Genomic DNA, 57,671 nt, shown 5'->3' with positions numbered 1-57,671 from the left:
ACTACGCCATCCAGCAGGGCCTGCTGACTGTCGAGAAGAAGGGCAAGAAGAACATCTTCTCCGGTCGCATCCTGGAGATCGAAGGCCTCAATGAGCTGACCGTCGAACAAGCCTTCGAGCTGTCCGACGCCTCGGCCGAGCGTTCCGCCGCCGGTTGCACCATCAAACTGCCGGAAGAGTCGATCGCCGAGTACCTGAAGTCCAACATCACCCTGCTGCGCTGGATGATCAGCGAAGGCTACGGTGATGCCCGTACCCTGGAGCGCCGCGCGCAGGCGATGGAGGCCTGGCTGGCCAAGCCTCAGCTGCTGTCCGCCGATGCCGACGCCGAGTACGCTGCGGTCATCGAGATCGACCTGGCCGACGTCAAGGAGCCAGTGCTCTGCGCGCCGAACGACCCGGACGACGCCCGTCTGCTGTCGACCGTCGCCGGCGACAAGATCGACGAAGTGTTCATCGGTTCGTGCATGACCAACATCGGTCACTTCCGCGCTGCAGGCAAGCTGCTGGACAAGGTCAAGGGTGGCATTCCAACCCGTCTGTGGCTGGCCCCGCCAACCAAGATGGACGCCCACCAGCTGACCGAGGAAGGCTACTACGGCATCTACGGCAAAGCCGGTGCGCGCATGGAAATGCCAGGCTGCTCGCTGTGCATGGGTAACCAGGCACGTGTACAGACCGGTTCGACCGTGGTCTCCACCTCGACCCGTAACTTCCCGAACCGTCTGGGCGACGCCACCAACGTCTACCTGGCTTCGGCCGAGCTGGCCGCAGTTGCCTCGATCCTCGGCAAGCTGCCGACCGTTGAAGAGTACCTGCAGTACGCCAAGGACATCGACAGCATGGCTGCCGACGTCTACCGCTACCTGAGCTTCGACCAAATCGCCGAGTTCCGCGAAGCGGCGGCCAACGCCAAGATCCCAGTGGTCCAGGCGTAATGAGCGGCAAGCTGTAAGCTACACGCTGTAAGAAGAAGCCCCGGCAGAGATGCCGGGGCTTTTTTGTGGGCCTTGCATTGACTGCCCTGGACGCCTGGCGGGCACAAGCAGATGGAACAACGTGCGGGTTTACCCGCGAGAGGCTGGCAAGGCGCGCTCACATCACAAAGAGATCGACAAACCGCTGCACCGCTGTGCCTTCCAGCCTCGCCTGATCCTTGCACAAGGCAAAGATCTCATCACAGCGCTGATGCACGAACCGCGTCGCCAGGTTCTCCCTGAACTTGGCCTCCAACAGCGGTATGCCCTCCCCGCGCCGCCGCCGATGGCCGATCGGGTACTCCACCACCACCTGGGCGGTATGGGTCCCGTCCTTGAAAAACACCTGCAGCCCATTGGCAATGGAGCGCTTGTCCGCCTCCAGGTATTCCCGGCTGAAGCGCGGCTCCTCGACCACTTCCATCTTCTCGCGCAAGCGATCGATGCTGGGGTGGGCAGCATGGAATGCGTCCTCGTAGTGCTCAGCTACCAGGTTGCCGAAGATCAGCGGTACTGCAGTCATGTATTGCAGGCAGTGGTCACGATCGGCCGCATTGGCCAAGGGGCCGACCTTGGAGATGATGCGGATCGCCGACTCGTTGGTGGTGATGACGATGCGATCGACTTCGTGCAGGCGATTGCGCACCTGCGGGTGCAGCGTCACGGCAGCCTCACAGGCCGTCTGCGCGTGGAATTCGGCCGGGAAGCTGATCTTGAACAGCACGTTCTCCATGACATAAGTGCCGAACGCTTGAGGGAGACGCAACGTGCGCTGGTCGACGGGCTTGAGCGCCAAGTCCTTGTTGGTATGGCTGAACGAGACATCGTAAAAGCCCCACTGCGACGCCGTGAGTACGCCCGGTACGCCCATCTCGCCACGCATGGCGATATCGGCCAGGCGCACTCCCCGACTGGAGGCGTCGCCCGCCGCCCACGACTTGCGCGAGCCGGCATTGGGCGCATGACGGTACGTCCGCAGCGCCTGGCCATCGACGAAGGCATGGGACAAGGCCGAGAGCAATTGCGCCCGATTGGCGCCCATCAGTTTGGCGCACACTGCCGTGGAGGCAACCTTGACCAGTACCACGTGATCGAGGCCGACGCGATTGAAGGCGTTTTCCAAGGCCAGCACCCCCTGGATCTCGTGTGCCATGACCATGGCTTCGAGCACCGTGCGCATGGTCAGCGGCGATTCACCGTTGGCCACGCGTTTTTGCGAAAGGTGGTCGGCAACCGCAAGGATGCCGCCCAGGTTATCGGAGGGATGGGCCCATTCGGCGGCCAGCCAGGTGTCGTTGTAATCCAGCCAACGCACGGTACAGCCGATGTCCCAGGCAGCCTTGACCGGGTCCAGCCGGTAGGCCGTACCGGGCACCCTTGCGCCATGAGGGACCACGGTGCCCTCCACCAGCGGGCCGAGGTGCTTGGTGCATTCAGGAAAGCGCAGCGCCAGCAAGCCGCAGCCCAGGGTGTCCATCAGACAGTTGCGGGCGGTATCCAGGGCTTCGACCGACTCGACCTGGTAGTCGAGTACGTAGTCGGCGATGGTCTGCAGGACCCGGTCGTAGTCCGGGCGGTCGTTGAGGTCTACGTTGGCGCTCATTGTCTGCTCCCTTGAATAGGGGGCCGCAGCGCAGCCCCTTCTCAACGCAAGCCGAGCGCCAACGACGTGCTAGAAGCTATCGCCAGGCACGCGCACCCAGCCTTCCATCAACACGCGAGCACTGCGGCTCATGATCGCTTTGGTCACGGTCCATTCACCGTCCACCTTGCGCGCCTCGGCCCCAACCCGCAAGGTGCCAGAGGGATGACCGAACCGCACAGCGCTGCGCTCGCCGCCGCCAGCGGCGAGATTGACCAGCGTGCCCGGAATCGCCGCGGCAGTGCCAATCGCCACCGCTGCAGTCCCCATCATGGCGTGGTGCAGCTTGCCCATCGACAGCGCGCGCACCAGCAGGTCGACATCGCCCGCCTCGACAGGCTTGCCGCTGGACGCGGTGTACGACACCGGCGGCGCGACGAAGGCGACCTTCGGCGTGTGCTGGCGCCCCACCGCCTGGTCGACATGCTCGATCAGCCCCATGCGCACTGCGCCATAGGCGCGGAGTGTCTCGAAGCGCATCAGCGCGGCAGAATCGCCGTTGATGGCATCCTGCAGCTCGGTGCCGGTGTAACCGATATCGGCAGCATTGACGAAGATGGTCGGGATACCGGCATTGATCAAGGTCGCCTTTAAGGTCCCGACACCCGGTACCTCCAGATCATCGACCAGATTGCCGGTGGGGAACATCGAACCACCGCCGCCCTCCTCGTCGGCAGCCGGATCGAGGAACTCCAGCTGCACCTCGGCTGCCGGGAAGGTCACGCCGTCGAGCTCGAAATCACCAGTCTCCTGCACCTCGCCGTCAGTGATCGGCACATGGGCGATGATGGTCTTGCCGATGTTGGCCTGCCAGATGCGCACGGTGGCGATGCCGTTGCGCGGAATGCGCGCCGTATCCACCAGGCCTGCGCTGATGGCGAAGGAACCGACAGCGGCCGACAGGTTGCCGCAATTGCCGCTCCAGTCGACGAACGCCTTGTCGATGGAGACCTGGCCGAACAGGTAGTCGACGTCATGCTCAGGGCGAGTGCTGCGCGCGAGGATGACCGTCTTGCTGGTGCTGGAAGTGGCGCCGCCCATGCCGTCGATCTGCTTGCCGTAGGGGTCGGGGCTACCGATCACCCGCAGCAGCAGCGCGTCGCGCGCCGGGCCCGGTTGCTGGGCGCGCTCGGGCAGGTCTTGAAGACGGAAGAACACGCCTTTGCTGGTGCCGCCACGGATGTACGTTGCGGGAATCTTGACTTGCGGTACATGTGCCATGTTCGAATTCCTGTTTGCACGCCCCTGTGAGAGCACGTTTACTCGCCAAAGCGTGAGCACGGGCAACAGTGTTGCCTGATCGAACGCTTCGCGGGCAAACCCGCTCCCACAAGGACCGTGCTGCTCCTGTTTAGGCGGTCGCTTCCAGGAAGTCCTGGGCAAAGCGCTGCAGCACACCACCCGCCTCGTAGATCGACACTTCCTCGGCGGTATCCAGACGGCAGGTCACCGGCACCTCGAGGCGCTCGCCGTTACGACGGGTCACCACCAGGGTCAGGGTCGCACGCGGGGTACGCGCGCCAAGCACGTCATAGGTCTCGCTGCCATCCAGGTCCAGGGTCTTGCGGTTGGTGCCCGGCAGGAACTCCAGCGGCAACACGCCCATACCCACCAGGTTGGTGCGGTGGATGCGCTCGAAGCCTTCGGCGACGATCGCCTCGACCCCGGCCAGCCGCACGCCCTTGGCCGCCCAGTCACGGGATGAGCCCTGGCCGTAGTCGGCGCCGGCAACGATGATCAACGGCTGCTTGCGCTCCATGTAGGTCTCGATGGCTTCCCACATGCGGGTCACCTTGCCTTCCGGCTCGATGCGCGCCAGCGAACCCTGTTTCACGCTGCCGTCTTCCTTGCGCACCATCTCGTTGAACAGCTTGGGGTTGGCGAAGGTGGCGCGCTGGGCGGTCAGGTGATCACCGCGGTGGGTGGCGTAGGAGTTGAAGTCCTCTTCCGGCAGGCCCATTTTCGCCAGGTACTCACCCGCAGCGCTGTCGAGCATGATGGCGTTGGACGGCGACAGGTGGTCGGTGGTGATGTTGTCCGGCAGCAGCGCCAGCGGGCGCATGCCACGCAGCGTGCGCTCGCCAGCCAGGGCACCTTCCCAGTACGGCGGGCGGCGGATGTAGGTGCTCATTGGACGCCAGTCGTACAGCGGCGCAACCTTCGGCCCGGTGTCCTGCTCGATGGCGAACATCGGGATGTACACCTTGCGGAACTGCTCCGGCTTGACCGCTGCCTGGACCACGGCGTCGATTTCCGCATCGCTCGGCCAGATATCCTTCAGACGGATTTCCTTGCCATCGACCACACCCAGCACGTCCTTCTCGATGTCGAAGCGGATGGTGCCGGCGATGGCGTAGGCCACGACCAGGGGCGGCGAAGCCAGGAACGCCTGCTTGGCATACGGGTGGATGCGCCCATCGAAGTTGCGGTTGCCGGACAGCACGGCGGTGGCATACAGGTCGCGGTCGATGATTTCCTGCTGGATCTTGGGGTCCAGCGCACCGGACATGCCGTTGCAGGTAGTGCAGGCGAAGGCGACGATGCCAAAGCCCAGTTGCTCCAGCTCCTTCTCCAGCCCGGCTTCTTCCAGGTACAGCTGCACGGCCTTGGAGCCTGGCGCCAAGGAGGACTTGACCCACGGCTTGCGGGTCAGGCCCAGCTTGTTGGCATTGCGCGCCAGCAGGCCTGCAGCGATCACATTGCGCGGGTTGCTGGTGTTGGTGCAGCTGGTGATGGCAGCGATGATCACCGCACCGTCTGGCATCTGCCCGGGGACTTGCTCCCAGGCACCGGCGATCCCCTTGGCGGCCAGGTCGCTGGTCGCGACGCGGGCGTGGGGGTTGGACGGGCCAGCCATGTTGCGCACCACGCTCGAGAGATCAAAGCTCAGGACACGCTCGTATTCGGCCTTGGCCAGGCTGTCGGCCCACAGGCCGGCGGTCTTGGCATAGGTTTCCACCAGCCTGACCTGTTGCTCTTCACGGCCGGTCAGCTTGAGGTAATCGATGGTCTGTTGGTCGATGGCGAACATCGCCGCCGTCGCGCCGTACTCCGGCGCCATGTTGGAAATGGTGGCGCGATCCCCCAGGGTCAGGGCGCGGGCACCTTCACCATGGAACTCCAGGTAGGCACCGACCACTTTCTGCTTGCGCAGGAATTCGGTCAGCGCCAGGACCAGGTCGGTGGCGGTGATGTTCGGTTGCAGCTTGCCGGTCAGTTCGACGCCGACGATTTCCGGCAGGCGCATCCAGGAGGCGCGGCCGAGCATGACGTTCTCGGCTTCCAGGCCACCGACGCCGATGGCGATCACGCCCAGCGCATCGACGTGCGGAGTATGGCTGTCGGTGCCGACACAGGTGTCCGGGTAGGCCACGCCATGATCGTTGTGGATGACCGGGGACATCTTCTCCAGGTTGATCTGGTGCATGATGCCGTTGCCCGGCTGGATCACATCGACGTTCTTGAACGCCTTCTTGGTCCAGTTGATGAAGTGGAAACGGTCTTCGTTGCGGCGATCTTCGATGGCGCGGTTCTTTTCGAATGCCTGCGGGTCGAAACCACCGCATTCCACCGCCAGGGAGTGATCGACGATCAATTGCACCGGCACCACCGGGTTGACCTGGGCCGGGTCACCGCCTTTTTCGGCGATGGCATCACGCAGGCCCGCCAGGTCGACCAGGGCGGTCTGTCCGAGAATGTCGTGGCAGACCACGCGCGCCGGGAACCATGGGAAGTCCAGATCGCGCTTGCGCTCGATCAGCTGCTCCAGGGAAGCGTTGAGGGTAGCCGGATCGCAACGGCGCACCAGGTTCTCGGCGAGCACGCGGGAAGTGTACGGCAGGCCATCGTAGGCGCCGGGCTTGATCGCCTCGACGGCCGCGCGGGCGTCGAAGTAGTCCAGGTCGGTGCCTGGTAGGTTCTTGCGAAATGCGGTGTTCATATCGTTATCAGGCTCGGTCACGGTTTACCTAAGCGGGCACCACCCCTGCAGGAGCGGGCTTGCTCCTCTCCTGCTGGGAACGCGGAGCGCTCTGTTTCAACGCTGCTCGATGGGCACGAACTTGCGTTGCTCGACGCCAACGTACTCGGCACTCGGACGGATGATGCGGTTGTTGGCGCGCTGTTCGAAGACGTGCGCAGCCCAGCCGGTCAGGCGCGAGCAGACGAAGATCGGAGTGAACAGCTTGGTCGGGATGCCCATGAAGTGGTACGCCGAGGCATGGTAGAAGTCGGCGTTGGGGAACAGGCGCTTCTGCTCCCACATGGTCTTGTCGATCGCTTCGGAGACCGGGTACAGCACGGTGTCACCCACTTCGTCGGCCAACTGCTTCGACCAGCCCTTGATGACCTCGTTGCGCGGATCGGACTCTTTGTAGATCGCATGGCCAAAGCCCATGATCTTGTCCTTGCGCTCAAGCATGCGCAGCAGCTCGGCAACGGCCTCCTGCGGGCTCTGGAAGCGCTCGATCAGCTCCATGGCCGCTTCGTTCGCGCCGCCGTGCAGCGGGCCGCGCAGCGAACCGATGGCTGCAGTGATGCACGAATACAGGTCCGACAGGGTCGAGGCGCAGACACGGGCGGTGAAGGTCGAGGCGTTGAACTCGTGCTCGGCGTAGAGAATGAGCGAGACATTCATCACCTTGACGTGCAGCTCGCTCGGCTTCTTGCCATGCAGCAGGTGCAGGAAGTGGCCGCCCAGGGTGTCTTCGTCGCTGGTGCAATCGATGCGTACGCCATGGTGGGTGAAGCGGTACCAGTAGCACATGATCGCCGGGAAGACGGCCAGCAGGCGGTCGGTCTTCTCGCGCTGGGCCTCGAAGGTCAGTTCAGGCTCCAAGGTGCCCAGTACCGAGCAGCCGGTGCGCATCACGTCCATCGGGTGGGCGTCGCGGGGGATGCGTTCGAGCACTTCCTTGAGGGCCTGGGGCAGCTCGCGCAGGCCTTTGAGCTTGCGTTTGTAATCAGCCAGCTCTGCCTTGGTCGGCAGCTCGCCGTACAGCAGCAGGTAGGCGACTTCTTCGAATTCGGCACCGGCCGCCAGATCGCGGACATCGTAGCCACGGTAGGTCAGGCCGGCACCGGCCTGGCCAACGGTCGACAGCGCGGTCTGGCCGGCCACCTGGCCACGCAGGCCTGCGCCACTGAGTACTTTTGCTTCGGCCATGGTGTGTTCTCCTTTCTTGAATTTGTTATCGAAATCTTGCTGGCTAATTCGGTTGCCTGTGCCGGCCTCATTCGTGGGGTGAAACCCACTCCTGCAGGTCCGGCGCATCATCGAGCATCAGCGAAAACCCTGTGGGAGCGGTCTTACCTGCGAACCGGCCGCTCACTCCTGCACAGCCTCGAACCTTCAGCCTTTCTTCTGGGCGAACAGCGCATCGAGGCTTTGCTCGAAGGCGTGATAGCCGATGGCATCGTAGAGCTCCATGCGCGTTTGCATGGTGTCGACAACGTTCTTCTGGGTACCGTCGCGGCGCAGTGCGGTATAGACGTTCTCGGCTGCCTTGTTCATGGCCCGGAAGGCCGACAGCGGGTACAGCACCAGCGAGACATCGACCGAGGCCAGCTCTTCGGTGGTGTACAGCGGCGTGGCGCCAAATTCGGTGATGTTGGCCAGGATCGGCGCCTTCACGCGGTCAGCGAAGGTCTTGTACATCGAAAGCTCGGTGATCGCCTCGGGGAAGATCATGTCGGCACCGGCCTCGATGCAGGCGGCGGCGCGGTCCAGGGCGGCGTTCAGGCCTTCGACGGCCAGAGCGTCGGTACGAGCCATGATCACGAAGCTGTCATCGGTGCGGGCATCCACCGCGGCCTTGATGCGGTCGACCATTTCCTGCTGGGTGACGATTTCCTTGTTCGGGCGGTGGCCGCAGCGCTTGGCGCCGACCTGGTCCTCGATATGAATGGCCGCCGCGCCGAACTTGATCATCGAGCGCACGGTACGGGCTACGTTGAAAGCCGATGCACCGAAACCGGTGTCGACATCCACCAGCAACGGCAGGTCGCACACATCGGTGATCCGGCGCACGTCGGTCAGCACATCATCCAGGCCGCTGATGCCCAGGTCAGGCAGGCCCAGGGAGCCCGCCGCGACACCGCCGCCGGAGAGGTAGATGGCCTTGAAGCCGGCACGCTTGGCCAGCAGGGCATGATTGGCATTGATGGTCCCGACCACCTGCAACGGATGTTCGGCGGCAACCGCGTCACGGAAACGCTGGCCGGGCGTGCTCTTCAAAGTCATGACTCACCTCGTGGGCTATTGTTGTCGGCGCCTTGGTAGTGACGCTCGATGTTGCGCTTGGATGCGCCGATGTGGCGACGCATCAGGAGTTCGGCCAGCTCGCCGTCACGGTCGGCAATGGCATCGAGAATGCGATGGTGTTCGGCGAACGCCTGGCGTGGACGATTGGGCGTGGCGGAGAACTGGATGCGGTACATGCGCACCAGCTGGTACAGCTCGCCGCAGAGCATCTTGACCAGGGTCTGGTTGCCGCTGCCCTGGATGATCCGGTAGTGGAAGTCGAAATCGCCTTCCTGCTGGTAGTAGCCGACGCCGGCCTGGAACGCCGCGTCGCGCTCGTGGGTGTCCAGTACCCGGCGCAACTCATCGATCTCGGCTAGGCTCATACGCTCGGCAGCCAAACGACAAGCCATGCCTTCAAGCGATTCACGGATTTCGTACAGCTCGATGAGTTCGGCGTGATTGAGCGACACCACCCGGGCGCCGACATGCGGAACCCGAACCAGCAAGCGCTGGCCTTCCAGACGGTGAATGGCCTCGCGCAACGGGCCACGGCTTATCCCATAGGTGCGAGCCAGTTCCGGTTCGGAGATCTTGCTGCCCGGGGCGATCTCGCCTTTGACGATGGCCGCCTGGATACGCCGGAAGACGTTCTCCGAGAGCGTTTCCGACTCATCCGACGCAGACAGGAGCGCTTGGCTTGCATCCAACATATTGTCGACACCTTGCGTTTCAATAGCGCCAAAGCTAGCTAAACGGAGCAATGGAGTCAAAGACAAAATCAATATTGTCGACAATCGTCTAAGAACGAACTTACCCGATACACCTGCTGTCAGATCGCGGCGCGCTGGCGTCCAACTGTCGGCGTGATAGAATGCCGCGCCTCCCAAGGGAGTATGGATAGTGTGTCTGCCAACCTTTTCAGCGTGTTGACAGATGAACGAGGAAGCTTGCGCAGTACTTGCCAGTCGCCTTGCCCCGAACCCGCACAGCACCGCGCCAGGATTTATGAGACTTACACCCGCTTCATTGCTGTTCTGCCTCGCCCTGCTGCCGGCCCTTGGCCAGGCGGGAGAAAAGACCGTGTACGGCCTGAATGAATATGCACGCCTTTCCGATCTTGATCTGGAGGTGGCGGCCAAACTCGACACTGGCGCCAAGACCGCGTCCCTGAGTGCCCGAGACATCAAGCGCTTCAAGCGCAACGGCGAAAGCTGGGTACGTTTCTACCTGGCCATCGATGCTGCCCATTCGCATCCGATCGAGCGTCCCTTGGCCCGCGTCAGCAAGATCAAGCGCCGGGCCGGCGACTACAACCCCGACGAAGGCAAGGCCTACACCGCCCGCCCGGTTATCGAACTGGATATCTGCATGGGTCAGGCCAGGCGCACCATCGAGGTCAACCTCACCGACCGCAGTGCCTTCCAGTTCCCGTTGCTCATTGGTTCCGAGGCGCTCAAGCACTTTGACGCGCTGGTCGACCCAAGCCTTAAATACGCGGCCGGCAAACCTGCCTGCGCCACCAAAGCTCCCACCGCAGAGTAATTCCGATGCGCTCTCTTACCCTTCACCTGAAAGTCCTGATCACCGTCCTGGTGCTCCTGGGCGTGCTGGTCACGGCCTATCAGATCTTCATCCTTGGCATCCCGGTGACCGAGGATGAAACCGACGATTTGTGGAACATCGACGCCAAGGTCGAGTTCGTCGCCAACTCGAAGGACCCGGTCAAGGTGCAGATGTTCGTGCCCCCCCTGAACCGTGACTATGTCAGCCTCAACGAGAGCTTCATCTCCAACAACTATGGGGTGAGCGTCAACCGCGCCGACGGCAACCGCAAGGTGACCTGGTCGGCCCGCCGAGCCAGCGGCAACCAGACCCTTTACTACCGCCTGGTGCTGACCAAGCGCTACAGCAACGAGAAGACCACGGTCAAAGGCCCGACCTTCCGCGACAGCCTGGCGGTCGAAGGCCCTGAGAAGATCGCCGCTGAAGCGCTGATGGCACCGATCCGCCAGCATTCGGCCGATGTCGAGACCTTCGTCAGCGAGACCATCAAGCGGGTCAACAACCTCAACGACGACAACGTCAAGCTGCTGCTGGCCGGCGATACCTCGTCGATGAAGAAAGCCCAAGTCATCGACTTGCTGCTGTCCATCGCCCACGTGCCGATGGAGAAAGTCCACACCATCCGCCTGGTTGCCGACACCCCGCAAACACCCGAACTGTGGCTGCGCAGCTTCAACGGCAACGACTGGCTGTACTTCAATCCCGATACCGGCGAACAGGGGCTGCCCAGCGATCGCCTGCTGTGGTGGACCGGTGATGACAACCTGATCACCGTCGATGGCGGCAAGAAAGCCAACGTCACCTTCAGCATGAACAACAGCGAGATGAACGCCATCCGCCTGGCCAAGCTGACCGACGAGAACACCGACGCCGACTTCCTGGAATACTCCTTGTACGGCCTGCCCCTGCAGACCCAGCAGACCTTCATGATCATGGTGATGATCCCGATCGGCGTGCTGGTGATCCTGGTGTTGCGCAACCTGATCGGCATCCAGACCCTCGGCACCTTCACCCCGGTCCTGATCGCCCTGGCCTTCCGCGAAACCCAGCTGGGCTTTGGCATCATGCTGTTCACGGTGATCACCGCCCTGGGTCTGTCGCTGCGCTCGTACCTTGAACACCTGAAGCTGCAGATGCTCCCGCGCCTGTCGGTGGTGCTGACCTTCGTCGTGGTCCTGATCGCCGCCATCAGCCTGTTCAGTCACAAGCTGGGCCTGGAACGCGGCCTCTCGGTGGCCCTGTTCCCAATGGTGATCCTGACCATGACCATCGAACGCCTGTCGATCACCTGGGAAGAGCGTGGCGGCGGCCATGCCATGAAGGTGGCCATCGGCACCCTGTTCGCTGCTTCGCTGGCGCACCTGCTGATGATGGTGCCGGAGCTGGTGTACTTCGTCTTCACCTTCCCGGCCGTACTGCTGATCCTGGTGGGCTTCATGCTGGCGATGGGTCGCTACCGCGGCTACCGCCTGACCGAGCTCGTTCGCTTCAAGGCTTTCGTGAAGGCTGACGCCTGATGTTCGGACTGATCAAGACCTGGAAAGCCCTGGAGGCCCGGGGCATCATGGGTATCAACCGGCGCAACGCGGACTACGTCCTGAAGTACAACAAGCGCCACCTGTACCCGATCGTCGACGACAAGATCATCACCAAGGAGCGTGCGATCAAGGCCGGCATCCATGTGCCGGAGATGTACGGCATCATCGAGACCGAAAAGCAGATCGAGAAACTCGACCAGATCATCGGCAACCGCAACGATTTCGTCATCAAACCGGCCCAGGGGGCCGGTGGTGACGGCATCATGGTGATCGCCGACCGCTTCGAGGACCGTTACCGCACGGTGTCGGGCAAGATCATCAGCCACGAGGAGATCGAGCATCAGATCTCCAGCATCCTCACCGGGCTCTATTCGCTCGGAGGGCACCGCGACCGCGCGCTGATCGAGTATCGAGTCACCCCGGACCAGATCTTCAAGAGCATCAGCTATGAAGGGGTGCCGGACATTCGCATCATCGTGCTGATGGGCTACCCAGTGATGGCCATGCTGCGCCTGCCGACCCGCCAGTCAGGCGGCAAGGCCAACCTGCACCAGGGTGCGATCGGCGTGGGCGTGGACCTGGCTACCGGCCTGACCCTGCGCGGCACTTGGCTGAACAAGATCATCAGTAAGCACCCGGACACCACCAACGCGGTGGATGGCGTGCAGTTGCCGAACTGGGATGGCTTCATGAAGCTGGCAGCCAGCTGCTACGAACTGTGCGGCCTGGGCTACATCGGGGTCGACATGGTCCTGGACCAGGACAAAGGCCCGCTGATTCTCGAGCTCAACGCCCGCCCGGGTCTGAATATCCAGATCGCCAACGACTGCGGCCTGACCCAGCGCACCCACGCCATCGAGGCGCACCTGGAAGCGCTGGCCAAAGACGGCGTGAAGGAAACCGCCGAGCAACGCGTACGCGTGTCCCAAGGCCTCTTCGGGCACGTTCACCCGCAATAAACCCAGGGCTGCCTTGCAGCCCATCGTAGGCTTCGCCGGCCCCCACAGTGCAAGCGCTTTTACTGTGGGAGCCGGCTCAGTCGCGAACGAGCCTAGCCTCGCCATCTGCCATCTTCTCCGCCCGACAGCTTTGCGCTTCTCCCACAGGCGAATACAATCCCCCACCTCGCTTTGTCATCGCCGTCCACTCTGATGCCAACCTGTACGCTCCACCCCCTGCCCTATCAGATCGACCCCGCTGTCCATTTCGCCCGCCTGCGTCAGGCGCCGGGCGCGATCCTGCTCGACAGTGCCCGCCCCGGCGCCGAGCGTGGTCGCTTCGACCTGCTCAGCGCCTGGCCGTTGCAGCATTTGCAAGCCGAGGCGGGAGAAGATGGCCGAGCCTATCTGCAACGCCTTCGCGATGCTCTTGCTCATCTGGGTCACGCGACGTTGCCCGACGGCATCGAACTGCCGTTCGCCGGCGGCCTGATCGGCTACCTGAGCTACGATTTCGGTCGACGCCTGGAGCACTTACCCAGCCAGGCTAAGGATGACCTTGGCCTGCCGGACGCGCAGCTGGGCCTGTATGCCTGGGCCATGGTCAGTGATCATTTGCGCTGCACGACACACTTGGTGTTCCACCCCAGCCTCGAGGCCGGCGAACGCGCCCGCCTGATCGAGCTGTTCGAAACGCCTGAGGCCGATGAGGCAAGCGATTTCACTTTGCTCGCGCCGATGCGCGGTGACCTGCATCCTACGCAATACCGGGACGCGTTCGATCAGGTACAGGCGTACATTCAGGCAGGCGACTGCTACCAGATCAACCTGACTCAGCGTTTCCGCGCCCCCTGCCAAGGCGACCCGTGGCGGGCGTATCAGGCGCTGCGCAAGGCCTGCCCGACGCCGTTCTCCGGCTATCAGCAGCTGGCCGACGGCAGCGCCTTGCTGAGCTTCTCGCCGGAGCGCTTCATCCAGGTAAGCCAGGGCCAGGTTGAAACCCGGCCGATCAAAGGCACCCGCCCTCGCGCCGCCGATCCGCAGCAGGACGCACGCAACGCCGCCGAGCTGCAGAACAGCCCCAAGGATCGCTCGGAAAACCTGATGATCGTCGACCTGCTGCGCAACGACCTGGGGCGCACCTGCCAGATCGGCTCGGTCAAGGTGCCTGAGCTGTTCAGCCTGGAAAGCTACCCCAACGTCCACCACCTGGTCAGTAGCATCACCGGGCGCCTGGCCGCCGGCAAGGATGCCCTGGACCTGATCGGCGACAGCTTCCCCGGTGGCTCGATCACCGGCGCCCCGAAAATCCGCGCCATGCAGATCATCGACGAGCTCGAGCCGACGCGCCGCGCGCTGTACTGCGGCTCGCTGCTGTACGTGGACGTACGGGGCGAGATGGACAGTTCCATCGCCATTCGCAGCCTGTTGGTCAAGAAAGGTCAGGTCTGCTGCTGGGGCGGTGGCGCAGTGGTGGCCGACTCCGAATGGCAGGCCGAGTACGAAGAGTCCATCGCCAAGGTGCGGGTATTGATGGAAACCCTGCAAAGCTTGTGACCGTTGGCGCCTCTTCACGGGCCGAACCGCGAAGAGGCGCCTCAAGGCAAACGTCTACCTTCCATTTTTTGTTACCATCGGCTCACTACGAGCGCACAGCGCCACACACACGATGGAAACCGCCTGATGAGCCAACCCTTCGACGTCGCCGCCCTGGCCGCGACCTATGCCAGCAAGTCCCCCCAGGAGATCCTCAAGCTTGCCTTCGAGCACTTCGGCGATGACCTGTGGATTTCCTTCAGCGGCGCCGAGGATGTGGTGCTGGTCGACATGGCCTGGAAGCTGAACAAGCAGGTCAAGGTGTTCAGTCTTGACACTGGTCGCCTGCACCCGGAGACCTACCGCTTCATCGACCAGGTCCGCGAGCAGTACAACCTGCCGATCGAGATCCTCAGCCCCGACCGCGCCCTGCTCGACCCTTTCGTGAAGGAAAAAGGCCTGTTCAGCTTCTACAAGGACGGCCATGGCGAATGCTGCGGCATCCGTAAGATCGAGCCGCTGCGCCGCAAGCTGGCCACCGTGAGCGCGTGGGCAACCGGCCAGCGCCGCGATCAAAGTCCCGGCACTCGCAGCCAGGTGGCAGCACTGGAAATCGACACAGCGTTTTCCACACCCGAGCGCACCCTTTACAAGTTCAACCCCCTGGCGCAGATGACCAGCGAGGAAGTCTGGGGCTATATCCGCATGCTCGAGCTGCCCTACAACAGCCTGCATGAGCGCGGCTTCATCAGCATCGGCTGCGAGCCGTGCACACGCCCTGTGCTGCCCAACCAGCACGAACGTGAAGGTCGCTGGTGGTGGGAAGAGTCGACCCAGAAGGAATGCGGCCTGCACGCCGGCAACCTGATCACCAAGGCCTGACCCTACAAGCTCCAAGCTACAAGCCACAAGAAAAAAGCGGCCCTCATGAGGACCGCTTTTTTCTTGTGGCTTGTAGCTTGGAGCTTGTAGCTCAATGCACCGGCAGCTCGACCCCTTCGAACAGCTCTTCGAGCTCCTGCTTGTTATGGCACTGGATGGCCTTGGCCATCACTTCGCGGGTCAGGTGCGGCGCGAATTTCTCGATGAAGTCGCACATGAAACCACGCAGGAAGGTGCCACGGCGGAAGCCGATCTTGGTGATGCTGGCCTCGAACAGTTCGCTGGCGTCCAGGGCCACAAGGTCGCTGTCGAGCTTGGTGTCCACAGCCATCTTGGCCACGATGCCCACGCCCAGCCCCAGGCGTACGTATGTCTTGATGACGTCGGCGTCGGCGGCGGTAAATACCACTTTCGGCGTCAAGCCACGGTGATTGAACGCCTCGTCCAGCTTGGAACGTCCGGTGAAACCGAACACGTAGGTCACGATCGGGTACTCGGCGACCGCTTCGAGGGTCAGCTTCGGCAGCTTGGTCAGCGGATGCCCCTGAGGCACCACCACGCAGCGGTTCCACTTGTAGCAAGGCATCATGATCAAATCGCCGAACAGCTCCAACGCCTCGGTGGCGATGGCGAAATCGACGGTGCCGTCGGCAGCCATCTCGGCGATCTGCATGGGCGAACCCTGATGCATGTGCAGGGCGACTTCAGGGTACTGCTTGATGAAACTGCTGATCACCGGCGGCAGCGCGTAGCGTGCCTGGGTATGGGTGGTGGCGATGGACAGGGTGCCCTTTTTCTCGTTGGAAAATTCCTGGGCGATCTGCTTGATGCTCTCGACCTTTCGCAGGATTTCACCGGCGGTATTGATGATGCGCTCACCGGCGGGAGTGACGCGTGTCAGATGCTTGCCGCTGCGGGCGAAGACCTCGACGCCGAGCTCGTCTTCGAGCAGACGGATCTGTTTGCTGATCCCGGGCTGGGAGGTATAGAGGCTCTGCGCTGTCGCGGAGACGTTGAGGTCATGGTGCGCTACTTCCCAGATATAGCGCAGTTGTTGAAGCTTCATAGGTTTCCCTCGGATCAGCGGTAGGTCACCGGCAGCAGGCAGCGATGAGATATAACTATATTAGTGGTTCCCGAAATAAAACTAGAACTATTTTGTTACGTGCCTTCGTTTTGACCTACCCCCTGTTTCAGCCTTTCCTACGCCCCAAATGCTGCGCCAACGGCACCATGTAGATCGGAACCGGGGACAGTTGCAGCAACCGCGCCGCAGTGCGGCCGATCGGCACATCCACTCCTGCACCCTGGCTGTGACTGCCGAAAATCAGCAGATCGACGCTCAAGCGCTTAGCCTGCTCGATGATCACCTGGGCCGGATCCCCCTGACGCACCCTCACCGCCCGGATCAAGGCCAGGTCCGCTTCTTCACCTAGTTCGTCACGAAAGTTTTCCAACACCCGCTGCTCGATGTTGGCCATGACCGTATTCACACCCTCGCTGTGCAGCTCGTCCAGGGTCTGCTCGTCGAGGTAACTCTGCAGCAGGGACTCGGCGAACTGGCCCATGGGTTCCACCGCATGGATCACGTACAGCTCTGCGTTGAATGTCCGGGCCAGGGCCAAGGCGTGCTGCATGACAAAAGGCGCGTATACACCGAGGTCGGTGGCATACAGCATGGAATGAATCATTCGACCTCCTCGACTGCCGTTACGACAGAGCAAGGTTCAGCTTAGCAGCGCCGCGTACGACCGCTTGGCCGTCCGGCGCGCTGCCGGCGCCCGGCCTGGAGGGGTCAGCCGCTGCGATTGCGACGGTCGATGAAGGCCAGGGTCTGATACAGCATCTGCAGTTGCGGCAAATGACACCCAGCCGCTTGCGCACGTGCCAGCGGTTCGGCATAGATCGCCTGCAACTCGAGCGGTCGCCGCTGGGCATGATCGTGGTACATGCTTGGCCAGTAATCAGGCATCTTTTCGGTCAGGCGAAACAGTTGCTCGGCGTAACCATTCGGCAAGTCATGGCCGCAAGCCTGGGCTCCCTGCACCACTTCAGCCATCAGCGCGCGTACCAGATCACGACTGTCGGGGTCCGTCATCAGTGCCGTGGTGCTGGCCTGAAGCAGTACCGAAAGACCGTTGTAAGGCATATTCCATACAAGCTTCTGCCAACGGGCCTGAGCAAGGTCATCCATGGCCAGGGAGTCGATGCCCGCCGCCCGGAACAGCGCCACCCCTTGGGCAACGATAGCGGCACCTCGATCCTCGGCCGGACCACTGTGGTATCCCAGATTGACCGTGCCCAGCGCCTGATGGCACACCACTCCAGGTGCCTGGCGGTTGACGCAAATGAAGCACAGTCCGCCAAGCAAGTGCATATCGGCGCGCAGTGACGGCCGTAACTGCTCCTCCACGCCCAGGCCATTTTGCAACAACACGACCCTGGCACCTGGGGCTGCGGCCTGGAGGATGAGCGGTGCAAGCTCCCGGTTGCTGGTGGCCTTGGCGCCTACCAGCAACCAGTCGCAGGGCGGCATGTCGGCGGCCGAGGCGTAGGCCTGCACTTTCATGTGCAATTGGCCGTGAACCGCGCTGTCCACGGCCATGCCATGCTCATGCACGATGCGGTATTCACTGCGCAACAGAAAATGCACATCGAAACCGGCCCGCGCAAGCATGAGCCCGTAGAAACCGCCGATGGCGCCGCTGCCGATAATGCCGATACGTGGGTTGCGAGTGTCCACACGCGCTCCTTGTCCGAAATCTGGTACTTGGTTTTACACCTAAACCCTTCGGTTTTCGAACGCAGAAGCATCCGCTCGCCCCTTAGCTGGCCGTACCACCTTGCAAATAAATCACGCCTTGGTCGTAAAAACCCAGTACCGGCGGGGAGCAGCCCATTGTCGAGCCACCTTGTAACGCGCTAAGGTTCGGCTCCCCGTTGCGAACAATCTTGCTGCTGGGCCGCACGGGGATTGCTGGCGGCCGGCACCCGTGACCTGACGAGTAACACGATGGCTGATTTACCGATCGACGACCTTAACGTTGCCTCCAACGAGACTTTGATCACCCCCGATCAGCTCAAGAAGGAACTCCCCCTCAGCGCCAAGGCCCTGCAGACCGTGACTGCCGGCCGAGAAGTGGTGCGCAACATCCTCGACGGCAAGGACCATCGACTCTTCGTCGTGGTGGGCCCCTGCTCCATCCACGACATCAAAGCCGCCCACGAGTATGCCGAACGCCTGAAGGTGCTGGCCGAAGAAGTTTCCGACACCCTTTACCTGGTGATGCGCGTGTACTTCGAGAAGCCGCGTACCACCGTCGGCTGGAAAGGCCTGATCAACGACCCTTACCTGGATGACTCCTTCAAGATCCAGGACGGTCTGCACATCGGTCGCAAGTTGCTGCTGGACCTGGCCGAAATGGGCCTGCCCACCGCCACCGAGGCACTCGACCCGATCTCCCCGCAGTACCTGCAGGACCTGATCAGCTGGTCGGCCATCGGCGCCCGCACCACCGAATCCCAGACCCACCGGGAAATGGCCTCCGGCCTGTCCTCGGCAGTCGGCTTCAAGAATGGCACCGACGGCGGCCTGACCGTGGCTATCAATGCCCTGCAGTCGGTCTCCAAGCCTCACCGCTTCCTGGGCATCAACCAGGAAGGTGGCGTGTCGATCGTCACCACCAAGGGCAACGCCTATGGCCACGTGGTGCTGCGCGGTGGCAACGGCAAGCCCAACTATGATTCGGTCAGCGTTGCCCTGTGCGAACAAGATCTGGCCAAGGCCAAGATCAAGGCCAACATCATGGTCGATTGCAGCCATGCCAATTCCAACAAGGATCCGGCCCTGCAGCCGCTGGTAATGGAGAACGTCGCCAACCAGATCCTCGAAGGCAACCAGTCGATCATCGGCTTGATGGTCGAAAGCCACCTGAACTGGGGTTGCCAGGCAATTCCGAAGGACCTGAACGAGCTGCAATACGGTGTTTCCATTACCGATGCCTGCATCGACTGGAGCGCCACCGAGAAGGCCCTGCGCAGCATGCGCGCCAAGCTCAAGGATGTCCTGCCTCAGCGTCAGCGCGGCTGACAATCGGAAGCAAACGAAAACGCCGGGCATTGCCCGGCGTTTTCATGTTCGGTGTTCGATTGTACCGTTCAGGCCTTGCTCGACTGACGTTGCTGACGCTCCATGTAGCGTTCGACGTAGGAGCAGGAGGGGATCACCGTGTAGCCCATCTCCTCGGCGTATTCCAGCGCCTTCTCGGTCAACGCTGCAGCGATGCCTCGCCCCCGTAGGGCATTGGGCACGAAGGTACGGTAGATATCCAGCGTCTGCTTGCCCAAGTCCATGTACGTCAGATAGGCACGGTGACCGTCCACATTGGTCTCGAACTGATGACCGGCCTGGTCATGGTGGATGGTCAACGCTTCGCTCATCACTACTCCTCGCAGGTCTGTCGGCAGACCCTTACCTTAACCGATGGTGTTTCCGGCGGAGGAACCTCTACGCCACCCCTGCCCCTTGGACCGTAAGGCGATCCGAATCGTTCTGCTGCGCGGGCACCCTACAAATAGTAGGCGCCGGAAGCGGGATTGCTCAAGGTGGCACGGGGAAAAAGTACGAGATAACCCCTGCCGGGTCGCTTCGCGGCCGCGTACACAGTGTTCTAGGCCTATGACGCTGACCGACAGTTAAAGTCACCATTAGTTCACCAAAAAGTTCCCGCTCTACAAATGCTTGCAGCCGCTGCGCAAAATTTTCACAAATGCCATACAAAGGTTGTCACCTTTTGGGGGCGGCAACATTTTTTTTGCAGTTCTTGCGCTTAGTCAGTTTACTTACTACAAGTAATGGGTACTATGTACGCCGGCCAGTTTCTCTTTTCCGAGAGATGGCTCTTTAATAGAAAGTCCTTGAAGGGGAACACGATGAACAACGTTCTGAAATTCTCTGCTCTGGCTCTGGCCGCAGTTCTGGCTACCGGTTGCAGCAGCGTATCCAAAGAAACCGAAGCTCGTCTGACTGCGACTGAAGACGCAGCAGCTCGCGCTCAAGCTCGTGCTGATGAAGCCTACCGTAAGGCTGATGACGCTCTGGCTGCCGCTCAGAAGGCTCAGCAGACCGCTGACGAAGCCAACGAGCGCGCTCTGCGCATGCTGGACAAAGCCAGCCGCAAGTAATAATCCTCACGGATTGTTATGGAGCCGACCCACTAGTGGGTCGGCTTTTTTATTCCCGCCTGAAAAGCAAACGGCAAAAACGAAAAAGGCCTGCACTAAGGCAGGCCTCGATTCGGGTTAACGGGAGCACCTCCCGAAAGAGACATCCCCCTTACTGCAGCTCCGGGGGAATGCTCGAAACCATCGGCGCTGTCCCACCATTGACCGGCACCGCGATTTCCACTGGCATGCCATCTTCGGCAGCCACCACGTCGCGCACCATGTCCCAGTTCATGCGCAAGTTGTTGGCCAGGTCTTCGCGCTTGAGCAGAGCATTGATGACCGCAGTATGTTTATCCACCACCGATGGATTGCCATGATCATCGAGCGGTGTATGAGCCTCGAGATAGACCTTTCCGCCACTGATGCCAAACTTGTAGGGTTCGTTGATGATACGTACTGGCGTACCCACCGGGACCATCTTGGAAAGTTCCAGCACGTTGTTGTTGAGCATACGGAAGCAGCCATGGCTGGTACGCATGCCGATACCGAACTTCTTGTTCGAACCGTGGATCAGGTAACCCGGTACACCCAAGGTGAACTTGAACGGCCCCAGTGGGTTGTCCGGGCCGGCCGGCACCACGGCAGGCAGGATGTCACCGTCGGCGGCGTGTTCGGCACGGATCGAGGCGGGTGGTGTCCAGGTCGGATTAGGGGTTTTGGCCGTGATCTTGGTGTTGGCGATGGGCGAGCCCCACCCTTCGCGACCGATACCCAGCGGGAAGGTGTGCACCACGTTCTGCCCTTTCGGGTAGTAGTACATGCGGTATTCGGCCAGGTTGATGACGATGCCTTCACGCGGACCTGGCGGCAGAATGTAGCGGGTCGGCAGGATGATCTCGGTGCCAGCGCCCGGCAGCCATGGATCCACGCCCGGGTTGGCCGCGATCATTTCGAGGTAGCCCAGGTCATTGGCGGTGCCGATGTCGGCAAAGGTGTCTTCGTACTTGGCCTTGATCACCTGGACCTGGCCGACGATATCTTCACCGGCAGGTGGCAACGGCAATTCCAGCGCAACGGTTGGACCGGCCACCAACAGGGCGGCCAGGGACAAGCTACGGGTGACGGCGGGAAGGCGCGGCAACATCCGGTAAATCCTTCGAAAGATGGGTCAAGAGGATCGATTGTACACCTACCCCAGGACAAGCGGGAGGCATCGGGTTCATGCTGGCATTTCAGATGATGAAAGGTGCTCAGAGTTCCGGCCACACCGGACGCATGCCACGGCGCTGGGCATCGAGAATCGCTCGGCACAACGCACAAAGGCGACCATCGCGGTAGACCGACCGCTCCACTGCGGACCAGCGCGGTTGCGCTGGCAACAGCCCACCGCACAGCGTGCGATCGACGGGCACGCCAAGCTCGAGCTGACGCGCCACCAGGTGAACGCGAACCTCCTGGCAAGCGAACAGGTCGAGCTGTTCATCGGGCTCGATCAGTTGATAGGCGTACAAAGACCAGGCAGGGCGCGGCATTGGGGGCTCTCGAAGCGGGGGGCGCAACATTAGCCGAAAGCCGGCCCCGATAAAAGCGTCACAACAAGGGTTTTATCGCCGGCCAGGCATTTTCCAGCAAGCGCGGCTGGGCCCCTACGGTCGGGTGGATACCATCGGCCTGCATCATCTGCGGCACACCGCCGACCCCTTCAAGAAAAAAAGGCACCAAGGGGACTTGTTTCTGAGCCGACAAGCGCTCATAGACCTGAGCGAAGGCGCTGGTATAACGCACACCATAGTTGGGCGGCAGCCGCATACCCAGCAGAACCACCTTGGCGCCCGCCTCACGCGCCTGATCGACCATCGAAGCAAGATTTTGTTGCAATTGCTGGGGCGGCAGCCCTCGCAGTCCGTCGTTGCCGCCAAGCTCCAGTACCACCAGGCTCGGCTTGTGCGCCGCAAGCAGCGCCGGCAGCCGCGCCTGGCCACCGGCACTGGTGTCTCCACTGATCGAGGCATTGACCACCTGGTCGGTATAACCCTCCTCCTTAAGGCGCTGCTGCAGCAGGGAAACCCATCCTTGGCGGCTATCCAGGCCAAAACCGGCGCTGATACTATCCCCAACGACCAGCAGTGTACCTGCCGCCGCGCTTTGGGCCAGGCAATACAGGGCCAGACCGGCACTCAACCACCACACTCGCATCGGATTCTCCATGGGCCCCAGCATTCTCGTTGCGCAGAACCTTAGCAAAGTGGTCCCCAGCGCGGAAGGTGACCTGACCATCCTCCACGCCCTGTCATTGTCCCTTGCGCAAGGCGACAGCCTGGCCATCGTGGGCGCCTCGGGCTCGGGTAAATCGACCCTGCTCGGTCTGCTCGCCGGCCTCGACCGCCCCAGTGCGGGCAAGGTCATACTCGCCGGCCATGACCTGGGCCCTCTCGATGAAGATCAGCGTGCCCGGGTGCGCGCCGAGCATGTGGGCTTCGTGTTTCAGTCGTTCCAGTTGCTCGACAGCCTCAACGCTCTGGAAAACGTCATGCTTGCGCTGGAGCTCGATGGCCGCCGCGATGCACGCGAGCAAGCCCGGACCCTGCTGGAGCGGGTCGGCCTGGGCAAACGCCTGAGCCACACCCCACGCCAACTCTCCGGTGGCGAACAACAACGGGTGGCGATCGCCCGCGCCTTTGCAGCCCAGCCTGCGGTGCTGTTCGCCGACGAGCCGACCGGAAATCTGGACAGCCATACCGGCGAACGCATCAGCGACTTGTTGTTCGAATTGAACAAGGAGCGTGGGACCACACTGGTTCTGGTCACCCATGACGAGCGCCTGGCCCAACGCTGCCGACGCCTGATCCGCCTGGATGCCGGCCGCCTGGTGGAGTCCTGATGAGCCGCCTGCCCTTCTCCCTCTTCTGTCGCCTGGCCCTGCGGCAGTTACTGCGCGATGCCCGCGCCGGGGAAGTTCGGGTGCTGTTTTTCGCCCTGCTGGTGGCGGTGGCAGCCAGCACTGCCATCGGCTACTTCGGCGCGCGCCTAAACGGTGCCATGCAATTACGCGCCAGCGAATTCCTCGGTGCTGACTTGGTGCTGCAAGGCGGCTCGCCGGCCCGAGACAAGCAAATCAGCGCAGGCAAGGCGGCCGGCCTGCAGCACGCTCACGTGGTGGAGTTCACCAGCGTGGTCGGTGGCGACAGCGGCATCCAGCTATCGAGCATCAAGGCCGCCGACGCCGCCTACCCTCTTCGCGGCCAGCTGCGCAGTGCCGCCACGCCCTATGCCGAGGAAATCCCTGGCGGCGGCCCCGCACCTGGCGAAGCCTGGGTCGAGGCACGTCTACTGGCGGCGCTGGGGCTATCGATTGGCGACAGCATCGACGTCGGCATGAAGACCTTGCGTATGAGCCGTGTGCTGACCTACGAACCCGATCGCGCCAACAACTTCTATAGCCTCACACCACGCGTGCTGATGAACATAGCGGACCTGCAGTCCACCGGCGTGATCCAGCCGGGAAGCCGGGTCAGCTACCGCGACCTGTGGCGCGGTACTCCCGAGGCGCTGGCGCAGTACCGTGGGGAGGTGAAAAAGACCTTGGCCGCCAACCAGCGCCTGCTCGACACACGCGATGGTAACCAGCAAGTCGGTGGTGCGCTGGGCAAGGCTGAGCGCTACCTGAACATGGCCAGCCTGGTGGCGGTATTGCTGGCCGGGGTTGCCGTCGCGCTGTCTGCCAGTCGCTATGCGGCCCGCCGCCTGGATGCCAGTGCCTTGTTGCGTTGCCTGGGGCTTTCCCGACATCAGGCACTGGGCATGTACTGCCTGCAATTGGCCGCGCTCGGCCTGATTGCCGCGACCACCGGCGCCTTGCTCGGCTGGCTGGCGCAGCTGGGGCTGTTCCGTTTGTTGCAAGGGCTGATGCCGAGCGAGGTGCCGGCTGGCGGCATGACCCCAGCCCTGGCCGGCATAGGCACTGGCCTGGTGGCCTTGGCCGGGTTCGCCCTGCCGCCGCTGGCCGCCCTTGGCCGCGTCCCACCCTTGCGTGTATTGCGCCGCGACTTGTTACCCGTGCCGCCGAGCAGCTGGCTGGTATACGGCGCAGCCCTGTTTGCCCTGGGGCTGATCATGTGGCGTTTGAGCCTGGACCTTTTACTCACTTCGGCCTTGCTCGCCGGGGGCGTCTTCGCCGCCTTGCTGCTTGGTGGCCTGCTACTGCTAGGCCTGCGCAGCCTGCGACGAGTGCTGGCCAGTGCTCCCTTGGCCTGGCGTCTGGGCCTGGGTCAACTGCTGCGCCATCCACTGGCTGCCGCCGGCCAGACGCTAGCCTTCGGCCTGATCCTGCTGGCCATGGCCTTGGTCGCACTGCTGCGAGGTGAATTGCTCGATACCTGGCAAGCTCAGCTGCCCAATGACGCCCCCAACCACTTCGCCCTCAATATCCTGCCTGACGAGCGCGACCCTTTCGCCCAGCGACTGCAGGCGATCAACGCCAGCTCAGCTCCCCTGTATCCGGTGATACCGGGACGTCTGACGCACATCAACGGTCAGCCGGTGCGCCAGTTGGTCAGCAAGGAGTCCACCGCCGAGCGCGCCGTGCAGCGTGACCTCAGCCTCACCTGGGCCGCCGAACTGCCTCCGGGCAACACCCTGAGCGCCGGCCACTGGTGGCAAGCATCACCTGCTGCAGACGAGTTGCCTGGGGTTTCGGTGGAAGCCCAGCTTGCCGACAGCCTGAAACTCAAGCTCGGAGATCTGCTTGACTTCGATATCGGCGGCCAGCAACGCCAGGCGCGGGTGACCAGCTTGCGTGCCGTGCACTGGGACAGCTTCCAGCCCAACTTCTACATGATCTTCCAGCCTGGAACCTTGCAAGGGCTGCCGGCGACCTACCTGACCAGTTTCTACCTGGCGCCAGGGCACGACCAGGAAGTCGTTGCTCTGTCACGGGCGTTTCCGGCGGTGACCATTCTCCAGGTCGATGCGCTGCTGGCGCAGTTGCGCAGCATCCTGGCGCAGGTGACATGGGCGGTCGAATACGTACTGTTGTTCGTGCTGGCGGCGGGGCTGGCGGTGCTATTCGCCGGGCTCCAGGCGACATTGGACGAACGTATTCGCCAGGGGGCGTTGTTGCGCGCGCTAGGGGCCGCCAGGCCGTTGCTGGTCAAGGCAAGGCGGATCGAGTTCGGCTTGCTTGGAGCGGTGAGTGGGTTGTTGGCTGCGCTAGGGTGCGAGCTGATTACTTGGGTGCTCTACCGATATGCGTTTGATCTGGCGTGGGGGCCACATCCCTGGTTGCTGGTGGTGCCGGTGGTGGGAGCTGTCGTGGTAGGCGGAGCTGGAGTCGTCGGGACGCGGCGGGCCTTGAACGCGAGTCCGTTGGTGGTATTGCGGGAGGGGTAGGTTTGGGCTTTCAGACCTGCGATGGGCCGCACAGCGGCCCTCTGGGAAATGTCCCTCAATCGAAGGTCTGTATGAGATGCGTTCGCGCGAAGCCTCTTGAAAACAGCACAACCCGACTACCCATCAATCCCATAACAAATTCGATTGACGTACCAGATCGCCTCCCCCGTAGGTGTCTTCACCACCACCTCATCACCCTCTTCCTTCTTGAGCAGCGCCCGCGCCATGGGTGAGTCGATGGAAATATAGTCGTTGCGCCCATAGATCTCGTCATACCCCACAATCCGAAACTTGAGCACCTCGCCTTCGTCATTTTCGATTTCCACCCAGGCACCAAAGAACACCTTGCCCTCTTGCTGCGGCGAATAGGCCACCACCTTGACGTCTTCAAGCCGCTTGCGCAGGTACCGGACCCGGCGGTCGATCTCTCGCAAAAGCTTCTTGTTGTACTGGTAGTCCGCGTTCTCGCTGCGGTCGCCCAGGGAGGCGGCCCAGGTGACCTTCTGGGTAATCTCGGGACGATAGACTCGCCACAGGTGATCGAGCTCTTTCTTCAGAGCCTCATGACCTTCAGTGGTGATGATGTTGGTGCTCAAGCGGCATTCTCCTCAGTGCATCCTCCGCTGACGCACACCAGCGGAGGGCTCCGAGCTTAGCGAAAAATCCCGTGGACGACACGCAGCTCAGCGGCGGGTGATTAGCCCCTGGCGCGCGATACGTGTCAGCTGGCCGATGACTTCGGCGGCGTCGGCGGCCAAGGGCGCCTGGATCACCGCAAGGTCGAAACGGTCATTGCCAAACTGGGCAAAGCCGTCACAGGTTTCGGCAAACTGTACGAGAAATGCACGCGCTTGCCCCTTGCGCCGCGACAAGCCGTCAAGGTTGCGTAAAAGTGTGGGTTGATGCTGGCCACCGAGCAGGATGCGCGGTGTACGGGAAGCCTGGCTGGCAGGCAATGGACTCAAGCAGACACTGGTACGTGGACAACTCATGGAGATATCTCTGCGCCTCGCAAATCCCGCTGGGCAGCGGTGGGAGGCGTCACCGAACCAGCGCTTTAGCGGTATTTCGGATGACCCAAAAGAGTTATCCCGCGCCCCGCAAGTAGCTGTTTAAATCGGCGCAGTCGGTATGCTAGAGCGTGACGCGATAAGTTACAAGATACCGATAGCAGCTAAACGCTAAGACTTTCGCAGGTCTGCCCCTTCACATGAAAAAACCCGCTTACCCGTACACCTGGAAAGCGGGTTCGATGTTAGCCGCAGATCAGTGGCGAGCGATCAGCCGGTCCAAGGAGAAGCGGCCTGCGCCTTCGATCAACACCGCGACCGTACCCGCCAGTAGCGCCAGGGCGAACTCGTAGCCATTGTTCGCCATGAACAGGCCATTGTTGATGTGCACCGAGAGGATCGCTACCACCAAGGTCACGGACAGCGCCAGTGCCGCAGGCCGTGCCAGCAAGCCAATCACGAGGGCCAGGCCACCGAAGAACTCGGCGCTGCCCGACAACAGAGCCATCAGGTAGCCTGGGGCCAGGCCGATGCTTTCCATCCATTGGCCGGTGCCTTCCAGCCCGTAGCCGCCAAACAGGCCGAACAGCTTCTGGGCACCGTGGGCCAAGAAGATGATGCCTACCAGGATACGGATGACGCTCAGACCAGTGCCGGCGCGGGTAACGAACAGGGCGTTGAGTGTGTTGTTCATTTCGATGCTTCCTGAATCAAGGGATGATGTGTGCAGATGGCGCCATTCTAATCATCCAAATAGATACAAAAAGCGCAATAAACGGCCTATTAACATCTATATATTCGATTTGTTAGCGGTTCGCGACGCGCTCCAGCGATTCCCGCTGCCGATTGAAAGCCAGGAAATACTTATTGACGCTGTTGACGAAGTTGACCGGCCCCATGCCTACCTGCTCCATGGCGATGCGCTCGGTCTGGAAGAACCACTGATTGCCATTTAGCCCGCGGCGCCGCGCCTCGGCGCGCATGGCCTGGACCCGTTCCGGTCCAAGGTTGTAGGCGGCGAGGACAAACGCCATGCGCTCACGCTCGTTGAGCTGGGGGCTGGCGAAAAACTTGCGGCGGATCAATGCCAGATACCGGGCGCCCGCCTGCACATTGCCGTCGACCGAGGCGATGTCACTCACCCCCACGCGGCGAGCCGCTGCCGGCGTGATCTGCATCAGCCCATGCGCGCCACCACCTCCGCGAGCCGCCGGGTTGAAGGTGGATTCCTTGAACGCCAGCGCCGCCAGGTTCAGCCAGTCGATCTGCTGCGCAGCGCCATGCTTCTGCAGCACCGTGCGCAACGACTCCAGACGCTTGCGGTCCTTTCTCGCCAGCGGGTCATGCACACGGTATTGACGCCGGTAGATACGCTCGAAGGCTGCGTCCTGGTTCGCCGGTGCTCGGTAGCCTTCCAGGAAGCGATCCACCGTGGCGAGCAACATGCTGGCGTCACGTCGCACATACCAGCGCATCGCCTGAGGCTGGCCCAGGCTCACGCGCGAATCCAGCCGCAAGCGCGGCATCACCCGAGCCCAGCGCTGGGCAATCGGGCGCTCCACCACGGTCAGGTGATAAATGCCTGCCTGGACCATCTCCAGCACATCTTCCACCGCCAGACTGGCATCGACCCACTCCACCTTGATCGGTGCACGCTTGCGCAACGCCAGTTGCTGGTTGATCTGGGTGATCACCGCGCCGGCGGCGCTGGCACTGGTCAACGCGACAGTTCGTCCGGACAACTGATCCACCCGGGTGAAGCCGCGCTCCCCTTTGCGTCCGACCAGCATCAATTGCACCTGGTCCCGGACCGCTACGCTGCCACTGACCCCACGCACCAGCGCAGGATCGAGCAGCTCGCCAGGGGCCGCCAAATCGCCCTCGCCACGCTGCAGGGCGGCAAGCAATTGTTCCTTGGCGCGGGGGATGAGCTTGAGGCGGATTTGCTGACCGTCCCGGGCCCGAGCATTTAGGTAGTGCTCGAGACCTCGCAAGCGGTGGTGTTCCACACCCACCGGCTCGCCTTTGACTTCACCCGAGCTGTTGCGACTCTGGTTGACCAAAACCCTGAGGACTTTGCTGCTGCGGATCTGTGCCAGGTCGCGAACTTGGCTGGCCGGAACATGCTGCTGGGGCCCCGGCAGCCGCGCATTGGCCGCTGGGGCCAGGGTCAAGCCGACAAGCAGCGGTATCAGCAGTGATCGCAGCATGCGAGAACCTGTCCGGGGGCTGGGAGCGGGTGTCATACAGCGAGGTCCGTCCATGACAAATGACGCTAAAAGACCACGACAACCACTTGAAGTTCTGGGATTTCTTACGAATTACCCGTTTTTTGCTATGCTGGCCGGCCCGCGGCACGAGGTAGAAAGATGCAACTGATCGATATTGGCGTCAACCTGACCAACAGCAGTTTCCATGACCAGCAGGCCGCTGTCGTCGAGCGGGCCGTACAGGCGGGCGTGGTCCAGATGGTGCTCACCGGGACTAGCCTCCAGGTCAGCGAACAGGCCCTGACGCTCGCTTCGCAGCTCGATCCGGAAAGCCTGCGCTTGTTCACCACAGCCGGTATCCACCCCCACGATGCCAGCCATTGGGACAACGCCAGCGAGCGCTTGCTGCGTGAACTGCTGGCCCAGCCGCGGGTGCGGGCCGTGGGCGAGTGCGGGCTCGATTTCAACCGCGACTTCTCCCCCCGCCCGCAACAAGAGAAAGCGCTGGAGGCTCAGTTGGCGTTGGCCGCCGAGCTGGGCTTGCCCGTGTTCCTCCATGAGCGAGAGGCCAGCGCACGGCTGCTGGCGATCCTCAAAGTCTATCGTGACCACCTACCAGCGGCCGTGGTGCACTGCTTCACCGGCGAGCGCCAAGCCTTGTTCGCCTACCTGGATCTGGACTTGCACATCGGTATCACGGGCTGGATTTGCGACGAGCGCCGCGGCCCCCATCTTCACCCGCTGGTAGGCAACATCCCCGAAGGCCGCCTGATGCTCGAAAGCGACGCACCCTATCTGCTGCCGCGCAGCCTTCGTCCGAAGCCAAAGAAGGGCCTCAACGAGCCTGCTTTCCTGCCCGAAGTCCTGCGAGAGGTTGCGCTGCACAGGGGAGAATCCCTGGAACAGACAGCCGCCCACACCACTGCCACCGCCAAAGCATTCTTCCAGCTGCCCTGAAGCCGGGCTGGGGTTTGTTGACGCATATCAAGGCAGGCGCTGGGACGAGCGGACACAATGATGGCACCTTGCCAATAATGTTTCCGCTCAACTCAGAGAAGACCTATCCATGGGTGCCTGGCTTAGCAATATTTCCCTGAAGTACAAGTTCTGGGCCGTCAATGCGGTGGCCTTCGTCACGACCCTGCTCCTGGTGCTCTACGCGGTTTACCTGGAGCAGCAAGCCCGTGCAGAAGGTGCGCGCAACCAGGCCATTGCCCAGGCCGAGCTGATCGCGGCCTGGCCTGAAGGGCAACCACTGCCCCAACCCTCCCAGGTCGTGATGTGGCAGTCCGGGCAGACGCCGGTCATCGCCAACCAGCCGCGTGAGGCCTTGGTCGATGCACAAGGCTGGGTCGCCCTGCCCAATGCCTGGATCCTGGGCAACAATCCCTTGCAGGGCGCCCAAGTGATCCACCGGGCAGAGCAGCGCATCGCTGTGCTGGCCGAATCCCCCAGCCTGCGCCAGGTGTTCTTCGAGCGCTTCACCCAATACGCGGTCTGCGTGCTGATTCTGATGTTGGCGATGCTCTGCGCTTCGCAGTTGCTGATCCGTTTCTTGCTCAGCCAGCTCAATACGCTCAAAGACGTGATGCTGCATGTGGAGAAGACTGGCGACTTGTCGGCCCGTGTCCCGCTGTCCTGTGGCGATGAAGTCGGCCAGATGGCAGGCGCCTTCAATGCAATGCAAGCCACCTACCACCGGGTGGTCAGCACGGTAGCTCGTACCGCAGCGCAATTGGACAGCGGCGCAGCACGCCTGGCAGCGAGCATGGACGAGGTGCGCCACGGCATGATCGGCCAGCAAAGCGAGACCGACCAGGCTGCCACCGCCATCAACGAGATGTCCGCCACGGTCCATCACATTGCCCAGCATGCCGGCGCCACCCGTGACCTGTCGCAAACCGCCGATACCCTGGCCGGCAGCGGCCAGGCGGTGGTCACACGTGTGCAGGACTCCATCGCCGGCCTGTCCAGCGGTGTTCAGCAAACCGCCGAAATGATTCGCCAGCTCGCCGAGGACAGCCAGCGCATCAACGGCGTAGTCGGCGTCATCCATAGCATCGCCGAGCAAACCAATCTACTGGCCCTCAATGCTGCGATCGAGGCGGCCCGGGCAGGCGACCTGGGACGTGGGTTTGCCGTGGTGGCGGACGAAGTGCGCAACCTGGCCAAGCGCGTGCAGACCTCCACCGATGAAATCACCGGCATGGTGTCCGCCCTGCAGGCAGGTACCCGTGATGCCGTGGATTTCATGCAGGAGAGCTCCTACAAGGCCGACGATTGTGTCAAACAGGCCCAAGAGGCAGGCGAGGCGTTGCTGGAGATCACCAGTGCCGTCGCGCAAATGCGCGAGAGCAACACGCAGATCGCCGTCGCCGCCGAACAACAAAGCCAGGTGGCCGAAGAGATGAACCGGGCGGTGGTGAGCATTCGTGACGTCACCGAGGAAACGGTCCAGCAGACCGTCGGTTCTGCCACCACCAGCAACGAGCTGGCGACCCTGGCAGCCGAGCTGAACAAAGCCATCGGCCAGCTCAAGCTATAAGGCCGATAACCCGCCTCGATTGGCCCTCGCCGTAGGGCCACACTAAGCTTTGGGCATGACCGAGAGGAAATGCCCATGAGCAAACGCCTGCCCAATCTGCACGCCTGGCAATGGCGTGGTTACCATCACAATCACCGGCATCCGACCAACCTGGTGCTGCATCTGATCGCCGTCCCATTGTTCATCCTGGGCGCCCTGTTGATGCTCGGCGGGGTATTTGGCCTGGACCTCGGCCAACTGGCCATCGGCTTGATCGCCCTGGCCGCTGGCTTTGGACTGCAGCGCCACGGCCATCGTCTGGAAACCGAGCAACCCGAACCCTTCGCCAGCCGCAAGGACGCCGTTCAGCGTGTACTGACCGAGCAATTCATCACCTTTCCGCGCTTTCTGCTGAGCGGTGCCTGGTGGCGTGCCTGGCGCGAGCGCCACAAGCATCGCCGCTAGCTGCCCAGATCTAGGCGAACACCGTCACGGTCTGTCGGCTCAAGGCAATCAGCTCGTTCTCGGCTGTCCACAGGGCGGCCGAGGCGTGCCCATAGCCATCGCGGGCGTGCTCGGTCTCGACACAGTAACGACACCAGTCCAAGGTCGACAGCTTGGGCGCTGGCTGAATGAACTCGATCGTCCAGGTCAGGGTGCTGCCTGCGGCAGGTTGTTTAAGATGCGGTAGCAGACTGGGCGGCCAGGCATCGACCATTGCCAGCAGATGCGCTTCGCTCGCCGGCCCGTCGGCCATATCGCGCAGGCGTACCCAACCGCCCATCCGTCGATCATCGTTACCGCTGAACGGCAGGCCGCCTATGGCCCAACGCAAAGCCACATGACGCATGAACTCAGGCGTCACGCCTTTGATATAGGGCAATTCGGCGGCAGACTGCTCTAGCGGCTTCATGTCCACGGCAGGCTGAGCCTTGACCTCGATTGCCGAAGGACGGCCATCTCCGAAGCTGCCCTGTACCAAGGTCACCACCTGCCCCTCCTGCACCGCGCGTCCCAGCAGCGTGCTGACAGCTTTGCCCTCACGCAACACCTCGACCTCGAAACTGATCGGCACCTGCGGCGTCGCTGGCCCAACAAAGGTGACAGCCAACGACCGCACCGGACGTCCCTCACCAAGCTTGGCACGCATCGCCTCATGCATCAGCGCGACCATCAGCCCGCCAAATACCGCGCGCCCCTGGCCCCAACTGGCCGGCACACTGACAGATTCGGGACACTCGCGCACGGCGCTGAGCAATTGCGTGAAATTCATGTTCGGCTCCTGCACCGGGGCTTGATTGGCTGCCACGGGACGTGCCCGCGTCAGGACGTGCCCCGATATTAGCCAGCGAGTGTCTGGCTGACAGCCCGCATAATGGCCATTCCCTATGGCTATCGACGCGCCACGACTGCCCGCAAGGCCTCAAGGGTGGCATCGGCCTTCTGCTCGGCCTCATGCAGCTCGCGTTCCCAGGCTTTCTTGAAGGGCGCCAGATCGGCGTGATCACGCGCCAGCAAAAGCCATTGCACACGGTCGTGCCAATCGCCCAGGTCGGCCTGGGTGCGCTTGAGCAGGCGTTGCAGTTTGTTTCCGGCGTGCTCCAGCTGTGGGTACGCCTCGTCGCCATAGCGCACCCGCTTGATCAATAAACGCAGGCGATGACGGTCGTGGCTGGGGTCGTCAAGCGCTTTCTCGAGCTTGCGCCATTGTTTGTTCAGGCGCTTGTCGATGCGCTTGTCCAGGCCACTGGCCAAGCCTTCGCGCGCGCAGGCCCGCAGGAACAACGGAAAGGTGTCGATGATCGCCAGCACCCGGGCGAGCTGACGGCTCACGGCCACACTGGCGAAAATGCCCGCCCTGCCCTCCAGACGACGCGCCCCAGCCTGCTGGTGCCCTTGGCCGATCAGGTGGGCCGCTAGCACCTCACGGTCCCGCAAGGGGGTCGTGAGCGCCCCCAGCGAGCGCGCGGCGTCCTCCAACTGCTCGACACCGGGCAGCCCCCGCAAAGGCCGCAGCAGGCTCCGCAGGCGCCGCAGGCTTGTACGCAGGTCGTGCAAGGCTTCGCTGTCGACATCGGCCGCCAGCCGCTCCCGGCATGCCAGCAGACGGACCTGCAAGGCCAGCACCTGGGCGATGACATGATCGAGCATGGCGGCCATACAGCCCTCCTGGATCAACGACCCGCGCGGGACTCACGGATGTAAAAACGCGCCTTCTCGGCCTTGCGGCTACAGCCTTCGAAGGCCTCGAACTGCTGCTGCGTCTTGGCGCCGGTCAACAGCGACAGGGCCTTGGAATAGCTGACGGTGCCGGCAAACCCTTCGGCCTTGGCCAGGTCCAGCTCCTTCCATGCAGCATCGAGCTGAGTCGCACAGCTGTCACGGTACGCCGTCTTGCCCGCGCAACCGGTGAGGGCAAGAGCGATCAGGGGAAGGCAGATCCAGGCTTTCATCAGTCAGTAACCTCAAGTTTGAACAAAAAGAGTGGCCGTTCGACGCTCAGGCAAGCGAAAAGTGCCCTGCTCAGCGTAGCCCAGCACGGTCTACATTGAAGCACAGGCAACAATGGGTGCATTGTTGGACCATGGTTGCACAGCAGTAGGGGGACAGTCATGAGCAAACGCGTGGCATTGGTACTGGGATCGGGGGGCGCACGCGGGTATGCGCATATCGGCGTGATCGAGGAGATAGAGCGACGCGGCTACGAAATCGCCTGCATCGCCGGCTGTTCGATGGGTGCGGTGATCGGTGGGATCTATGCTGCCGGAAAACTGGATGAATACCGCAGCTGGATCGAGAGCCTGGACTACCTCGACGTGCTGCGCCTGGTGGATGTGAGCTTTCGCTTAGGCGCGATCCGCGGCGACAAAGTGTTTGGCCAGATCCGCAAGATCGTCGGCGAGGTGAACATCGAACAACTGTCCATTCCCTATACGGCGGTGGCAGCGGACCTCACCAACCAGCAGGAGATCTGGTTCCAGGAAGGCTGCCTGCACCAGGCCATGCGGGCCTCGGCGGCGATCCCCAGCCTGTTCACACCGGTGATGCAGGGTAACCGCATGCTAGTCGATGGCGGCATTCTCAATCCGCTGCCGATCGTGCCGGTGGTGTCCAGCCATTGCGACCTGATCATCGCCGTCAACCTCAATGCCACCAACCAGAAACAATACCAATTGCCGGTGATCGAGCGGCCTGCAGCGTTCAAGATGCGCTTCGACGCGGTCATCAGCTCGTTGGGCTCACGTCTGCCCTTTCGCCGCAAACCGGCCGAACAATTGATGCGCATCGAACAGGAAATCGTTGCCGAGGGACTGAACGCCAGCGACCCCTGGCTTGGCGAGTCTGCAGACCCGGAAGGCCAGCAGCCGGCAGCGGCCCCCGAACGTGGCGGCGCGCCCAGGTCCGCCACCGGTTCCTTCATCGTCGATAACGTAGGGCCTGCGTCCTTGCTCGACTTGATCAACCAGAGCTTCGAAGTCATGCAGACCTCCCTCGCTCAGTACAAGATCGCCGGCTATCCGCCAGACGTGCTGATCAACGTGCCCAAGCGGGTGTGCCGCTTCTTCGAGTTCTACAAGGCGCCGGAACTGATCGCCCTGGGACGGGAAATTGCCCGGGACACGATGGACATCTACGAAGGTGAACGGCGTTAGCCCCTCCCAAAAAACAAGAAAGGCCGCATGAGCGGCCTGTCTTGTTGCGCGATAGCACTCAGTAACGAGTGACGTCAGCCGCGGCTTCTAGTTGCTTACGGTAGGCCGCGAAGTCCTGCTGGCCTGCACGCGAAGCGAGGTAACGGCGGATCTGCGCTTTCTCCTCGTCAGTGGCTGCAGCGCCTTCGTTGACCCCCTTGAGCTGCAACACCACCAGGCTGCCATCGCCGAGGACCACGCTGCCGTAGACCGGCTTGTCCTTGGAGGCAGGCTTGGCCAGGCGGAATACCGCTTGCAGTTCGGCCGGATCGATACCGTCCTGGCCACGCGTAACGGCCTCTTGGGTCTTCCACTTCTGGCCTTCCTGTTCGGAGGTCAGCGGGATGGCGCCATCGCGCAGGCCAGCGATCAGCTTGTCAGCCTTGGCCTTGAGCTCGGCAGTCGCCTTCTCCTTGGCCAGGTGCTCGCGGATGTTCTTGGCCACAGCCTCCAGCGGCAGTTGCTCCGGCTTGCGATGCTCCTTGACACGCAGCACGACCACGGTCTCCGGATCCAGCTCGATGGCATTGCTGTTGGCGCCCTCTTCCAGCACTTCTTCGCTGAAAGCGGCCTGGACGACCGAACGGTTGGCCGTGATGCCCTCACCGCCTTCCCGACCGAATGCGGCCGAAGTCTGAACCTTCAGGCCCAGGTCCTGGGCCGGCTGAGCCAGGTCAGAGGCCTCGAACGCGGCGTCTTCCAACTGCTTGGTCACTTCCACGAAGCGCTGTTCGACCTGTTGGGTCTTGAGTTCGCGGGTCAGCTTGTCTTTTAGGCTTGCAAAGGTCGGCACTTCCGGTGCCTGCACACCTAGCAGCTTGATCAGGTGGTAACCGTACTCGGTGCGCACCGGTGCCGATACTTGGTCCTTGTTCAGCTTGTACAGGGCATCCTCGAAGGCTGGGTCGTAGACGCCTGGGCCTGCGAAGCCGAGATCACCGCCATTGCTGGCCGAACCTGGGTCCTTGGAGAATTCCTTGGCCAGTGTGGCAAAGTCCTCTCCCTTGGCCAGACGCTGCTGGATCTCTTCGATACGGGCCTTGGCCTGTGCATCGGAAACCTTGTCGTCGACCTCGATGAGGATATGCGCGGCATGGCGCTGTTCGGCCAGGTTGGCGATTTCCTTCTCGTACAGGGCCTTGAGTTCGTCCTCGTTGACCTGTACCTGGTCGAAGAAGGCCGACTTCTTCAGCTCGATGTAATCGATGACCACCTGGTCGGGTGTCATGAATTCCTTGGCGTGCTGGTCGTAGTGCGCCTTGACCTCGTCGTCGCTCACCTTGACGGCGGCCGGGTCGGCCTTGAAGGTCAGCGAAGCGAAATCGCGGGTCTGCTTCTCCAGGCGAGCGAAGGCTTCGACTTGTTTGTCGGTGACGAAGCTGCTGCCGGCAAGGCCGGTGCGCAATTGCCCGATGAGCATTTCCTCGGCGAGCATCTCGCGGAATTGCATGCGCCCATAGCCCATCTGGCGAATGACCGCATCGAAACGTTCGGCGCTGAACTTGCCGTCGACCTGGAACTCCGGTGTCTGCAGGATCAGCTGATCCAGCGCGGCCTCGGAGAAGGCGAACTTGGCGTCCTCGGCACCCTGCAACAGCAGCTTGCGCTCGATCAGCCCTTTGAGCGCAGCTTCGCGCAGCATCTTTTCATCCAGCAGTGCTGGGTCGAAATCCTTGCCCAGCTGTTGCATCAGCTGGCGGCGCTGCATGTCGACGGCCTGGCTCAGCTCGTTCTGACTGATGGTCTGGCCGTTCACCTTGGCGGCGTCCTGGCTATGGCTGGTGGCCTGGAAAATGGCCTCGAAGCCGGTCAGCGCCATCAGCACGACGATAAGGCCGATGATGGTCTTGGCAATCCAACCTTGTGAATTGTCCCTGATATTCTGCAGCATGCGTCCCCCAGAAACGGTTGTACCACTGCGTCGACAACCGTGGAGCGTGGGTAGAGTCCTGATAGAAGAAAGGCGCATCCTGTGGGATGCGCCTTTTCAAAGCGAGCGTGCCAACGGGAACGTTTGCGGCCCCGCCGTCACGCGGTCGGGCCTGGTGTGACCAGGTCCGGCTGAAAGAGACGACTTAGTTGACGGCGTCTTTCAGGCCTTTGCCAGCCTTGAAGCCTGGAACCTTGGCAGCAGCGATCTTGATCGCCTTGCCGGTTTGCGGGTTACGGCCGGTGCGCTCAGCGCGCTCCTTGACCGAGAAGGTACCGAAGCCAACCAGTACAACATCGTCACCTTGCTTCAGGGCGCCGGTGACGGATTCGATGACTGCGTCCAGCGCACGGCCAGCTACAGCTTTCGGAATGTCAGCGGATGCGGCGATAGCGTCAATCAGTTCCGACTTGTTCACTCTAAGTCCCCTTATATCTCTATTGAGTTTGTTTCTAAGTATGTAATGAAAAGCTTATGAAACGAGCACTGGGCGGCCTATTGACACTGGCGTGCCGTTTTATAGCAAGGCCCCGAAAAAACTGTCAAGGAAAGCCCCCCAGCGAAATACGTACTAGTGCGTGCTAATTCTTTCCTTAGCATCGCCGTCGCGCTTTTCATCTTTCGCGACAATCTCCGGAGCCACATCTGGCAAGGGCTCCGGGGCGTATTGCAGCGCAATTTGGAGGACTTCGTCAATCCATTTGACCGGTTTGATCTGAAGATCCTGTTTGATATTTTCCGGAATCTCCTTCAGATCACGAACGTTTTCCTCTGGAATGATCACCGTCTTGATCCCACCGCGGTGTGCCGCAAGGAGTTTTTCCTTCAAGCCACCGATGGCCAGAACCTGGCCACGCAGGGTGATTTCACCGGTCATGGCCACATCGGCGCGCACCGGAATCTGGGTAAGTGCCGAGACCAGCGCCGTGCACATGCCGATACCCGCACTTGGGCCGTCCTTAGGCGTAGCGCCCTCGGGCATGTGGATGTGCACATCGTGCTTCTCGTGGAAATCGGCGGCGATGCCCAGACTGCGGGCACGGCTGCGTACCACGGTCTGCGCGGCGGTGATCGATTCGACCATGACGTCGCCCAAAGAGCCGGTCTTGATCAACTGGCCCTTGCCGGGGATGACCACGGCTTCGATGGTAAGCAGTTCGCCGCCCACCTGGGTCCAGGCAAGGCCGGTGACCTGGCCGATCTGATCCTGCTGCTCTGCCAGGCCGTAGCGGAACTTGCGCACGCCCAGCAGATGTTCGAGCTGCTCGCCGGTCACCTTGACCTTGAGCTGCTTCTCGCCGGTGTGCTCCTTGACCACCTTGCGGCAGACCTTGGCGATCTGGCGCTCCAGACCGCGCACGCCGGCTTCGCGGGTGTAGTAACGAATGATGTCGCGGATCGCCGTGACATCGATCTCCAGTTCACCCTTCTTCAGGCCATTGGCCTTCACTTGCTTGGGCGTCAGGTACTTGACCGCGATGTTGATCTTCTCGTCCTCGGTGTAGCCCGGCAGGCGGATGACCTCCATCCGGTCGAGTAGCGCCGGCGGAATGTTCATCGAGTTCGAGGTGCACAGGAACATCACGTCCGAGAGGTCGTAGTCGACCTCCAGGTAGTGGTCGTTGAAGTTGTGGTTCTGCTCAGGGTCGAGCACTTCCAGCAATGCCGAGGCGGGATCGCCGCGCATGTCGCTGCCCATCTTGTCGATCTCGTCAAGCAGGAACAGCGGGTTGCGTACACCCACCTTGGTCATTTTCTGAATCAAACGACCCGGCATGGAACCGATGTAGGTGCGACGATGGCCTCGGATCTCGGCTTCGTCACGCACACCGCCCAAGGCCATGCGCACGAACTTGCGGTTGGTAGCAGCCGCGATCGATTCGGCCAGGGAGGTTTTACCAACGCCAGGTGGACCTACCAGGCAAAGCACAGGGCCGCGAATCTTCTTCACGCGCTTCTGCACAGCGAGATATTCAAGGATGCGTTCCTTGACCTCTTCCAGGCCATAGTGATCGGCATCGAGGATTTCCTCGGCCTTTGCCAGGTCCAGACGTACTTTGCTCTGGGCTTTCCAAGGCACCTGCACGAGCCAGTCCAGGTAGGAGCGAACCACAGTGGCCTCTGCGGACATCGGCGACATCTGCTTGAGCTTGTTCAGCTCGGCCTGGGCTTTGGCCAAGGCGTCCTTGGGCAGGCCAGCAGCTTCGATACGCTTCTTCAGCTCCTCGGCTTCGTTGTGGCCCTCGTCGCCATCGCCGAGCTCCTTCTGAATGGCCTTCATCTGCTCATTCAGGTAGTACTCGCGCTGGCTGCGCTCCATCTGCTTCTTGACCCGGCCACGGATACGCTTCTCGACCTGCAGCAGGTCGATCTCTGCATCGAGCAATGCCAGGACATGTTCGACCCGGGTCGGTAGATCGACAATTTCGAGGATTTCCTGCTTCTGCTCGATCTTCAGGGCCATATGGGCGGCCATGGTGTCGACCAGGCGGCCGGGCTCTTCGATGCTGTTGAGCGAGGACAGGACTTCAGCCGGGACCTTCTTGCCCAACTGGACGTACTGCTCGAACTGCGACAGCAACGTGCGCACGAAGACTTCCGACTCGCGCTCGGCGGCCTCGACTTCATCGATCAGGGTGACTTCGGCACGGACATGCCCTTCCACTTCCGTGAAACGCTCGACGGCGCCGCGCTGCTCGCCCTCGACCAACACCTTGACGGTACCGTCGGGTAGCTTCAGCAATTGCAGGACAGTGGCAATGGTACCGACGCGATACAGGGCATCTTCGCCCGGGTCATCGTCGGCAGGATTCTTCTGGGCCAGCAGGAGGATCTGCTTCTCGCCCGTCATCGCCGCCTCAAGGGCTTCGATGGACTTCTCGCGTCCCACGAACAGCGGGATGACCATGTGCGGATAAACAACGACATCGCGCAATGGCAAAAGAGGCAAGTCGAGGGTGGTCTTCATGATTTCGCCTCTACAGCGGCCTTATGGCCGGAAACCGGTGGAAATGATGCTTGGACCTAATGTGGGGGCAGGTCCATAAAATTACAAGCGTTGAGATCGGAAAAGCAGAAAGGGGCCCATAGGCCCCTTTCTTGCTCGACTTGGCTTACCCGACTCAGGCGTCAGGTGCGGCCTTGGCTTGCGGCTCGCTGTTCTCGTAGATCAGCAAAGGCTGCGAGGTGCCATCGATGACGCTCTCGTCGATCACCACCTTGCTGACATCCTTCTGCGAAGGAATCTCGTACATGGTGTCAAGCAGCACGCCTTCGAGGATCGAACGCAGGCCCCGGGCGCCGGTCTTGCGCTCGAGCGCCTTGCGAGCAACCGCCTTGAGCGCGTCGCTACGGAACTCGAGGTCCACGTCTTCCATCTCGAACAGCTTGGCATACTGCTTGGTCAAGGCGTTCTTCGGCTCGGTGAGGATCTGCATCAGTGCAGCCTCATCCAGCTCGTCGAGGGTTGCCAGCACCGGCAGACGGCCGACGAACTCCGGAATCAGGCCAAACTTGACCAGATCATCCGGTTCGACCTCACGCAAGGACTCGCCGACCTTCTTGCCTTCCTGCTTGCTGCGCACTTCAGCGCCAAAACCGATGCCACCTTTGGTGGAGCGGTTCTGAATGACCTTTTCCAGGCCCGAGAACGCACCGCCGCAGATGAACAGGATATTGCGGGTATCAACCTGCAGGAATTCCTGTTGCGGATGCTTGCGACCACCCTGAGGCGGCACGGAAGCCACAGTCCCTTCGATCAGCTTCAACAGCGCCTGCTGCACGCCCTCGCCCGACACGTCGCGAGTGATCGACGGGTTGTCCGACTTGCGCGAGATCTTGTCGATCTCATCGATATAGACAATGCCCATCTGGGCCTTTTCCACGTCGTAGTCGCACTTTTGCAGCAGTTTCTGAATGATGTTCTCGACGTCCTCACCCACGTAACCGGCTTCGGTCAAGGTGGTGGCGTCGGCGATGGTGAACGGTACGTTCAACAGGCGTGCAAGGGTTTCGGCGAGCAGGGTCTTGCCCGAGCCAGTCGGCCCGATGAGCAGGATGTTGCTCTTGCCGAGTTCGACTTCGTCGCCCTTCTTGTCACGCTGGTTCAGGCGCTTGTAGTGGTTGTACACCGCTACGGACAGCACCTTTTTCGCGCGCTCCTGACCAATGACGTACTGGTCCAGGATACCGCTGATTTCTTTCGGCGATGGCAATTTGTGCGCGTTGCTTTCGGCCTGGGCTTCCTGCACCTCCTCACGGATGATGTCGTTGCACAGGTCGACGCACTCGTCGCAGATAAATACCGAGGGCCCGGCAATCAATTTGCGCACTTCGTGCTGGCTTTTGCCGCAGAAGGAGCAATAGAGCAATTTGCCGCTGTCCTCGCCGTTACGGGTGTCAGTCATTCGATCGATCCAATCCGGTAGGCATGAAACACAAGATGAAGGCAATTGCGGGCTTTTTCAAGTCCGCAGGTAGGCGCCAACGGCGCCCACCCGCTCTGGCACCTTGGTTCAGGACGCCAGTTGCCGCTTGTCGTAGACCGAGTCGATCAGGCCGTACTCGGCCGCGCGCGCGGCACTCATGAAGTTGTCGCGTTCGGTGTCGCGCTTGATGGTCTCGAGATCCTGGCCAGTGTGATGAGCCAGCAGCTCGTTCAGACGCGCCTTGATGTTGAGGATTTCCTGGGCATGGATCTCGATATCGGTCGCCTGGCCCTGGAAGCCACCCAATGGCTGGTGAATCATCACGCGCGAGTTCGGCAGGCAGTGACGCTTGCCTGCAGCGCCGGCCGCCAGCAGGAAAGCGCCCATGCTGCAGGCCTGACCGATGCAGATGGTCGAGACGTCCGGCTTGATGAACTGCATGGTGTCGTAGATCGACATGCCGGCGGTGACCGAGCCACCCGGCGAGTTGATGTACAGATGGATATCCTTGTCCGGGTTTTCCGCTTCAAGGAACAGCAGTTGTGCCACCACCAGGTTGGCCATGTAGTCCTCTACGGGACCAACCAGGAAAATCACACGCTCCTTCAATAGGCGCGAGTAGATGTCGTAGGCGCGCTCGCCACGGGCGGACTGCTCGATAACCATCGGGACCAGACCGCCCGCGGCCTGGATGTCGGAGCTCTGTTGAATATAAGAATTGCGGGACATGTCCTGCACTCACTCCCAAATAGTCATGGCTTGAATACGCACAAGCCAGCTCGAAGGCTGGCTTGTGGGGGTTTCCTACGAGAGAAGACCTATCACTCAGCGGCGGCAGGAGCCTGTGCTGGCTTGACAGCTTCTTCGTACGAGACCGACTTGTCGGTCACAGTCGCTTTCTGCAGGACAGTATCTACAACTTGTTCTTCCAGCACAACCGAACGGACTTCGTTCAGTTGCTGGTCGTTCTTGTAGTACCAGGAGATGACCTGCTCCGGCTCTTGGTAGGCCGAGGCCATTTCCTCGATCATTTCGCGGACCTTGGCGTCGTCCGGCTTCAGCTCGAACTGCTTGACCACCTCAGCAACGATCAGACCCAAGACCACACGGCGCTTGGCTTGCTCTTCGAACAGCTCGGCCGGCAGTTGCTCTGGCTTGATGTTGCCGCCGAACTGCTGAACAGCCTGCACGCGCAGACGGTTGACTTCGTTCTCCAGCAGAGCCTTCGGCACTTCGATCGGGTTGGCGGCCAGCAGACCGTCCATGACCTGGTTCTTGACCTTGGCCTTGATTGCCTGACGCAGCTCACGCTCCATGTTCTTGCGAACTTCGGCGCGGAAGCCTTCCAGGGTCGATTCCTTGATGCCGAACTGGGCGAAGAAGGCTTCGTTCAGCTCAGGCAGCTGAGGTGCCGAAACGCCGTTGACGGTGATGGTGAACTCGGCAGCCTTGCCGGCCAGGTCCAGGTTCTGGTAGTCCTCAGGGAAGGTCACGTTGACAACGCGTTCTTCGCCCGCTTTTGCGCCAACCAGACCGTCTTCGAAGCCTGGGATCATGCGGCCGGAGCCCAGCACCAGCTGGGTGCCCTTGGCCGAACCACCCGCGAAAGCTTCGCCGTCGATCTTGCCAACGAAATCGATATTGACCTGATCGTCGTTCTGGGCGGCACGTTCAACGGCCTCGAAACGTACGTTCTGCTTGCGCAGCACTTCCAGCATGTTGTCCAGGTCCGCGTCAGCGACTTCGGCGCTCAGGCGCTCGACCTTGATCGACTCCAGGCCGCTAACGGTGAACTCTGGGAAGACTTCGAAGATGGCGACGAATTCCAGGTCCTTGCCTTTTTCGAAGGACTTGGGCTCGACAGCAGGAGCACCAGCCGGGTTCAGCTTCTGCTCGACGATGGCTTCGTAGAAGGAAGCCTGGACCAGGTCACCGAACGCTTCCTGACGGGCATCGGCCTCGAAACGCTGACGAATGACGCTCATCGGCACCTTGCCTGGGCGGAAGCCGGCGACCTTGGCGCGCTTGGCAGTCTGCTGCAGACGCTTGTTGACTTCGTTCTCGACGCGCTCGGCCGGAACGGCGATGGTCATGCGGCGCTCGAGAGCGGAAGTGTTTTCAACAGAAACTTGCATGGATATTCCTCGTTGCACAGACGTTAGCCGGCGATAGCCCGACTCCAGAATCAAGGGCAAGCATTCTAGTGACTCGCGCATCAGAAGTCACCCCACCCCAGATGACGGAGAACCACACCGGTCAATTTCATTGAAGGCCCCGCACGGCGCGCCGCCGAAGCCCCCGCGTATCGCTTGCACGCAACGGCGGTTGCACGTCGCTTGCGCTGTAAAAACTTGTCAAACAATGCAGCTATATAAAGGCAGAGCTCAGTCGGAGTCGATCTCGTTGAACTGGCAATACTCTTCCCAGCTCATCCCTAGCGCCTCGGCCACCTCACGGTGCACCTCCAAGCGCATGACTTGCAGCTCCTCGGGGCTTTGAGCGATCAATTGCAATGCCAGCTCCCAAGGCTCGACACCCTGCTCTTGCGCAGCATCCTCGAACGCCCACTGGATCTGCTGGGCCTGTTCATGCGCACCAAGCTCGCGGATCTCCTCGAGCAATTGCGGATTGGCCTCAGCGAAACGCTGCAGTGCCAATGCCTGGCGAGCTTCTTTTGCAATCATGCGACAGCTCCTATATCGGGCCCGCTTGCCCTATTTCAACCGACTGAAATCTAACAATTTTTGCCCGAGCAGCACCAGTACCACACGCCGGGCACTGATGCTTGAAGAAACTGCAGACAATAAAAAAGCCGCTCCAGGCGGCTTCTTTATGGGTTTCGCGCGACTCAACGAAAGGCGGCAAAACCAAGGATGGTGCGGACGAAGAGACTCGAACTCTTACAGCTTGCGCCGCTGGAACCTAAATCCAGTGTGTCTACCAATTTCACCACGTCCGCGTGGAGCACTTAAAGCAAAGGCGCCAGATTATACAATCAAGGCGCCTTCGAGAATATGGGGTGGACGATGGGAATCGAACCCACGACAACTGGAATCACAATCCAGCGCTCTACCAACTGAGCTACGCCCACCATATTGCGGTATTGCTTCAAAACATCACTTGCTGTGCCAAAGCTGCCTAATGGCGCACCCGGCAGGACTCGAACCTGCGACCATCCGCTTAGAAGGCGGATGCTCTATCCAGCTGAGCTACGGGCGCATATTCAATCTGCTTTCTGTTACGATTGCAAATCAACTTTCAGCCGTACCGAACGAGCTAGCAAATCCGCTCATTCTGCCTGACCTTGCTAACCAGTGCTAGGCTCTGCCCGACAAGTGCGACGAATGTTATAGACGAGCCGGAAGGTCGTCAACACTTTTTTCAAAAAAATTTAGTTTATTTAAGGGGTTAGGGGATTTGGCCGACCACCCGCCTTTGCCCTCGGGCCGTGTCGTGCGAGAATGCGCCCTCTTTTATGTTCCCTTCTCGATGGTTAATCACGCGTCTATGACTGCACACCTAATCGATGGCAAGGCGATCGCCGCCAACCTGCGCCAGCAGATCGCTCAACGTGTCGTGGAGCGTCGCCAGCAGGGCCTGCGTACCCCAGGCCTGGCGGTGATCCTGGTCGGTACCGACCCTGCTTCCCAAGTCTATGTTTCGCACAAGCGCAAGGACTGCGAAGAGGTCGGCTTCATTTCCCAGGCTTTCGACCTGCCCAGCGAGACTTCGCAGCAAGCCCTGACCGACCTGATCGACCGCCTCAACGACGATCCGGCCGTCGACGGCATTCTCCTGCAATTGCCACTTCCGGAGCATCTGGATGCCTCGCTGCTGCTCGAACGCATCCGCCCAGATAAAGACGTCGACGGTTTCCACCCCTACAACATCGGCCGCCTGGCCCAGCGCATTCCGCTTCTGCGCCCCTGCACGCCAAAAGGCATCATGACCCTGCTGCAAAGCACCGGTCAGGACCTGTACGGCATGAACGCTGTAATCGTCGGCGCCTCCAATATCGTCGGTCGCCCGATGGCTATGGAGTTGCTGCTGGCCGGCTGCACCGTCACCGTCTGCCACCGCTTCACCCAAGACCTGCCTGGCCACGTAGGCCGTGCTGACCTGGTGGTAGTCGCCGCCGGCAAACCGGGGCTGGTCAAGGGCGAATGGATCAAGGAAGGTGCGATCGTCATCGACGTCGGCATCAACCGCCAGGAAGATGGCAAGCTGGTGGGCGACGTGGTCTTCGAGACCGCCCTGCCCCGCGCCGGCTGGATCACGCCTGTACCGGGCGGCGTAGGCCCGATGACTCGTGCCTGCCTGCTGGAAAACACGCTTTACGCGGCAGAAGAACTGCACAAGTAGTTCGCCCTCTGCACCAACGGCACCTCTCGAGGTGCCGTTTTTCTTTCCGGGCACGACCGGTCCGCGGTACTTATCTAACCCTTGCGCTTCCTCGCATCGCCCTAGGCTCGCCGCTTCTGATATCAGAGGTACCGCCATGAGCCTATCGCACTTCAGCTTCATAGACGCCCGCCTGCCAGGCTGGCTGAAATCAGCTACCCCAGCCCAACGCCAACGACTTGAACAACACATACGCCAGAGCCATCAGGCCACCCGCGCGCTGGATCGGGCACTGAAACAGGTGCAGCCCATCGACGACTTCTGCCGTCCGTTGCTCGACGATGCCATGTCCCACTGGTACCCCGACCGAGAGCTGCCCGCGCCTGACCAAGGGTGGCTCTGGAACAACGCCGAAAAGCGCGACATGTCGTGGCTCGAAGCGGCCCTGCAGAACTTCGACAGCGACACATCAGTGACGCTGTATCTTTCCAAGAACGCCCCCGGCCCGATGGTCGTGGACAGCACAATGTTCGTGAAAGGCGCCCGGAACCTGGACCTGGGACAACGCTACCGCAATCATCTGGCCGAACATGTCGATACCCCAGTGTTTCGCAGCCTGGTACTTCAGCAGGATCGCACAGCCTTCGAAGCCGATACGACAATGGCCGAGCTGCAAAAGCATCTCGATAGCCGAGGCCGGATGCTGGCAGATGCCGCGCTGGCCGGCGAATCGTTCCTGCTTCACAGCGATGGCAAACCCTGGCCACTGGAGTGCGGGTACCTGGAGCTGTGCGGGACGCCTTTGTATGGCCCCTTACTGATCCGCCAGCAGCCCATCGCGGGTGTAGAACCGTGTCTGTTGTATTTGCCTGGTCACCCACGCCAGCCACTGCGTCAATATGGCTCGCTGCGAGCAGCAGGCAAGGCGCTGACTCGACTGCTGCGCAAAGACAACGAGCGGCGCTTCTTCATGCGTTATGTCGCCCATGCCGAGCAACCTGGATTGGCGACCCAACTACGCCAGACCTTGTTTCCGCGATATCCCTACAAAGATCTGCAAACGGTCACGCCGGTACTTGAAGAGGGTCACTCCTTCAACTGGCTCAAGCGCCTGTTCCCCGCTCCGCGCGACCTATGGCAGCCGACATTAGACAAGAACGCCCGCTTGCCGCTTGCGTTCAAGCAATGGCCTGACGAATGTTTCAGCGCCCGCGCACGGACCCGGGTCGAGCTCATGCTACGCAACGCCGCCGACATCGCCGTGCCGGTCGCCCAGCGAGACGCCGCAGCCCAACTGGCCCGCATCGAAGGTTGGCTAGGGGTCGGTTTGTCGGTACTGAACATGGCCGGTTTTTTTGTTCCCGGGCTCGCCGAGGTCATGCTAGTGATTGGCGGCGCGCAACTGGTCGATGAGTTTCTCGAAGGCGTACATGCGGCAAACGAGTCAGATGCCGATGCGGCCATCGGTCATCTGTTCTCGGTCGTGGAGAACCTTCTTCAGGTAGCGGCGCTTGGCGCTGCCGGGCAGTTCATCGAGCCCCAAGGCACCCTGCACGCTTGGTCCCGCATCGGCCATGGCGATCAGCAACGTCTTTGGCATGGCAATCTGGAGCCGTTTGCACGCACTTCCCCTCCACAATTGCCGCCCAACCTTGACCCCTACCTCTTCCAAGGCCGTCATTGGATCACGCTGGACGGCCGGCACTACCCGGTCGAGGCCACTCCAGAGGGCGGTTGGCGACTGTGCGCAGCCAAGGGACATCGCCATCAACCTTCACTGCTGGGCAATGGCGAAGGGACCTGGCTGCTGGACCACGAGCGACCTTTGGCTTGGGACGACGACACCCTGTTGCGCCGACTCGGCCCGGCCATCGACAGCCTGGACACCTCGACACTCCGAAAGGCCCTACGCTGCAGTGGCTATGAAACGGCCGACTTACGCCAGACCTTGGTCGAGCACCGCCCGCTGCCTGCGTTGCTGCTGGAGAGTCTGGAAGCCTTCGGCGCCGCTATCGAGCCGAGACCAGCTGTCTTTAGCCAGGAGGATGCGCTCCTCGCCCAGGACTTTCCTTCACTGAGCCCAACACTGCGTCGGGAAATTCTGGCCCAGGCCCGGCCCCGTGACTTGAGCCAGATGCAGCGCACTGGCCGGATACCACTCAATGTGTCCGAAACCGCTCGCCTTTACCTGCGGGCGTCACGCATCAACCGCGCGCTGGTGGCCTTTCATCAGGCCAGCGACAGCCTCGAAGATCGCGATGCATTGGTGTTCGGTGCGCTGCAACGGCTTTGCGGATGGTCTGGCCAAGTACATCTCGAGCTGCGCGAAGGTCGTCTGGGTGGTTCACTGCTGGAGTCGGCAGGTGCAGCACAAGCTCCACTCAAGATCCTTGTACGCCGCGCCGATGGCTATGAGCCGTTCGACAAGGACGGCCAGAGCCTGGCCAACCGAGACAACCTGTTCCGAGCGATCCTTCAGGCCCTCCCCGACAGCGAACGCGACAATCTGGGCCTGCAGATCCATGAGTCGGAGACTTTGCGCGACCGACTTTTCGATCTGGCGACCGCAGACCGGGAGCAGGCCGCCCGTGACCTTGGCATGCAGCCTGTCCGCCCCTGGTACCGCCTGCCCACACGACTGCCGGGCAGCCCTCGCCTTGGCTATGCTTTGAGTGGTCGTGGCCGGGGCTGGTTGACCGCTGATGAGCAGTTCGATCAATTGTTCCCTTCCAACCTGGACAATGATCGGGAAACACTACGCGCCCGGCTGCGTGAACAGACCGGTCACGACCCCATCGCCTTCAACCGTCTGATGCAGAATCTGCGTGACCAATACCGACAACTGGATAGCACCTTGCAAGGCTGGGTTCATGACACCGACGGCATCGCCGCCGATGAAGCCCAGGAACGCAGGACTGCGCGCCAAGCCACGGCCGAACGCATCCGCCGGGCGTGGCGACGAGAAAACAACGACGCCAATGGGAGCCTCGACGAGGTCATCCTGAGCATCGATGCAGAGTACCTGGGCGCCTTGCCACCCCTGCCGGTACAACTGCCACAGGTTCGCCAGCTGAACGTAACCGGCTTGTGGCGGGGCGGTACCGACAGCCTGGGCGCATTCCTTGCCGCCTTTCCCCAGGTTCGCGAACTGGAGCTCAGCGAAAACGGTTTGTACACGCTGCCAGAGCAATTGGGCGGGCTGACGGACGTCCAGTTGCTGGATCTTTCGGAGAACAACCTCGACCTGTCCATTGACGCCAATCTGTCCATCCTGGGCCGACTGACCAAGCTTCGCGCCCTGAACTTGAGCAGCGCTATTGGAGACCTACCGGTAGCCGCGCTGGAGCAGCTTGCGCAACTGCCCAACCTGATGGGGCTGCAGGCCGAAATGAACGAGCTGTTCCTCGGCGCCGAGCACTTCCAGGCACTGCAACGCTGGCCCGCACTGGTCGAACTGAGCCTTGGCCACAACGACATCACCCTGGATAACGCAAGCCGTGCAGCCTTGGCGCAGTTGAGCCGGTTGCGCATCTTGTTCCTGCAGGAAAATCCCTTGGATCTTGCGCCAGACATCACCGGCTGGACGCATCTGGAACGGTTGGACCTGGAGCAGACCGGCATTGCTGAATGGCCAGCCGGCATCGAAGCGTTGCTCGGGCAGCGACCGTTGACCCTGCGCGCCGTGGACCTGAGCAACAATCAGTTGCACGACGCACCTGATCTTCGCGATAGCGCATTCGCTGTTGCGGTCAGGGCAGGTGAAGCCGAGATGTACCATGCCTTCCAGAACAATCCCTTCAGTGAGCAGGCCCTGCAACGACTCAACGATGCCGGTCTGCCAACCGCTGCGCGGGTCGATCATTTGGATTGGCTTGCCGCAGTGCCGCAAGCCGTCGGCGATCATGTCGCGGCCACATTGCAGGAGCCTGAGTGGCGACCGCTGTATGAGCTCTTTCGACGTGTCGAAGACACCCGGGACTATCAAGCCAGCCCGAACGCCATGCGTCGACGCATGCACGTCATCGTCGAGCGGCTATCTGCACGCGAAGGCGACAATCTCTGGGGCCAGGCCCAAGTCCATGAACGCATCATCGACCTGATCAACGAAGCCGCTCACGGCTGCGTCGACCAGGCCAGTCTGCTGTTCCAGCAAGTCGAGACGCAGGTCCTGGTATGGCAGCAGTCGCTCAACGCCGCCCCAGGGGATGCCAGCGACAAGGTGGCCATTTCCATTTGCCGCTCACTGCTGCGCCAACAGCTGCTGGACGAGCGCATCAGTGATCTCTATGACGCACGGGTTGCCAGGCGCAAGGCGCTCATTGCGGGACGCTCCGCCGACGAGACGCCCCTGCACGCTGCAGACGATATCAGTGACACACAATTGCGCGAACCCACCTTTCTACTCGACGAACTGGAAATGGCACTGCATGCCAGGATGCGATTGCGCGAGCGCCTGGAACTCCCTCCACAACCCGGCGAGATCAGTTTCGACTACCTTGCACAGCTGAGCCCGGCCACGCTGGACCAACTCGCTCAGATGATCACGACCCAAGCGGATATTCCTCGACTGGTCCAATGGGCCGACGAGCAACCGTTCTGGCGAGACTGGATCAAGCGCTTGCGCCAACAGGCATTCGAACATCTGGCCAACGAATGGGATGGTGCCAGCGCCTATTTCGACACGCTCAGCGAACCAGGCGAAGTCAGCACCTACACAGGTCCCCAGGTACCTCCGAGCTTCATCGATGCACTGGAGCGTGAACGCCCGGACATTGCCTGGCGGCAAAACGGCGCGGTGCAACGTATCGACTTGGTTTCCAGCCGCTATCGCGACGAAGGCGCCCTTTATAACCGCGCAGCCCAACTGCTGCTGCAAACGCGCAGGGATGCCGACACGGCATTGATTCGCCAACTTACCGAGACCCTGGCCAAGACGTATTTGGCCTGACGACACCGGTGGAGTGCCGGCGCACTCCACCCCAGCCCTTCAAACCCCGAGTTAGAGCTATGGGCGCCGAAAAGCGCCAACTGGTCAGACCGGTAAGGCCAAAAAACCTTGCAAAAGGGCTTTTTTCGCGGTTTTATGATCCCGCACTGACCATACCGGTAAGACCACAATAATTAAGTCCTGCGCTCTTTCGCCGTCGCCGGCACCGAAGCAAGGACACCGATCAGAGATCCCTCCCATGCTCAAATGGTGCTCGCGTTCGATCTTCCTCCAAGTCGTGCTAGGCCTCGCCCTTGGCATCGCTTGTGGCCTCAGCTTCCCCGAAGTGTCCCTGCAGCTAAAACCCTTGGGTGACGGCTTCATCAAACTGATCAAGATGCTCATCGGTCTGATCGTCTTCTGCGTGGTGGTCAGCGGCATCTCCGGCGCGGGCGATCTCAAGAAGGTCGGGCGCATTGGCTTGAAGTCAGTGATCTACTTCGAAGTGCTCACCACCATCGCCTTGGTGATCGGGTTGGTGTTCGCCTTCACCAGCGGTATCGGCAGCGGCGCCAACATCCATCTTGAACAGTTGTCCAGCGCCGACGCCGCCAGCCTGGCCGAACGCAGCCAGCACATCCACGGCGCCACGGCCTTCTTCATGGATTTGATCCCGACCTCGGTGATCGGCGCCTTCGCGGACAACAACATCCTTCAAGTCTTGCTGTTCTCGGTACTGTTCGGCAGCGCACTGAATCTGGTGGGCGAATCCGCCTCCGGCATATCGCGGCTGATCAACGAACTCAGCCATGTGGTGTTCCGCATCATGGGCATGATCGTGCGCCTGGCACCGCTGGGCGTGTTCGGCGCCATCGCCTTCACCACCAGCAAGTACGGTCTGGAGTCGCTGCAGCACTTGGGCGGCTTGGTCGCGCTGTTCTACCTCACCTGTGCGGGCTTCGTGCTGATCATCCTCGGCACCGTAATGCGCCTGTCGGGCCTGAAGCTGCTGCCGTTCATCAAATACCTGCGTGAAGAGCTGACCATCGTGCTGGGCACCGCCTCCTCCGACGCCGTGCTGCCGCAGATCATGCGCAAGCTCGAACACTTGGGTATCGGCAGCTCCACTGTGGGTCTGGTGATCCCTACCGGGTATTCCTTCAACCTCGATGGTTTTTCCATCTACCTGACCCTGGCAATCGTGTTCATCGCCAACGCCACGGGCACGCCGCTGGCCATGACCGACCTGCTGACCATTCTGCTGGTATCGCTGGTGACGTCAAAAGGCGCACACGGCATCCCAGGCTCAGCCTTGGTGATCCTCGCAGCCACCCTCACCGCGGTACCGGCCATTCCTGTGGTGGGCTTGGTGCTGGTGCTGGCGGTGGACTGGTTCATGGGCATTGGCCGGGCATTGACCAACCTGATCGGCAACTGCGTCGCTACCGTGGCCATCGCCCGCTGGGAGCGAGACATCGACCTGGAGCGTGCCAACAACGTGCTGGCCGGTAAGCCGGGCTTCGCCCCGACCCCGCGCAAGCAACCCCCTCATGCACACCAGCAGGAATTTTGAAAACCGCAGCGGCCGGCACTGAGCCGGCCGCCAGGAGACATGATGCAACTAGGGAGCGAACCGTGATCAGCTCATCAACCGTCGTCAACTCAGTGGTGGAGAAACTCCGCCAGGCCCTGGCCAGCGGTCAGTGGCGCACTGGCGAAATGTTACCCGGCCAGCGCGAGCTGGCCGAACAGCTGGGCATCAGCCGTCCCAGCCTGCGCGAAGCCGTGACTGTGCTGGAAACCCTAGGCCTGGTGCGCTCGATGCCAGGCAAAGGCGTGCTGGTACTCGATGCCGAGGCCGCCGGGCGAGAGCCGGCCAGCGATACCGTGGCAGCCGCAAGCCTGGCCGATGTGCTGGAGCTGCGCTACACCCTCGAGCCGTTCATCGTCGGTCTGGTCGCCCAGTCAGCCAACAGCCAGGACATCGGCCAACTGCGCCTGACCCTGATGGATATGCGCGAGGCATTGGAAGCCGGCGACAGCGAAGCCGGTGTCAACGCCTACATCGCCTTCCACGAGGCATTGTTCGGCCTGACTACCAACCCGATCTTCCAGAGCGTGGTGCAGCAGACCGGCAATGCGCTCAAGCAGAGCACAGAAATGCTGCGCAACTCTCCGGAGCACCTGGCCGCACGACTGACTGAAAATGAAGCGGTGGTACGCGCCATCCGTGACAAGAACAGCGCCCAGGCCAGTGCCCAGATGCGCCGGCATATCCTCGAAGAAGGCCAGCGCATGGGCATCGAGCTGAACATTCCCGACGAACACCCGGGTCAATGACCCAAGGAGCGACCATGACTGCCTGCGCCCACGCCGCCCCTCGCCTGCCAGCCCTGCTCGCCAACGGAGAAACCCGTCTTTCGGCCGAGCAGATCTATCCACGTCTGTTCGATGCCATCCTCGAGCAGCGCCTGCCGCCCGGCAGCGCCCTCCCCGAGCAGGCACTGGGCAATGCCTTCGGCGTTAGCCGCACGGTGATCCGCCGGGTGCTCGGGCGCCTGTCCGACCAGCAGGTAGTGGTGCAGCGCCCCAGCCATACCGCCCACCTGGCCACCCCCGATCCCCAGCAGGCGCGCCAGGTCCTCAGCGCCCGGCGTCTGGCCGAAACCACGCTGATCAGCCTGGCCACCCAACGCGCCCGGCCCACGCAGATCCGCCAATTACGTCAACTGGTCGAGCGCGAGCGCCTGCACCATGAACGCGGCGAGCGCTGCACGGCGATCCGCCTGGGCGGCGAATTCCACCTCAAGCTTGCGCAAATGGCCGCCAACGCACCGCTGGCGCGCTTTCTCAACGGCCTGGTGCCCATGACCTCGCTGATCATCGCCCGCTATGAGTCGCCCTGCTGCAAGCACTGCGCCTGGCAGGAGCACGCCGCGATCATCGATGCCGTGGAAAACGGCGATATCGATGCCGCCCTGGCCCTGATGAATGAACACCTGGACCATCTGGAAGCCAAGCTTGACCTGGGCGCCCCAACCTGACACCAGCCCTTCTTCTCCCGGCCGCTCGTACAGCGCGAGTGGCGATCGCTGTGGGAGCGGGCTTACCCGCGGATGCGGTAGAGGCCGCTTCGCGGGGTAGACCCGCTCCCCTCCTTATAGGGCTGCACGATGGACTGCACAGCGGCCCCTGGTTGCCCCTGCCTATACTTCTGTGACAACCCTGCCTTTTCCCCAGGAAGGCCAGCCGCGTGAACACGCGTACCCTGCTCCTGCTGTCGTGCCTACTGCTGACCTTCGCCGGGTGCGCGGTCAAGCGCCCCCCTGCCCCGCCACCGCCTGTGACCATGACGCCGGCCCTGTGGCAACGGATCGACCAGGAACTGATCGAAGCTTCGGTGGCGGCCACCGGCTCGGCCAATGACTATGCAAGGCGTTCGATGCGGGTCTGGAAAGACCAAGTGCAACGACGCACCGAAAGCGATTTCATCCCTTGGTTCACCGGCTACTGGACGCAGCAATGGCTGACGCTCAAAGTCGCCTGGTACAAGATGAACAGCGGCAAGGGTGCCGAGCCGCCCGAACGGCGCCTGGCGATGTACCTGCAGGAGCAATACCACAAGCGGGTGATAGAACCGGTCGCCGAACAGATCAACCCCGAGGGGATCCGCGACCGCGCCAGCGAGTTGTACCTGCAGCTGTTCGGCCAGCAACTGCCGACCATCATCCAGCGCTACAACGCGCCGCCCGACCAGGTCAGCCAGCGGCTCAACCGCATCAAGATCATCGCCCTGGGACCACCGGCTGCCCGCGATGCCACCCTCTATCAATTGCTCAGGGCCCAATCCTTGGCTCAGCAACCTGCCTGGCAGGCGCTGCGCCAGCACTTGCACCAACAAGCGGCCAAAGCGCCTGGGCAAACCGAGGCCGGGTTGTCTTCGGTGGCCAACCGGGCCAGCGAGAAACTCGGCGCCACCCTGGCGCCACGAGGTATCGCCAGTGCCGTCGCCGCGGCCGTGGGCAAGGCAGCCGGGACCTTGATTTCCCTGGCGGCGGCCGGCTACGGCATGGTCACCCACGACCAGGAACACCCGCAGATGGTCGAACAACTGCGGGTGATATTGAATGTGGCGCTGAACGAGGAATGGCAGGATCTGATGGAGAATCGCCAGAGTGGTGCGATGTCGGGCGTGTACTACCTGTCCGGCCAAGTCGAGGACAGCCTGCTGGCCAGCGCCCCGAAGCCGCAAGAACAACAACTGCAGCAAGCGCCGGTGCAAGAGCAGGAGCCCCTGCTGATTCGATTGCCGCCCTGACGCAATCGCTCGCTCAAGCAGTCGCCATCGCCGAGGTCGGTAACCCGAATACCCGATCGAAGGCCCAGTTGTAGGCAAAGGTGTAGCACGGGATGAGGATGATGAAGGCCAGGTCCACCAAGAAGGCCTCGAGCAAAGTCATGTCCAGCCACCAAGCGATGAGCGGGATCAGGTACACGATCAGCGTCAACTGGAAACCGACGGCATGGGCGATGCGCCTTGCCACACTGCGGCCGCGTTTGGCCTGGCGGCTTTCCCACCACTCGAACAGGGTATTGAAAATCAGGTTCCAGATCATCGCGATGGTGGTGATCATCACCGCCAACGGCCCGGTGTGGCTGGCCTGGGTACCGGAAAGGTAGGCCAGCCCCAGGGTCGACATGCACAGGCCGATCAGTTCATAGAAGGTCACATAGACCAGTTTTCGTTTGAATCCTTGCACGGTTTTCTACCCCTGGTGAATCACGAAGTGGCCAAAGGATGAATCAATCGACTTGACAGTAAAAGTCGGCAGCTTTCAGATTTACTGACAGGAGGCTGCCTATGAATTTTTCCAGCGACAACATCCAGCTGTTTCTCGCCGTGCTCGATCGCGGCTCCTTCTCGGCCGCCGCCCGAGCTTTGCAGCGCGTCCCATCGGCGGTGAGCATGGCCATCGGCAATCTTGAGGCGGAGCTGGGCTACCCCTTGTTCGAGCGGGGTGCCCGCGAAGCACGTCCCACCGCGCAGGCCCGTGCCCTGGAGCCCCATGCGCGGTTGATCGCCGAGCAGTTGGGGTTGTTGCAAGCCCATGCGCTGGAATTGTCCCAAGGGCTGGAGAGCCGCCTGGCCATCGCCGTGGTGCCGAACATCGACCAGCGCCGATTGCTCACCGCCATCGCCACCTTGAGCGAGCGCTATCCCCTGCTGGACATCGAACTGCTTGCCGCTCCCCAAGAAGAAGCGTTGCACCTGCTCGATAGCGGCCGGGTCAGCCTGTGCATGGCCTTCGCCGGATTGCAGGTCGACCCTCGCCGCAGCTTCCAGCACGTTGCGGTGGAGCCTTTGGTCGCCTCCTTGGCCCCGCACCATCCGGCGTTGCGCAGTGGGCGCATCCACAATCTGGAGGACCTGTTCGATGTGCGCCAGATACTGGTGTGCAGCCGCGATCTGCCGTTGTCCGACCCGCGCTCGCTGATCAGTGCAACCCATTGGCGCTGTAACAGCCTCGACCTGGCCATGCAGATCGTCGAAGCCGGCCTTGGCTGGGGGGACTTTCCATTGGCCCGCGCCGCCCCGCTGTTCGCAGCCGGCCGGTTGGTGCGCCTGGATTTTCGCAACACCCAGAACGCCCTGGAACTGCCAGTGCGGGTGTTCTGGCTCAAGCAACAGCCCCTAGGCCAGGCGGCGCGCATTCTGGTGGAGCTTTTGGCGACCCGCTGAGTGCGGCCATGTTCTGCGCGATTCGTCGGCTCTACGACGTATGGTTCATCAATTTTTGTAGGAACCGGCCGATACCGAGGTGACAGGTACCGCCCATCGCGCCAAAAGCGTGCGGCGTCCTCCCTTCATTGGTCCAAGGTCTCGAAACATGAACCTGAAATTCCGCCACAAGATCCTGCTCAGCGCCTGCGCCGTGGTCGTCCTGGCATTTGCCCTGTTCACCCTCTACAACGACTACCTGCAACGCAACATCATCCGCCAGAACATCGAGTCGTCTGTTCGCCAGGCCGGCGCGCAGACTGCCAGCAGCGTGCAGAACTGGATGTCCGGACGCATCCTGGTACTTGAGAACCTGGCCCAGGACATCGCCCAGCAGGGCGCCGGCGAAACACTGCCCGGCCTGGTCGACCAGCCTTCCTACACCAATAACTTCCAGTTCACCTACTTCGGTCAGAACAATGGCGTGTTCACCCAGCGTCCGGACGCCAAGATGCCCGACGGCTACGACCCGCGCCAACGGCCTTGGTATAGCGCCGCGGTGGCCGCCAACCAGACCATGCTGACCCCGCCCTACCAGGCGTCCGTCGGTGGTCTGGTGGTCACCATCGCGATGCCGGTCAAGGCCAAGAGCACCGGCGAGCTGCTGGGTGTGGTCGGCGGTGACCTGAGCCTCAACACCCTGGTGGACATCATCAACGCCGTGGACTTCGGCGGCATCGGCCACGCCTTCCTCGCCGATCGCAACGGCCAGGTCATCGTCAGCCCCGACAAGGACCAGTTGATGAAGAACCTCAAGGACATCTACCCCGAGGCCGCCTTGAAGGTCGAGCCAGGCATGCAGGACGTCACCCTCAACGGCCAGGATCGGATCATCTCCTTCGCTCCGGTCGAAGGCCTGCCTTCGGCGCAGTGGTACATCGGTCTGTCCATCGACAAAGACAAAGCCTACGCCGCACTGAGCCAGTTCCGTACTTCGGCGATCATCGCCATGCTCAT

50 protein-coding genes and 3 tRNA genes (1 of these 53 running past the window's edge) are annotated in these 57,671 nt (G+C 61.7%); 22 read left to right on the top strand and 31 right to left on the bottom strand.

Annotation, left to right across the window (positions count from 1 at the left end):
- Positions 1-938 carry the 3' portion of a bifunctional aconitate hydratase 2/2-methylisocitrate dehydratase gene (acnB, locus tag DQ397_RS14765; protein WP_043213992.1) on the top strand. The gene continues 1,672 nt to the left of window position 1, outside the view, so 938 of the gene's 2,610 nt are visible here — the last part of the coding sequence; its start codon lies beyond the left edge, outside the window; its stop codon occupies positions 936-938.
- Between the two features lie 157 nt (positions 939-1,095).
- Here the strand turns inward: acnB and prpD are convergent, their stop codons facing one another.
- From prpD to DQ397_RS14735, 6 genes are all read right to left on the bottom strand, one after another.
- Positions 1,096-2,580 (bottom strand): 2-methylcitrate dehydratase, encoded by a 1,485-nt coding sequence (gene prpD / locus DQ397_RS14760; RefSeq protein ID WP_043213995.1) that lies wholly within the window; start codon positions 2,578-2,580, stop codon positions 1,096-1,098.
- Between the two features lie 69 nt (positions 2,581-2,649).
- Positions 2,650-3,840: a 2-methylaconitate cis-trans isomerase PrpF gene (gene prpF / locus DQ397_RS14755; protein WP_043213997.1), complete on the bottom strand. Its 1,191-nt coding sequence runs from the start codon at positions 3,838-3,840 to the stop codon at positions 2,650-2,652.
- Between the two features lie 130 nt (positions 3,841-3,970).
- Positions 3,971-6,559, bottom strand: a complete 2,589-nt coding sequence (gene acnD / locus DQ397_RS14750; RefSeq protein WP_043213999.1) for a Fe/S-dependent 2-methylisocitrate dehydratase AcnD — start codon at positions 6,557-6,559, stop codon at positions 3,971-3,973.
- 96 nt (positions 6,560-6,655) lie between these two features.
- On the bottom strand, positions 6,656-7,783 hold the full coding sequence (gene prpC / locus DQ397_RS14745) for a 2-methylcitrate synthase (protein WP_043214001.1): 1,128 nt from the start codon (positions 7,781-7,783) through the stop codon (positions 6,656-6,658).
- 186 nt (positions 7,784-7,969) lie between these two features.
- Positions 7,970-8,860, bottom strand: a complete 891-nt coding sequence (prpB, locus tag DQ397_RS14740) for a methylisocitrate lyase (protein ID WP_043214002.1) — start codon at positions 8,858-8,860, stop codon at positions 7,970-7,972.
- On the bottom strand, positions 8,857-9,573 hold the full coding sequence (locus DQ397_RS14735; protein WP_043214004.1) for a GntR family transcriptional regulator: 717 nt from the start codon (positions 9,571-9,573) through the stop codon (positions 8,857-8,859). Before DQ397_RS14735 ends, prpB begins: the two co-directional genes overlap by 4 nt.
- Before the next feature lie 295 nt (positions 9,574-9,868).
- Here DQ397_RS14735 and DQ397_RS14730 point away from each other — a divergent pair, with 295 nt between their 5' ends.
- The 5 genes from DQ397_RS14730 (at position 9,869) to DQ397_RS14710 (ending at position 15,320) form a co-directional block, all read left to right on the top strand.
- Positions 9,869-10,405 carry an ATP-dependent zinc protease gene (locus DQ397_RS14730; protein WP_043214007.1) on the top strand — a complete coding sequence of 179 codons (537 nt, stop codon included), beginning with the start codon at positions 9,869-9,871 and terminating at the stop codon, positions 10,403-10,405.
- A gap of 5 nt (positions 10,406-10,410) precedes the next feature.
- The gene (locus DQ397_RS14725) at positions 10,411-11,943 is read left to right on the top strand and encodes an inactive transglutaminase family protein (RefSeq protein ID WP_043214010.1); all 1,533 of its coding nucleotides are present in this window, start codon (positions 10,411-10,413) and stop codon (positions 11,941-11,943) included.
- Positions 11,943-12,923, top strand: coding sequence for an alpha-L-glutamate ligase-like protein (locus DQ397_RS14720; RefSeq protein WP_043214012.1), 981 nt, complete (start codon positions 11,943-11,945; stop codon positions 12,921-12,923). Before DQ397_RS14725 ends, DQ397_RS14720 begins: the two co-directional genes overlap by 1 nt.
- Positions 12,924-13,115: 192 nt before the next feature.
- A complete protein-coding gene (gene pabB / locus DQ397_RS14715) occupies positions 13,116-14,459 on the top strand; it encodes an aminodeoxychorismate synthase component I (protein WP_043214014.1) in 1,344 nt (447 codons plus the stop codon).
- A 126-nt stretch (positions 14,460-14,585) separates the two neighbouring features.
- On the top strand, positions 14,586-15,320 hold the full coding sequence (locus DQ397_RS14710) for a phosphoadenylyl-sulfate reductase (RefSeq protein ID WP_043214017.1): 735 nt from the start codon (positions 14,586-14,588) through the stop codon (positions 15,318-15,320).
- 91 nt (positions 15,321-15,411) lie between these two features.
- On the opposite strand, the gene cysB is transcribed toward DQ397_RS14710, so the two are convergent.
- From cysB to DQ397_RS14695, 3 genes are all read right to left on the bottom strand, one after another.
- Positions 15,412-16,386, bottom strand: coding sequence for an HTH-type transcriptional regulator CysB (gene cysB, locus DQ397_RS14705; RefSeq protein ID WP_027593928.1), 975 nt, complete (start codon positions 16,384-16,386; stop codon positions 15,412-15,414).
- A gap of 127 nt (positions 16,387-16,513) precedes the next feature.
- Positions 16,514-17,011, bottom strand: a complete 498-nt coding sequence (locus DQ397_RS14700; RefSeq protein ID WP_043215810.1) for a universal stress protein — start codon at positions 17,009-17,011, stop codon at positions 16,514-16,516.
- Positions 17,012-17,115: 104 nt separating this feature from the next.
- Positions 17,116-18,063 (bottom strand): putative 2-dehydropantoate 2-reductase, encoded by a 948-nt coding sequence (locus tag DQ397_RS14695; RefSeq protein ID WP_043215812.1) that lies wholly within the window; start codon positions 18,061-18,063, stop codon positions 17,116-17,118.
- 270 nt (positions 18,064-18,333) lie between these two features.
- Between DQ397_RS14695 and DQ397_RS14690 the strand changes: the two genes are divergently transcribed.
- Positions 18,334-19,410: a 3-deoxy-7-phosphoheptulonate synthase gene (locus DQ397_RS14690; RefSeq protein ID WP_043215813.1), complete on the top strand. Its 1,077-nt coding sequence runs from the start codon at positions 18,334-18,336 to the stop codon at positions 19,408-19,410.
- 68 nt (positions 19,411-19,478) lie between these two features.
- Here DQ397_RS14690 and DQ397_RS14685 read toward each other — a convergent pair whose 3' ends face one another.
- Positions 19,479-19,760 carry a GNAT family N-acetyltransferase gene (locus DQ397_RS14685; protein WP_043215814.1) on the bottom strand — a complete coding sequence of 94 codons (282 nt, stop codon included), beginning with the start codon at positions 19,758-19,760 and terminating at the stop codon, positions 19,479-19,481.
- Between the two features lie 492 nt (positions 19,761-20,252).
- On the opposite strand from DQ397_RS14685, the gene oprI reads away from it, so the two are divergent.
- Positions 20,253-20,504, top strand: coding sequence for an outer membrane lipoprotei OprI (oprI, locus tag DQ397_RS14680; RefSeq protein WP_003259780.1), 252 nt, complete (start codon positions 20,253-20,255; stop codon positions 20,502-20,504).
- Between the two features lie 151 nt (positions 20,505-20,655).
- On the opposite strand, the gene DQ397_RS14675 is transcribed toward oprI, so the two are convergent.
- From DQ397_RS14675 to DQ397_RS14665, 3 genes are all read right to left on the bottom strand, one after another.
- Positions 20,656-21,630: a L,D-transpeptidase family protein gene (locus DQ397_RS14675; protein ID WP_043215815.1), complete on the bottom strand. Its 975-nt coding sequence runs from the start codon at positions 21,628-21,630 to the stop codon at positions 20,656-20,658.
- Positions 21,631-21,736: 106 nt separating this feature from the next.
- On the bottom strand, positions 21,737-22,018 hold the full coding sequence (locus DQ397_RS14670) for a hypothetical protein (RefSeq protein WP_043215816.1): 282 nt from the start codon (positions 22,016-22,018) through the stop codon (positions 21,737-21,739).
- 58 nt (positions 22,019-22,076) lie between these two features.
- Positions 22,077-22,682 carry an arylesterase gene (locus tag DQ397_RS14665; protein ID WP_090346861.1) on the bottom strand — a complete coding sequence of 202 codons (606 nt, stop codon included), beginning with the start codon at positions 22,680-22,682 and terminating at the stop codon, positions 22,077-22,079.
- A gap of 10 nt (positions 22,683-22,692) precedes the next feature.
- Here DQ397_RS14665 and DQ397_RS14660 point away from each other — a divergent pair, with 10 nt between their 5' ends.
- Both DQ397_RS14660 and DQ397_RS14655 read left to right on the top strand, forming a co-directional pair.
- Entirely contained in the window at positions 22,693-23,367 is a 675-nt protein-coding gene (locus DQ397_RS14660) for an ABC transporter ATP-binding protein (protein WP_043213513.1), read from the top strand.
- Positions 23,367-25,874, top strand: coding sequence for an ABC transporter permease (locus DQ397_RS14655; RefSeq protein ID WP_148921573.1), 2,508 nt, complete (start codon positions 23,367-23,369; stop codon positions 25,872-25,874). Before DQ397_RS14660 ends, DQ397_RS14655 begins: the two co-directional genes overlap by 1 nt.
- A gap of 116 nt (positions 25,875-25,990) precedes the next feature.
- Here DQ397_RS14655 and greB read toward each other — a convergent pair whose 3' ends face one another.
- The 4 genes from greB to DQ397_RS14635 all read right to left on the bottom strand — a co-directional run bounded on the left by greB (position 25,991) and on the right by DQ397_RS14635 (position 29,094).
- Entirely contained in the window at positions 25,991-26,470 is a 480-nt protein-coding gene (gene greB, locus DQ397_RS14650; protein WP_043213512.1) for a transcription elongation factor GreB, read from the bottom strand.
- Positions 26,471-26,557: 87 nt separating this feature from the next.
- Complete coding sequence (locus DQ397_RS14645; protein WP_043213510.1) at positions 26,558-26,866, bottom strand: hypothetical protein; 309 nt, start codon at positions 26,864-26,866, stop codon at positions 26,558-26,560.
- A 274-nt stretch (positions 26,867-27,140) separates the two neighbouring features.
- Positions 27,141-27,578 (bottom strand): DoxX family protein, encoded by a 438-nt coding sequence (locus DQ397_RS14640; protein ID WP_043213508.1) that lies wholly within the window; start codon positions 27,576-27,578, stop codon positions 27,141-27,143.
- Positions 27,579-27,690: 112 nt separating this feature from the next.
- Positions 27,691-29,094: a transglycosylase SLT domain-containing protein gene (locus DQ397_RS14635; RefSeq protein ID WP_043213505.1), complete on the bottom strand. Its 1,404-nt coding sequence runs from the start codon at positions 29,092-29,094 to the stop codon at positions 27,691-27,693.
- A gap of 159 nt (positions 29,095-29,253) precedes the next feature.
- Here DQ397_RS14635 and DQ397_RS14630 point away from each other — a divergent pair, with 159 nt between their 5' ends.
- The 3 genes from DQ397_RS14630 (at position 29,254) to DQ397_RS14620 (ending at position 32,083) form a co-directional block, all read left to right on the top strand.
- Positions 29,254-30,051, top strand: a complete 798-nt coding sequence (locus DQ397_RS14630; RefSeq protein WP_043213503.1) for a TatD family hydrolase — start codon at positions 29,254-29,256, stop codon at positions 30,049-30,051.
- A gap of 109 nt (positions 30,052-30,160) precedes the next feature.
- On the top strand, positions 30,161-31,639 hold the full coding sequence (locus DQ397_RS14625; protein ID WP_043213501.1) for a methyl-accepting chemotaxis protein: 1,479 nt from the start codon (positions 30,161-30,163) through the stop codon (positions 31,637-31,639).
- A 75-nt stretch (positions 31,640-31,714) separates the two neighbouring features.
- Complete coding sequence (locus DQ397_RS14620; RefSeq protein WP_043213499.1) at positions 31,715-32,083, top strand: Mpo1-like protein; 369 nt, start codon at positions 31,715-31,717, stop codon at positions 32,081-32,083.
- Between the two features lie 10 nt (positions 32,084-32,093).
- Here the strand turns inward: DQ397_RS14620 and DQ397_RS14615 are convergent, their stop codons facing one another.
- The 3 genes from DQ397_RS14615 to DQ397_RS14605 all read right to left on the bottom strand — a co-directional run bounded on the left by DQ397_RS14615 (position 32,094) and on the right by DQ397_RS14605 (position 34,071).
- Entirely contained in the window at positions 32,094-32,891 is a 798-nt protein-coding gene (locus DQ397_RS14615) for an acyl-CoA thioesterase II (protein WP_043213497.1), read from the bottom strand.
- Between the two features lie 119 nt (positions 32,892-33,010).
- On the bottom strand, positions 33,011-33,778 hold the full coding sequence (locus tag DQ397_RS14610) for a CHAD domain-containing protein (RefSeq protein WP_043213495.1): 768 nt from the start codon (positions 33,776-33,778) through the stop codon (positions 33,011-33,013).
- 14 nt (positions 33,779-33,792) lie between these two features.
- Entirely contained in the window at positions 33,793-34,071 is a 279-nt protein-coding gene (locus DQ397_RS14605; protein ID WP_043213493.1) for a hypothetical protein, read from the bottom strand.
- Positions 34,072-34,230: 159 nt separating this feature from the next.
- Here DQ397_RS14605 and DQ397_RS14600 point away from each other — a divergent pair, with 159 nt between their 5' ends.
- Positions 34,231-35,271 (top strand): patatin-like phospholipase family protein, encoded by a 1,041-nt coding sequence (locus DQ397_RS14600; RefSeq protein WP_043213492.1) that lies wholly within the window; start codon positions 34,231-34,233, stop codon positions 35,269-35,271.
- Positions 35,272-35,329: 58 nt separating this feature from the next.
- Here the strand turns inward: DQ397_RS14600 and DQ397_RS14595 are convergent, their stop codons facing one another.
- From DQ397_RS14595 to DQ397_RS14550, 10 genes are all read right to left on the bottom strand, one after another.
- Positions 35,330-37,201 (bottom strand): SurA N-terminal domain-containing protein, encoded by a 1,872-nt coding sequence (locus DQ397_RS14595; RefSeq protein WP_043213490.1) that lies wholly within the window; start codon positions 37,199-37,201, stop codon positions 35,330-35,332.
- 184 nt (positions 37,202-37,385) lie between these two features.
- On the bottom strand, positions 37,386-37,658 hold the full coding sequence (hupB, locus tag DQ397_RS14590; protein ID WP_011533117.1) for a nucleoid-associated protein HU-beta: 273 nt from the start codon (positions 37,656-37,658) through the stop codon (positions 37,386-37,388).
- A 153-nt stretch (positions 37,659-37,811) separates the two neighbouring features.
- Complete coding sequence (lon, locus tag DQ397_RS14585) at positions 37,812-40,208, bottom strand: endopeptidase La (RefSeq protein ID WP_043213489.1); 2,397 nt, start codon at positions 40,206-40,208, stop codon at positions 37,812-37,814.
- Positions 40,209-40,362: 154 nt separating this feature from the next.
- Positions 40,363-41,646 (bottom strand): ATP-dependent Clp protease ATP-binding subunit ClpX, encoded by a 1,284-nt coding sequence (gene clpX, locus DQ397_RS14580; protein ID WP_043213487.1) that lies wholly within the window; start codon positions 41,644-41,646, stop codon positions 40,363-40,365.
- A gap of 108 nt (positions 41,647-41,754) precedes the next feature.
- Complete coding sequence (gene clpP / locus DQ397_RS14575) at positions 41,755-42,396, bottom strand: ATP-dependent Clp endopeptidase proteolytic subunit ClpP (protein ID WP_043213484.1); 642 nt, start codon at positions 42,394-42,396, stop codon at positions 41,755-41,757.
- A gap of 92 nt (positions 42,397-42,488) precedes the next feature.
- On the bottom strand, positions 42,489-43,802 hold the full coding sequence (tig, locus tag DQ397_RS14570) for a trigger factor (RefSeq protein WP_043213482.1): 1,314 nt from the start codon (positions 43,800-43,802) through the stop codon (positions 42,489-42,491).
- Between the two features lie 249 nt (positions 43,803-44,051).
- A complete protein-coding gene (locus DQ397_RS14565; RefSeq protein ID WP_043213478.1) occupies positions 44,052-44,351 on the bottom strand; it encodes a DUF6388 family protein in 300 nt (99 codons plus the stop codon).
- Positions 44,352-44,541: 190 nt separating this feature from the next.
- A tRNA-Leu gene (locus DQ397_RS14560) sits at positions 44,542-44,626 on the bottom strand.
- 56 nt (positions 44,627-44,682) lie between these two features.
- Positions 44,683-44,758, bottom strand: a tRNA-His gene (locus tag DQ397_RS14555).
- Between the two features lie 51 nt (positions 44,759-44,809).
- Positions 44,810-44,886, bottom strand: a tRNA-Arg gene (locus tag DQ397_RS14550).
- A gap of 288 nt (positions 44,887-45,174) precedes the next feature.
- On the opposite strand from DQ397_RS14550, the gene folD reads away from it, so the two are divergent.
- From folD to DQ397_RS14520, 6 genes are all read left to right on the top strand, one after another.
- Positions 45,175-46,029 (top strand): bifunctional methylenetetrahydrofolate dehydrogenase/methenyltetrahydrofolate cyclohydrolase FolD, encoded by an 855-nt coding sequence (folD, locus tag DQ397_RS14545; RefSeq protein WP_043213476.1) that lies wholly within the window; start codon positions 45,175-45,177, stop codon positions 46,027-46,029.
- A 136-nt stretch (positions 46,030-46,165) separates the two neighbouring features.
- The gene (locus DQ397_RS14540; protein ID WP_043213474.1) at positions 46,166-50,956 is read left to right on the top strand and encodes an NEL-type E3 ubiquitin ligase domain-containing protein; all 4,791 of its coding nucleotides are present in this window, start codon (positions 46,166-46,168) and stop codon (positions 50,954-50,956) included.
- A 238-nt stretch (positions 50,957-51,194) separates the two neighbouring features.
- Positions 51,195-52,508 (top strand): C4-dicarboxylate transporter DctA, encoded by a 1,314-nt coding sequence (locus DQ397_RS14535; RefSeq protein ID WP_043213472.1) that lies wholly within the window; start codon positions 51,195-51,197, stop codon positions 52,506-52,508.
- A gap of 62 nt (positions 52,509-52,570) precedes the next feature.
- A complete protein-coding gene (locus DQ397_RS14530) occupies positions 52,571-53,275 on the top strand; it encodes a FadR/GntR family transcriptional regulator (protein WP_043213470.1) in 705 nt (234 codons plus the stop codon).
- 14 nt (positions 53,276-53,289) lie between these two features.
- On the top strand, positions 53,290-53,979 hold the full coding sequence (locus DQ397_RS14525) for a GntR family transcriptional regulator (RefSeq protein WP_043213468.1): 690 nt from the start codon (positions 53,290-53,292) through the stop codon (positions 53,977-53,979).
- 209 nt (positions 53,980-54,188) lie between these two features.
- Positions 54,189-55,253, top strand: coding sequence for a hypothetical protein (locus tag DQ397_RS14520; RefSeq protein WP_043213465.1), 1,065 nt, complete (start codon positions 54,189-54,191; stop codon positions 55,251-55,253).
- A gap of 13 nt (positions 55,254-55,266) precedes the next feature.
- On the opposite strand, the gene DQ397_RS14515 is transcribed toward DQ397_RS14520, so the two are convergent.
- Entirely contained in the window at positions 55,267-55,695 is a 429-nt protein-coding gene (locus tag DQ397_RS14515) for a PACE efflux transporter (RefSeq protein WP_043213463.1), read from the bottom strand.
- Positions 55,696-55,796: 101 nt separating this feature from the next.
- Between DQ397_RS14515 and DQ397_RS14510 the strand changes: the two genes are divergently transcribed.
- Positions 55,797-56,675, top strand: coding sequence for a LysR family transcriptional regulator (locus DQ397_RS14510; RefSeq protein ID WP_043213461.1), 879 nt, complete (start codon positions 55,797-55,799; stop codon positions 56,673-56,675).
- A gap of 148 nt (positions 56,676-56,823) precedes the next feature.
- The coding region (locus tag DQ397_RS14505) for a cache domain-containing protein (RefSeq protein ID WP_178113793.1) at positions 56,824-57,671 on the top strand (848 nt) is incomplete at its 3' end.

It is taken from the genome of Pseudomonas sp. CK-NBRI-02 (assembly GCF_008124495.1).
GTDB classification, from domain to species: Bacteria; Pseudomonadota; Gammaproteobacteria; order Pseudomonadales; family Pseudomonadaceae; genus Aquipseudomonas; species Aquipseudomonas guariconensis.
The sequence above is the reverse complement of the archived record's forward strand: the minus strand, read 5'-3'. Positions and strand labels throughout refer to the sequence as shown.

Coding starts and splice junctions, on each gene's coding strand:
- prpD (WP_043213995.1), bottom strand. CDS start 2,580: ATGAGCGCCAACGTAGACCTCAACGACCGCCCGGACTACGACCGGGTC.
- prpF (WP_043213997.1), bottom strand. CDS start 3,840: ATGGCACATGTACCGCAAGTCAAGATTCCCGCAACGTACATCCGTGGC.
- DQ397_RS14720 (WP_043214012.1), top strand. CDS start 11,943: ATGTTCGGACTGATCAAGACCTGGAAAGCCCTGGAGGCCCGGGGCATC.
- DQ397_RS14690 (WP_043215813.1), top strand. CDS start 18,334: ATGGCTGATTTACCGATCGACGACCTTAACGTTGCCTCCAACGAGACT.
- pabB (WP_043214014.1), top strand. CDS start 13,116: ATGCCAACCTGTACGCTCCACCCCCTGCCCTATCAGATCGACCCCGCT.
- DQ397_RS14725 (WP_043214010.1), top strand. CDS start 10,411: ATGCGCTCTCTTACCCTTCACCTGAAAGTCCTGATCACCGTCCTGGTG.
- DQ397_RS14735 (WP_043214004.1), bottom strand. CDS start 9,573: ATGTTGGATGCAAGCCAAGCGCTCCTGTCTGCGTCGGATGAGTCGGAA.
- DQ397_RS14510 (WP_043213461.1), top strand. CDS start 55,797: ATGAATTTTTCCAGCGACAACATCCAGCTGTTTCTCGCCGTGCTCGAT.
- DQ397_RS14655 (WP_148921573.1), top strand. CDS start 23,367: ATGAGCCGCCTGCCCTTCTCCCTCTTCTGTCGCCTGGCCCTGCGGCAG.
- DQ397_RS14595 (WP_043213490.1), bottom strand. CDS start 37,201: ATGCTGCAGAATATCAGGGACAATTCACAAGGTTGGATTGCCAAGACC.
- DQ397_RS14640 (WP_043213508.1), bottom strand. CDS start 27,578: ATGAACAACACACTCAACGCCCTGTTCGTTACCCGCGCCGGCACTGGT.
- acnD (WP_043213999.1), bottom strand. CDS start 6,559: ATGAACACCGCATTTCGCAAGAACCTACCAGGCACCGACCTGGACTAC.
- DQ397_RS14670 (WP_043215816.1), bottom strand. CDS start 22,018: ATGCCGCGCCCTGCCTGGTCTTTGTACGCCTATCAACTGATCGAGCCC.
- tig (WP_043213482.1), bottom strand. CDS start 43,802: ATGCAAGTTTCTGTTGAAAACACTTCCGCTCTCGAGCGCCGCATGACC.
- DQ397_RS14610 (WP_043213495.1), bottom strand. CDS start 33,778: ATGGCCGCCATGCTCGATCATGTCATCGCCCAGGTGCTGGCCTTGCAG.
- prpB (WP_043214002.1), bottom strand. CDS start 8,860: ATGACTTTGAAGAGCACGCCCGGCCAGCGTTTCCGTGACGCGGTTGCC.
- DQ397_RS14635 (WP_043213505.1), bottom strand. CDS start 29,094: ATGCTGCGATCACTGCTGATACCGCTGCTTGTCGGCTTGACCCTGGCC.
- clpP (WP_043213484.1), bottom strand. CDS start 42,396: ATGTCCCGCAATTCTTATATTCAACAGAGCTCCGACATCCAGGCCGCG.
- DQ397_RS14525 (WP_043213468.1), top strand. CDS start 53,290: ATGACTGCCTGCGCCCACGCCGCCCCTCGCCTGCCAGCCCTGCTCGCC.
- DQ397_RS14625 (WP_043213501.1), top strand. CDS start 30,161: ATGGGTGCCTGGCTTAGCAATATTTCCCTGAAGTACAAGTTCTGGGCC.
- clpX (WP_043213487.1), bottom strand. CDS start 41,646: ATGACTGACACCCGTAACGGCGAGGACAGCGGCAAATTGCTCTATTGC.
- DQ397_RS14540 (WP_043213474.1), top strand. CDS start 46,166: ATGAGCCTATCGCACTTCAGCTTCATAGACGCCCGCCTGCCAGGCTGG.
- prpC (WP_043214001.1), bottom strand. CDS start 7,783: ATGGCCGAAGCAAAAGTACTCAGTGGCGCAGGCCTGCGTGGCCAGGTG.
- folD (WP_043213476.1), top strand. CDS start 45,175: ATGACTGCACACCTAATCGATGGCAAGGCGATCGCCGCCAACCTGCGC.
- DQ397_RS14665 (WP_090346861.1), bottom strand. CDS start 22,682: ATGCGAGTGTGGTGGTTGAGTGCCGGTCTGGCCCTGTATTGCCTGGCC.
- DQ397_RS14645 (WP_043213510.1), bottom strand. CDS start 26,866: ATGAGTTGTCCACGTACCAGTGTCTGCTTGAGTCCATTGCCTGCCAGC.
- DQ397_RS14630 (WP_043213503.1), top strand. CDS start 29,254: ATGCAACTGATCGATATTGGCGTCAACCTGACCAACAGCAGTTTCCAT.
- cysB (WP_027593928.1), bottom strand. CDS start 16,386: ATGAAGCTTCAACAACTGCGCTATATCTGGGAAGTAGCGCACCATGAC.
- DQ397_RS14615 (WP_043213497.1), bottom strand. CDS start 32,891: ATGAATTTCACGCAATTGCTCAGCGCCGTGCGCGAGTGTCCCGAATCT.
- DQ397_RS14685 (WP_043215814.1), bottom strand. CDS start 19,760: ATGAGCGAAGCGTTGACCATCCACCATGACCAGGCCGGTCATCAGTTC.
- lon (WP_043213489.1), bottom strand. CDS start 40,208: ATGAAGACCACCCTCGACTTGCCTCTTTTGCCATTGCGCGATGTCGTT.
- DQ397_RS14620 (WP_043213499.1), top strand. CDS start 31,715: ATGAGCAAACGCCTGCCCAATCTGCACGCCTGGCAATGGCGTGGTTAC.
- DQ397_RS14535 (WP_043213472.1), top strand. CDS start 51,195: ATGCTCAAATGGTGCTCGCGTTCGATCTTCCTCCAAGTCGTGCTAGGC.
- DQ397_RS14710 (WP_043214017.1), top strand. CDS start 14,586: ATGAGCCAACCCTTCGACGTCGCCGCCCTGGCCGCGACCTATGCCAGC.
- DQ397_RS14700 (WP_043215810.1), bottom strand. CDS start 17,011: ATGATTCATTCCATGCTGTATGCCACCGACCTCGGTGTATACGCGCCT.
- DQ397_RS14600 (WP_043213492.1), top strand. CDS start 34,231: ATGAGCAAACGCGTGGCATTGGTACTGGGATCGGGGGGCGCACGCGGG.
- DQ397_RS14675 (WP_043215815.1), bottom strand. CDS start 21,630: ATGTTGCCGCGCCTTCCCGCCGTCACCCGTAGCTTGTCCCTGGCCGCC.
- DQ397_RS14565 (WP_043213478.1), bottom strand. CDS start 44,351: ATGATTGCAAAAGAAGCTCGCCAGGCATTGGCACTGCAGCGTTTCGCT.
- DQ397_RS14660 (WP_043213513.1), top strand. CDS start 22,693: ATGGGCCCCAGCATTCTCGTTGCGCAGAACCTTAGCAAAGTGGTCCCC.
- oprI (WP_003259780.1), top strand. CDS start 20,253: ATGAACAACGTTCTGAAATTCTCTGCTCTGGCTCTGGCCGCAGTTCTG.
- DQ397_RS14605 (WP_043213493.1), bottom strand. CDS start 34,071: ATGAAAGCCTGGATCTGCCTTCCCCTGATCGCTCTTGCCCTCACCGGT.
- DQ397_RS14730 (WP_043214007.1), top strand. CDS start 9,869: ATGAGACTTACACCCGCTTCATTGCTGTTCTGCCTCGCCCTGCTGCCG.